This window comes from Nonomuraea sp. ATR24 (assembly GCF_041950485.1).
Classification (GTDB): Bacteria; Actinomycetota; Actinomycetes; order Streptosporangiales; family Streptosporangiaceae; genus Nonomuraea; species Nonomuraea ceibae.
In genome coordinates, this window is record NZ_JBGNUU010000009.1 from 54,207 (window position 1) to 110,959 (window position 56,753).

Genomic DNA, 56,753 nt, shown 5'->3' on the forward strand with positions numbered 1-56,753 from the left:
CGGCCTGCGAGCGGCGGCTGGACGCCGGGCGCGCCAGCCGCAACACCGACTCCTGGCACAAGTGCCTGTTCGACGCGGGCTACCGCTACGCGGTGACCTACCACCCGCCGTCGATGTTCTGGCGCTTCCAGTGGACCGAGGCGGGAATCCTCCTGCTGGCCTCAGCCGTCCTGGGCGGCCTGGCCGTGCGGCTCACGCTGCGCCGCACGGCGGGCGGCACTCCGCTACCGGGGGCTCACGACAGCAGCCGCGTCAGCACCCGGACGCCGAACTCCAGGCCCTCCACCGGCACCCGCTCGTCCTTGCCGTGGAACATCCCGAAGTAGTCCAGATCCGGCCGCAGCATGAGCGGCGCGAACCCGTACCCCTCGATGCCGATCCTGGCGAACGACTTGGCGTCCGTGCCGCCGCTCATCACGTACGGCACGGGCCTGGCCAGCGGGTCCTCGGCCACGAGGCTGGCGGCCAGCTCGTCGAAGAACGACGACGGGTACGGCGCGGCCGGGGCGTCCTCCAGGTTGACGAACTCCCGGGTGATCTTCGGCCCGAGCAGCTCGTCGATCGTCGCCAGGAACTCCTCCTGCAGCCCCGGCAGGTAGCGGCCGTCCACGTGCGCCTCGGCGGTCGAGGGCACCACGTTCACCTTGTAGCCGGCCTCCAGCATCGTCGGGTTGGCCGAGTTGCGGATCTGCCCCTCGAACAGCTTGCCGAGCGAGCCGAGCCGCCGCGCCTCGGCGTCCAGCCGGTCCAGGTCGATCGGCTGCCCGGTGATCTCCGACAGGCTGTCGAGAAGCGCCGCGACCGACGGCGTGACCCGTACCGGCCACTGGTAGGAGGCGATGCGCGACAGCGCGTGCACCAGCGTCGCGACCGGGTTGTCCACCGCGGGCCGGGAGCCGTGCCCGGCCACGCCGTGCGCGGTGAGCTTCATCCACGCGGTGCCGCGCTCGCCCACCGCCACCGGGTAGACGCGGTGGCCGCCGGAGTCGACGCTGAACCCGCCCGACTCGCTGATCGCCTGCGTGACCCCGTCGAACAGCTCCCGGTGCTCGGTCACCGCGTGCCGCGAGCCGAAGTCGCCGGTCGCCTCCTCGTCGGCCAGGAACGCCAGCACCACGTCCCGCCGGGGCCGCACGCCCAGCGCCCGCATGCCCAGCACCGCCGACAGGGTCATCGCGCACGAGCCCTTCATGTCGACCGCGCCCCTGCCGTAGACGCACCCGTCGACGATCTCGCCGGAGAACGGGTGCATCCGCCACTCGGCCGGGTCGGCCGGGACCACGTCCAGGTGCCCGTGCACCAGCAGCGCGTCCGGGGAGTCGCCCGCCATCCGCGCCACCACCGTGGTGCGGCGCGGCGCGGACTCGAACACCTCCGGCTCCAGCCCGGCGTCGGCCAGCAGCGTGGCCACGTACTCGGCGGCCGGCCGCTCCCCGGAGCCCGGATTGGTGGTGTCGAACCTGATCAGGTCCGAGCAGATCTCGGCGACGCTCTTCACTTCCTGCCCTCCAGCTTCAGCGGCGCCACCTCGGGCGTCTCGAACCCGAAGATCAGTCCGTAGAAGGCCAGCTCGGCCTCCAGCACCGCCACGATCGTCTCTTCCCTGCGCCAGCCGTGCTGCTCGCCCTCGAAGGTGAGCAGGGCCCACTCTTTGCCGTTCCTGTCCAGCTCCGCGACGAACCGCTCGGCCTGGCCGACGTCCACGATCGCGTCCTCCAGCCCGTGCAGCATCAGGCACGGCCCCGACGCCCGGTGCGCGTGCAGCAGCGGCGAGCGCTCGCTGTAGCGCTGCCGCGTCTCCGGCAGCGGGCCGATCAGGCCGTCGAGGTAGCGCGACTCGAAGTCGTGCGTCTCGGCCGCCCAGCTCTCCGGGTCGGTGATCGCGTAATGGGCGACGCCGCCCGCGAACACGTCGCTGTGCACCAGCGCCGCCACCGTCGTCCAGCCGCCCGCGCTGCCGCCCCGGATCGCGATCCGCGCCGCGTCGGCCCGGCCCAGCTCCACCAGCCCGCGCGCCACCTTGGCGCAGTCCTGCACGTCGACCACGCCCCACTGGTGCCGCAGCCGCTCGCGGTAGGCGCGGCCGTAGCCGGTGGAGCCGCCGTAGTTGACCACCGCCACGCCCAGCCCCCGGCTGGTGAAGTAGGCGATCTCCAGGTCCAGCATCACCGGGTGGTTGCCGGTCGGCCCGCCGTGCACGAAGATCACGTACGGGGCCGGGCCGCGCGTCCCCGCCGGCGGATACAGGTGCGCGTGCACGCCCTCGACCGTCACCGCCTCCGGCACCGGCAGCAGGTCCCGCTCCGGCAGCTCCTTGGGCGCCGACACCACCTCGTGCCCGCCGCCGTCGAGGTCGACGAGCATCACCTCCAGAGGCGTGTACGGGGTCGCCGACACCGCCGCGACCTTGCCCCCGGCCGCCGACACCGTCGAGGCCCAGTAGGTGGCCTCCCCGCCGATGTCGCGCAGCTCGCCGCCGCCCGGGTCCAGCACGGCCAGCCTGCGCCGGTCCGGCGTGCCGTACACGACCGCCAGCCGGTCACCGGCCACCGCCAGGCAGCCCGAGCCCGGTTTCCACGCCGCGTGGCCGAACTCCGCCTCGACCGGCGTCAGGTTGCGGATCCGCGTGCCGTCCCTGCCGATCAGGTGCACGTTCCACCAGCCCGTCGGGTCGGTGATCGCGTACAGCGTGTCGTCGTCGCGCCACTCCGCCTGCACCACCGACTCGTCCGGCCCGCCCGCGACCACCTCGTACGGCCCCGCCTGCCCGCCGGGGCCGAGCGGCGCCACGCACAGCTCGGTGGCGTCCCACGGCATCGCCGGATGGTCCCAGCCGATCCAGGCGACATGCCGCCCGTCGGGCGACAAACGCGGATTCATCAGGAAACGCTGCGCCTCGGCGATCACCGTCAGCGGCCCGCCGTCCAGCGGGATCGCCACCAGGTCGCGCACGTCCGCGCTCTCCCGCACCGCCCACACCTCGTCGCGGCCCGGCGGCAGGTAGAGGTCGGCGTAACGGGCCGGGCCCGCCGGCGTCAGCGCCACCGGGTCGCCGCCGCCGATCCGGTAGACGCGCTGGTCGGCCCAGTTCGTGAACACCAGGCCGCCACCGGGCAGCGGGCGCCACGACCGGCCGCCGTACTCGATCACCCGGTTGCGCGCGTTCCAGCCGTCCGGCAGGGCGTCCACCCGCTCGCCGCCCGGCAGGCGCCGCACCACGCAACGCCGGCCGCCCTCGTGCGGGCGCGGCTCGTCCCACCACACCTCGACGCCTTCCGGCGTGGCCACCGCCTCAACCCACTGGGGGCCGCCGTCGGTCCGGGCCACATCGATCGGTCGAATACTCATATTTCACCAATTGCCATTTGACGGGGGCAAGGACATCTCGGGTGGGTGCAGCACGTACGCGATCCCGCCGCTGCCGGAGCTCCGCAGCCACACCCGCTCGAACGCGGCACGCGGATAGACCCGGCGCACCTGCGCGTCGCCCGGCGCGGCCGGATCGTTGACCATGACGTCGCCCGCGGCCGTGAACCCCGTGACGACCATGATGTGCCCGCCCGTGGAATAGCCGGAGCCCGGGAGCTCGTGCTCCTTGAACGACTGCGACGTGATCACCGGGATCCCGGCGCGCACCAGCACTTCCAGCTCCGCCGCCGACCGCAGCCTCGTCACGAGACCGGCCAGCCCGTACGTGCCCGCGTACGCCACGTTGAACGGCCAGTTGCCGGTGCCCTGGTAGCTGGTGTCGTAGGCGCCGCGCGCCGCGTGGTCCACCGCCGGGCACGGGTCGCCCGCGCCCACCCAGCCCAGCTCGTCAGCCGCCGGGCCACGGCCCCAGTAGGCGAGCACCATGGCCACCGCCGCCGGGCCGCACCAGTTCGCGCCGCCGCCGTCCCACTGCGGGTGGTGCCCGGCGTGCTCGTGCTGCGAATGCGCCGGCACCACCAGATGGAAGGCCCCGCCCGGCCCCGGCGCGCTCGGCGCGGGCCGGGCCGGCAGCGCCGAGGCCATCACGCCCAGCCCGTGCACGCGCGCCCCCGCGCCGTGCGCCGTCACCCGCACCCGGAACGCCGTCACCGGCCGCCGCGCCACGAACGTGTCGACCGCCACGTCCCCGTCCTCGTCCCCCTGCCCCGGGACCGACGTGCGCGGCTCGCCGTGCTCCGACCAGCGGCCCATCACGTACCACCTGGTCCGCGAACCCGCCGCCGTCGTCGCCTGAAGCTCCACCTCGATCCACGAGCCCGGCGGCGTCCGCGCCGTCCACGAGGCCACGAGCTGCGTCGCCGCGAAGCCGATCGGGTGCTCGGCACTGGTCCACGACGCCTGGCCCGCCGGCACGGAGAAGCGGGCGAAACAGACACGGGCCAGGTCGACGGTGAGCACCAGGCTCATTGTGGAACCCTCTCCCGCCCCGCGCATCGGAGGTTTTACGTACCGGACCCGATTGTGTCGGTGGTGATCACTATCGTCCGGGCCATGACTCAAGCGGTGCAGGCGTACTCCTACGCCGGGCCCTCCGTGCTCGCCGACGGCCGGCTCGGCCTGTCCACCTCCGGCGGCACGGCCCTGTCGGGCCCCCAGACCCATCCCCGGTTCTTCAGCGGGCTCCTCACCCAGGCCGCCCCCGCCGCCGCCGGCCTGCTGGCCGTCGCCGACGTGGCCATGGCCCGCTACCACCAGCCCCGCCCCGGCTGGACCCGCGACCCGGTGGTGACCTGCGACGGCGACCGGCTCAGGTTCGAGTCGTTCTCCGCCTGCGGCGGCGTCTACGCCCGCCTCGACGTGCTCGCCCTCGACGGCGACGTGCTCGACCGGGGCACCACCAACGTCGACGTCAACGGGCCGCTGCGCGAGTCGCTCGCCCGCGTCGGCGGACGCGACCCCCTCCACCTCGGCGTCGGCCCCGACGAGCTCACCGTCACCACCCTCGACGGCGCCGTCGTCGAGAAGAAGGTGCCGCTGCCCAGCCGGTGGCTGCGCGGCTTCGCCGAGGTCCAGGTGATCGCCGCCGGCTTCGACCTGCGCGCCGAGCTCAAGGGGCCGCAGGCCGTCCGCTTCCTGCGCTCCCTGCCGCGCAAGGCGTCCGCCACCGTGTGGGCCGTTCCCGCCGGCGGCGACCTGCGCCTGGCCGCCGGGCCCGGCCGTGGCTCCGTCTGCCTGTCCGGCGCCGGCCGCGTCGCCACCCTCATGCCGCTGCTGCGCTTCGCCAAGGCCCTGCGCGTCTACGGTCCGCCCGCCGGCGCCGACGCCGGCCACCAGGCCAGCGCCTGGGAGCTCGAACTGCCCGGCATGCGCTACACGCTCGCCGTCTCGCCCCAGCCGTGGCGCGGCTTCTCCGGCGAAGGCGCCGTCCTCGACGACCTCGCCACCGACGAGGCCGCCGGCGACGCCGACGTGATCGGGATGCTGCTCAACTTCGAGCCCGCCGTCGAGATCGGCCTGCTCGCCGACCGCTCCGGGCTCCCCGCCGCCCGCGTACGCGCCGCGCTCACCCAGCTCGGCACCGCCGGGCGCGTCGGCTACGACCTGTACGAGGCGGGCCACTTCCACCGCGAGCTGCCCTACGACCGCGACCAGGTGGCGCAGCTCAACCCGCGCCTCACGGCCGCCCGGGCGCTCGTCGAAGCGGGCGCCGTCACCCTCGACGGCGACCACGCCCGCGTCACCACCTCCGGCGGCACCCGCCAGGTCGGCATCGCCGACGGGAGCTGCACGTGCGAGTGGTGGTTCGACCACCGCGGCTCCCGCGGCCCCTGCAAGCACGTCCTCGCCGCCCGCATCGCCTCCCGCCACACCGCGGACGCCCTCCTATGACCCCCACCCCACCCCCCACCCCCTGGCCCACCGACCCGGGCTCCCGGCCCGCCGACCCGGGCCCCTGGCCCATCGACCCGGGTGCCTGGCCCGCGGGCCCGGGCTCCCGGCGGGCCGACCCGGGCGTCCGGTCCACCGCCTCCGTCCACGCTCCCGCCCCCGCCCGTGGGGCAGGACCCGACGGCGGCCCGGACCGGATGCCCGGCGGCGGCCCCTCCCGGCCATCCGGCAACGGTCCCGTACGGGCGGCGGACGGCCCCGTACGGGTGGTCGGCGGAGGCCCTGGCCGGTTGCCCGGCGAAGGTTCCGGGCGGACGTCTGCCGATGCCCGGGAGCGGACGCCCACCGAGCGCGCCGTCGTCCCGCGCGCCTCCGGTGGCGGCCCCTCCGTCGCGTCCGACGCCCGCGACAGCGCCGCCCCGGCATCAGGCGGCACTTCCGCACGGCAGCCTCCCGGTCGGTCGTCCACAGGAGCGTCGGGTGGGCCCGGCAGCGGCGCAGGGGCCTCCAGGGGGACTCCCGAACGAGGGGATGGTGTGGGGGAGGGGACTGCCTGGGCGGAGGTCGAGGCGGCGATCGACGCGGGGGACGAGCTCCGGGTGGCCGAGCTGGTGCTCGCCCTGGACGAGGCGGGGCGGCGCGAGGTGGCCGCCGCCCTGCCCGGCCACATCCCCGTGGCACGCAACCGGGCGTGGGACCGGGAGCGACGCCGCCGCCAGGCCCGCCGCACGCAGGAGCGCGTGACACCCACCGGCAGCACAGCCGCCCAGGTCGACACCAACGCCCCAGGCGGTGCCGAGAGCCAAGGTGGCGCCGGCGGTCACGGTGGCGGCGGCCGCTACGGGGTGGCGGCGGGCGGCGGCCAGGAGGGCGGCCCGGGGTGGGAGCATGCGCGGGTCGACGCGTGGGTGGGGCCGATGCGGGTGGCGGGCGCGGGCACGATCGGCGGCGCCGCGGCGGTGGTGGCCTGGCTGCACCGGCGCGACTTCCAGGGCTGGGGCGGCCTCGACCACACCGGGCTCGTCGAACGCGTCCTCGCCGCCCGGCCGCACCGCTGGCAGGTGGACTTCGCCGTACGCGCCGCCCTGCGCCTGCGCACGCAGCGCGACGCCCGCGTCTCCGGCGCCCTGGCCCTGGCCATGCTGCGCCGCACCGGCGCGACCCCGCCCGGCCACGACCCGCTGACCGTCGCCTGGGCCGCAGGATCGCCTGCGGGCCTGGGCGGCGACCCGCTGCTCGACCATCTGCTCCCGCGCCTGTTCGAGGCGGACGGCGTCGGCCGCGTCCTCCGCCACGAGCAGCCCCCGGACGGCGGCCGTGCCGGGCACGAGCCCCGGCCGCCGACCTGGCTCGCCGCCCTGAAGGATCTCGCCGACACCGGGCGGGTGTCGCGCGACCTGCTGCTCGACGGGTGCGTACGCCGGTTCCTGCGCGGCGGCTCCGGCCCTGACCTGCGCTTCTTCGTACGCCTGCACGACCTGCTCGACCCTGCCGACGCCGAGTCCGCCCGGCGGGCCGCCGACTACCTGAGGCTGCTCCCGGCCGCGCCCACCTCGGTGGCCGACCTGGCGCTGCGCCACCTGCGCCGAGCGGGCCGGCTCGGCCACGACGACCTGGTGGAAGGGCTGCACGCCGCCCTGTTCCGGCCGGAGCGCAAGCTCGTCGACGGCGGGCTCGGCTGGCTCGACCAGGCGGTACGGGGGCGGCGCGGCCCTCTGGACGAGTTCGCGCCGGCGCTCGCCCAGGCCTTCTCCTGCCGGTCGTACGACGTCCAGGCCCGTGCCGTACGCCTCGCCCTGCGCCACGCCGACCGCTTCGGCGCGGCAGGCGCGACGACCCTGAGGGAGGCCGCCGCACAGCTTCCCCCGGACCTCGCCGCCCGCCTCAACACGGCCTTCCCGGGCCCGACGACCTCCACGGGCGGGACCGCGTACCAGGGCGGGGAGACGGACGTGGCCCGCGCGCCGGTGCCCGCCGGCGCTGGGGAGGCGGAAGCGGTCCATACGGCGGCGACCCCTGCGGGACCTGGGACGGCCGGGCTGGATCCGGTGGCGGGCGCCCATGGTGCCAGTTCGAGGGGACTCGGACGTGTGACCGTGACCTCCGGGCCTGAGACGCCGGGGGCCGCCTCCGTGGTTGGCGTGGCGGTGGGCGTGTCCGGGTCTGGGACGCCGGGGGACACCTCCGAAGCTGGGGCGGGGCGTGCTGGGGGCGTCTCCGCGTCTGGGGCGGGCTCGGAGCTCAGGCAGGGGGACGGGTTCGTGCGCCGGGCGTTGCCTCGGGTAGCGCGGGCGGGGGCGTTGCCGCCGCCGGTCGGTGCGCCCGGTGAGTTGACCGCGTTGCCCCACCGGGTCGGGTGGCAGGAGCTGGAGCGGTGGCTGGACGGCGTGGTGCGGCTGCACGCGGAGGATCCTGAGGCGCTCCGGGTGGTGCTCAAGTCGCTGACCGGGGAGCCGTCGCGGCTGTACAAGGAGCGCGAGTGGGAGCATCCGGGCCAGTGGGCCGAGGCGATCGCGCGGCGGCTCGTCGACCCGGGGGCCGAGCCGCCGCCCCGGCCGGGGCCCGCTCTGCTTCCCGCCGCTCTCGGGGTGCTTCCCGTTCTCGGGGGCGCGTCGGTCGAGCCCGCGCCCGCATCCGGGCCAGCGTCTGGACCCGCATTCGGGCCGGTGCTCGGGGCTGAGCAGCATGGGCGGCGGCGGGGGCGGTTGCCGGACGCGTCGCGGGTGACGGCGCCGCACTGGATGCTGCTGCGCCGGCTGGCCGAGGTGCATGCCGCCGCCGGGTCCGGGGCGCTGCCGCCGTACCTGCTGGCCACGCCCACCACCGGCGACGGCGGGGTCGGCGCGGCCGAGCTGGTGGAGAGGGTGGCGGGGTACGAGCGGGCCGGGGCCGAGGCGCTGGACGCAGATCTGCAGCAGGCGCTGCTCCGGCTGCCGCGCGCCATCGAACCCGAGGTGGTGGCGCGGGCGGCGCGGCTGCGTTCCGGGGCGGGCGCGACCGTTGCGGCGTGGATGCGCGACAGGCCCTCGATCAGCACCGGGATCGACTGGATCGACGGCGGGGTCCCGTACGCGAGCGACCGCGCGGCCCCCGGAGCGGAGGCCGCGTCCGGGGCGCGGAAGGCGAGCGGAGGGACGGGGGAGGGGCGGGAGCCGTCGCTGGTTCCGCGGATCCGGGGGGAGGCGACCGGGCTGGAGCTGGTCGACCGGCTGCTGTCCGATCCGCGGGCGTCGCGCTGGCAGGCCGACGGCGACGATCCCGTCGACTGGCCCGCCGTGCTGCCGCACGACCGGGAGGTCGCGGCGCTGCACCTGCTGCCGCGGCTGCTCTGCCGCACCCACGGGTCGCACGTGCGGCTGGCCGAGGTGCAGGCGGTGGCGTCGGCCGGCGGGCCCCCGGGGGAGGCGGTGGCGCTGCTGGTGGCGTACTTCCTGCTGCACCGCGAGTGGTGGCGGCGCGACGACGGGGTGCGTCCGCTGCTGGAGCTGGCCGCGCGGGGGGAGCTGCCCGCCGAGGAGACCGGGCGGCAGCTCGGGCTCCTGCTGCGGCGCACCTGGCATCAGCCGGCGGCCATGCGGGAGGCGCTGGAGACGGCGGCCCGGCGCGGCGCCCACGCGGAGGTGTGGCGGGTGCTGACCGGGTTCCTGCCCGTCTACCTGCCGGGGCCGGGTGAGCGGGCGCACTCGGGGCACACGCAGATGCTGACGTTCGCGGTCCGGGCGGCGGGATGGGCGCGGGCCGGGGGCGAGCTGCCGTGCGTGGCGCGGATCGCGGCCAGGAAGGCGACGAGCGGCTTCGTCCGTGAGGCCCGCCGCCTGCACGCCCTCCTCACCTGAGCCCTGGCGGCCGGGGCGCCCCCGGCCGCCAGGGTGATCGTCATGCGTGACGACGCCTACCACTGCAACCAGGCCCGCTGGGAGGCGCTCGTCGAGGCGTGGGTGTACGAGCGGCGGCCCGGCCGGGAGATCAGCGGGCCCCGCGAATACCGGCAGACGATGAGCCGGATCGTCAACGGCCTGACCGGGGCGGGGTTCCTGCTGGAGCGCCTGGCCGAGGTGCGCAGCGACCGGCCCGGCCTGGAGCCGGGGAACTGGGAGCACTTCACGTCGGTGGCGCCGCCGTGGCTGGAGTTCGTCTGGCGCTACCGCCCTGGCGTCCTCGGCGGGTGAGGGCCTACAGGTAGAGGCCCGTCCCCTCGGTGCTCGCCGTGCGGGTCAGCGACCGCCCGGCGCGGAGCGCGTACAGCTCGGCCAGCGTCGCCCCCGACGGGCCGACGCCCTGGGGCGAGCCGAGCCAGGCGACCGCCTCGTCCCGCGACAGCGGGCCGACCTCCAGCTGCGCCAGGCAGCGGCCGGGCCGGACGACGGCCGGGTGCAGGCGGGCCAGGTCCTCGTTCGTGGTGATCGCGACCAGCACGTCACGGCCCTGGCCGAGCAGGCCGTCGGTCAGGTTGAGCAGCCTGGACAGGCCCTGGCCGGCCTGCGACTTGGCCGAGGCGCTGATCAGCTCGTCGCAGTCCTCCAGCACGAGCAGCCGCCAGCGCTGCTGCTCGTCCTCGTCGTGGTCGTAGCCGACCGCCACCTCCATGAGGTAGCCGGGCTCGTCGAACAGCCGCTCCGGGTCGAGCACGCAGTCGACCTGGCACCAGTCCTGCCACTGCTTGGCCAGCGAGCGCAGCAGCGTCGTCTTGCCGGTGCCGGGCGGGCCGTGCAGCAGGATGAGACGGCCGTTCACGTCGGCCGGGGTGACGGCCATCAGGGAGTCGAGCGAGCGGCGCGCCTCCGCCGAGTAGTTGCCGCTGATCTCGGGCCACGGCTGCGCGGTGATCGGCTTCTCCGAACGGGTGCCGCCGTGCGAGCCGCGCCACCAGAAGCCCATGTCGACGTGATCCGTCTCCGGCTCGGGCTCCTCGGCGCCGTCGACGGTCTCCTTCAGCACCGACCGGGCCAGCTCCTCGCTGGTGGCCGTCACGCTGACCGTCGCCGACCGGTTGCGATGCCGGATCACCCGCAGCGTCCAGCCGTCGCCGCAGATCAGCCGCGACTCCGAACCGTCCTCCACCTGCGCCGTCCGCACGACGCTGCCGTGCGCCGGGCGCAGCGGGGCGTCGGGGCGTACGCGCTCCAGGTTGACCAGGCGCGACCACGGCTGCACCCCCGTGGCGAACGGCGACAGCGCCAGCGCGTCGATCACGTCGACGGCGGAGTCGGAGTCGTCGATCCAGATGTTCATGGGGAGCTCGGTGGCATCCTGGCTGGGGAACGGCACCTCCCTGATCACAGACATGGCTCCAATGATCACAGTTTGCGGGGCGGGTTGTCGAAGGGTTTGCGTTTTCAGCCGGTCTTCGTCAGCTCGCCCTCGCTCCTTCCCACGGGCATCGTGAGCTCGTAGTCGGCCTGGTCGTCGTCCTTGAGCTCCAGGGTGACCTTGACGCTGCCGGTGCCGCCCAGGTACGCGCACACGCCGCCGAGGTCGGCGAGCGTGAGGTGCAGGGTGGAGTCCTTGACCTCGGTCGCGTACAGGGTGCCCTTGCCGCAGCCGGGGTCGCTCTGCCCGTCGCTTGGGGAGTCCCAGACGCCCGTGGGCTCGCCCGCGCGCAGGATCAGGGTGACCGGCTCGTTCTCGAACTGCTTGCCTGCGGCCTCGCCGTCGACCGTGCCGGTCCAGGTGCCCGCGAACTCGGCGGGGACGTCGACGGTGTCGCTGGGCCTGCCGGTGCCCACGGGCAGCTCGGGGAGGAGTTCCGTGAGGCCCGCGCCCGGGTCCCCGGGAGAGACGGGGGAGGCGGGGGAGACGGAGGCGGTCGAGGTGGTGGGCGTGCGCCGGTCCAGGGCGGACGGGGCGCCGCCGTTCAGCCACAGCAGCGCGCCGCCGCCCGCGACCAGCGCGACCGCGGCGGCCGCCGCGCCGACGAGCAGGCCCCGCCGCCGCCGTCCCGGCCGCGTGGTGACGGCGGGCCCCGGCGGTCCCGTACGGTGCCCCGCGCCTTGTCCCGCGCCGTGTCCCGCGCCGTGCCCGGGCCCGCTCGCAGGCGCGCCACCCCCGCCGGGTGCGGCCGGGAGGGGGTGTTGGGGTTGACGAGGTGGACCATCAGGTCGCGGGCCGTGGGCCGGGCGGCGGGGTCCTTGGCGAGGCAGGAGGCGAGCACGCCCCGCAGCCGCGGCGGCAGCGGCGTCAGGTCGGGCTCGGCGTGGAGGACGCGGTGCAGCACCGCCGGGACCGTGTCGGCGCCGAACGGGCTGACCCCGCCCGCCGCGAACACCATCGTGGCCGCCCACGAGAACACGTCGGACGCCGGGGACGCCGGGGTGCCGGCGATCTGCTCGGGCGCCAGGTAGGCGGGCGTGCCGATCAGCCCGGAGGTCAGGGTGGCCGCGCCCTCGGCGCGCGCGATGCCGAAGTCGACCACGCGCGGCCCGTCGGGCCCGAGCAGCACGTTGGCGGGCTTGAAGTCGCGGTGCACGACCCCGGCCGCGTGGATGGCGGCCAGCGCCGTGGCCGTGCCGACGACGACGCGCTCCAGCTCGCCGCCCGCCAGCGGCCCCCGGTCGCGGACGCGGTCGGCCAGCGACGGCCCGTCGATGTACTCGCTGATCACGTACGGGCGCGGCCCCTCCGTGGAGGCGGCCAGGACGCGCGCCGTGCAGAAGCACGCGATGCTCTCCAGCGCCTCCAGCTCACGCGCGAGCCGGGCGCGGGTCTCGCGGTCGCCGGTGCTCAGCAGCTTGATGGCGACCGGTTCGCCCGCCTCGGTGTGGGCCAGGTAGACGACGCCCTGGCCGCCTTCGCCGAGGCGCCCCGCCAGCCGATGTCCGCCCAGTTCGGGCGGATCGTCCGGCGTCAGAGGGGTCACCATGGCCGATACGTTACAGGTCATCCTGCGGTGACATAGATCACCCGCTACTTTATGACGTTGATCAAATGACCTGAACGCGGAGGTACGGGGTGTCTGGTGTGAAGTTCCGCGAGCGGGCGCGCTACTGGTTCGACAACACGATGTCCAAGGGGACGGTCTCGCTCGTCGGCTGGCTGGCCGTCGTGTCGATGGGCCTGGTCGTGGTCGTCGCCGGGTTACTGATGTGGGTGGCGCCTAATGAGCCGCAGGGCGTCGGGGGCCCGGGGCACGTCCTGTGGATCGCGCTCATGCACGCGCTGTCGCCCGACGAGCTGGCGGCCGACAGCGGATCGGTGCCGTACATGGCCGTCATGCTGGTGGGCTCGCTCGGCGGGCTGTTCATCGTCAGCATGCTCGTCGGCCTGCTGGCCAACGGCTTCGAGCAGAAGGTGGACCGGCTGCGCAGGGGGCGCTCGCGCATCGTGGAATCCGGCCACACGGTGGTGCTGGGCTGGTCGGACCAGGTGTTCACGATCGTGGCCGAGCTGGTCAAGGCGCACGCCAGCGAGTCGGGCTCGGTCGTGGCGGTGCTGGCCGACCGGGACAAGCTGGCGATGGAGGAGGACATCCGCGAGCGCGTCGACCTGGGCCGCACGCGGCTGGTGTGCCGCACCGGCTCGGCCACCGAGCCGCACGACCTCGACCTGATGAACCTGGCCGCCGCCAGGTCGGTCGTCGTGCTGTCGCCCGAGGGCGAGGACCCGGACGCGCACGTGTTCAAGATCCTGCTCGCGCTGGAGAAGCGGGACGGGCCGCACCCGCCGGTGGTGGCCGCCATCGCCGCCAGCCGCAACGTGGCCGCCGCCCGCCTGGCCGGGGGCGCGGACGTGCACCTGGTGGACTCCGACGACACCGCCTCGCGGCTGATCGTGCAGTCCTCCCGCCAGTCGGGCATGTCGGTCGTCTGCATGGACCTGCTCAACTTCGACGGCGGCGAGATCTACCTGCGGCCGGGCGCGGAGGTCGCGGGCCGGACGTACGGCGAGACGCTGCACGCGTACGGGACGGCCACGGTGATCGGCCTGCGCAGGCCGTCGGGCGTGGTGCTCAACCCGGCCATGGACACCGCGGTGACCGAGGCGGACGAGGTCATCGTGATCGCGCACGACGACTCCCGCATCGAGCTGGCCGAGGGCGCGCCCGCCGTGGACGAGGCCGCGATCGTCACCGCCCGGCCCGCCGACCCGGAGCCGGAGCGCACGCTGCTGCTCAACTGGAACAGCCGGGCGCACCACATCATCCGCTACCTCGACGGCTACGTGGCCCCCGGCTCGGTGCTGGAGATCGCCACCGACCATCCGAAGGCGGGCACGGGCCTGGAGGGGCTGCGCAACCTCACCGTCAACGTCAAGGACTGCGACACCACCGACAGGTACGCGCTGGAGGCGCTCGGCCCCGGCCTGTTCCAGCACGTCATCGTGCTGTCGGACGACCGGTTCACGCTGCACCACGCCGACACCCGCACGCTCATGACGCTGCTGCAGCTGCGCGACATGCAGAGCGCGATGAACGAGCACTACTCGATCGTCAGCGAGATGCACGACGAGAACAACCGGGCCCTGGCCGAGGTCACGGAGGCCGACGACATCGTCATCAGCGACACCGTCATCGGCCTGCTGCTCGCCCAGCTCGCCGAGAACCGGCACCTGGCGGACGTGTTCGGCTTCCTGTTCGACTCGCGCGGCTCCGAGATCTACCCGCGCCCGGCCGGCTCGTACGTGACCACCGGGACGGAGGTGAGCTTCGCGACGGTCATCGAGGCGGCGCGCCGCAGAGGGGAGACCGCGATCGGCTACCGGGACGCCGCCGGGCGCAACGTCCCGCCCCACTACGGCATCGTGCTGAACCCGCCCAAGCCGGACCTCGTCCGCCTGTCCGAGCGCGATTCGGTCATCGTGCTGGCGGAGGACTGAGTCTGGGTTAGCGTGTGCGGCGTGAGGACCATCGACTGGGTGGACGGAGCCGTCGAGCTCATCGACCAGACCCGGCTGCCCGCCGAGTGCGTGACGCTGCGCCTGCACACCGTGGACGAGCTCGTCGAGGCCATCCGCCGGCTCGCGGTGCGGGGCGCGCCCGCGCTCGGCGTGGCCGGGGCGCTCGGCGTAGTGCTGGCCAGGGGTGACCAGGAGGCCGTCGCCCGGCTGCGCGCCGCCCGCCCCACCGCCGTGAACCTGGCCTGGGGCGTCGACCGGGCCGCCGCCCACCTGGCCGAGGGGCAGGAAGCCGTGCTGCGCGCCGCCCTGCGCATCAGGGACGACGACATCGCCGCCTGCCTGGCCATGGGCGAGCGCGGCGCCGACCTGCTCCAAGGCGACCGGCTGCGGATCATGACCGTGTGCAACACGGGCGCCCTGGCGGCCGTCGAGCGCGGCACGGCGCTCGGCGTCGTCCAGACGCTGCACGAGCGCGGCAGGCTCGCCGAGGTGCTCGCCCTGGAGACCCGGCCCCTGCTCCAGGGCGCCAGGCTCACCGCCTGGGAGCTGGCCCGCATGGGCGCCCCGCACCGCCTGGTCGCCGACTCCGCCGGGCCGTACCTGCTGGCGCGGGGCGGCGTGGACGCGGTGCTCATCGGCGCCGACCGGATCGCCGCCAACGGCGACACCGCCAACAAGATCGGCTCGTACGCGCTCGCGCTCGGCGCGGAGCGGGCCGGGGTGCCGTTCATCGTCGTCGCGCCGGAGAGCACGATCGACGCGGCCACCCCGTCGGGCGACCACATCGAGATCGAGGACCGGGGCGCCGAGGAGATCGTCAGCGTGGCGGGCGTGCGGGTGGCCCCGGAGGGCACGAAAGCGCTGAATCCCGCTTTCGACGTGACACCGCACGACCTGATCACCGCGATCGTGACGGACACCCGTGTAATCCACCCGTAGGTTAAAATTATCCCGAACTCGTGACCAGTTCGCGCATCTAGCGTTACGCTCTGTTGTGTAATGACGCTACTTTCCGGAGCGTATCGTGGCCATTGACCTGATCAAGCGGGCGGATTGGGATGCGCGTTCTCCCCGCGGCGCCTACACACAGCTCGATTCCACCAAAGGGGTGAAAGTCCACTACACCGGTGGACGGGTCGATCCCGGAATCGTCGACGACCACGCTGGATGCGTGAAATTGGTGAAATCCATCCAAGGGTCACATATGGATGGAAATGGCTGGATCGACATCGGATATTCCTTTGTCGCCTGCCCGCACCGCAAGGTGTTCGAGGGGCGGGGGCTGCACCACCTGCCCGCCGCCAACGGCGCCGGCCTCAACCGCGGCCACTACGCCGTGCTCGGGCTCGTCGGCAACGCCGGGCTGGTCCAGCCGCCCGACGACCTGCTCCACGCCATCCTCGACGCCGTCGAGCACGTCCGCGACCGGGGCCGGGCCGGCAAGGAGATCAAGGGACACCGCGACGGCTACTCCACGAGCTGCCCCGGCGACGCCCTCTACGCGTGGGTCCGGCGCGGCGCGCCCCGGCCCGGCAACGACAACGGCACCCCCGAGTCGCCCCCGCCTCCCGGGCGGTTATTGAGATACCCGCCCGTCACCCGCGGCGACGACGTACGGACCTGGCAGGCCAAGATGCGCGAGCGCGGCTGGGAGATCGACGTCGACGGCGCCTACGGACCCGCGTCCAAGGACGTGTGCCGGCGGTTCCAGCGCCAGCAGGGCATCGAGGACGACGGCATCGTCGGCCCCGTCACCTGGCGCCTCACCTGGGAAGCCCCCTGACCTGACCCCTGTCACAGCCCCGCGTGCACGTTCCGTGACGTGTTGCGCTTACGATCCCAAGCATGGATCTGGCAGCGGGTTTCCCCGCCACCACCCGGGACGGCTGGCGTGCGCTGGCGCTCGCGGTCCTGCGCAAGTCCGGCGTCGAGGCCGCCACCCCCGAGCAGGCGCTCGGCGCGCTCACCTACGACGGAGTGCCGATCGCGCCGCTCTACGACGCCTCCGACCTGCCCCCCGTGCCGCCGTTCGACCGGGGGAGCGCCCGCGCCGGCTGGGACGTCAGGCAGCGGCACGCCGTCCCCGACCCCGAAGCGGTGCTGACCGACCTGGAGAACGGCGTCACCTCGCTCTGGCTGGTGGCCGGAAACGGCGCGATCCCCGTGGTGGAGCTGCCCCGGGTGCTCAAGGACGTCCTTCTCGACCTCGCCCCGATCGTCCTGGACGCCGGGCCGCACACCCGGGAGGCCGCCGAGGCGCTGTTCGCGCTGGCCGGCGACACGCCGCTCAGCGGAAACCTCGGCGCCTCCGCGCTCGACGACTCCGGCGTGGAGCTGGCGGCCCGGTGCGTGACCGGTCACCCCGGGCTGCGCGCGATCACCGTCGACGCCACGCCCTACCACGACGCCGGCGCCTCCGACGGGGAGGAGCTGGGCTGCTCGATCGCGCTCGGCGTGGCCGCGCTGCGGGCGCTGACCGGGGCCGGGCTGAGCGTCGAGCAGGCGTTCGGGCAGCTCGAGTTCCGCTACTCGGCCACCGACGACCAATTCGCCACCATCGCCAAGCTGCGCGCCGCCCGCAAGCTGTGGGCGCGCGTCGCCGAGGTGTGCGGCGGCGGGTCCCAGGACGCGTACGCGCAGGTCCAGCACGTCGTGACCAGCTCCGCCATGATGACGGCTCGCGACCCGTGGGTGAACATGCTGCGCACCACCGTCGCCTGCTTCGCCGCCGGGATCGGCGGCGCCGACGCGGTCACCGTCCAGCCGTTCGACGCGGCCGTGCGTCCGCCCGACGCCTTCTCCCGGCGCATCGCCCGCAACACCCAGGCGCTGCTGCTGGAGGAGGCGGGCGCCGGGCGGGTGGCCGACCCGGCGGGCGGCTCCTGGTACGTCGAGCGCCGCACCGCCGACCTGGCCGCGCGTGCCTGGGAGTGGTTCCAGGAGATCGAGGCGGCGGGCGGCATCCGCGCCGCCGCCGGGAAGGTGGCCGGCCGTGTCGCCGCCACCCGCGCCCGTCGCGCCGCCGACATCGCCCACCGCCGCCTCCCGATCACCGGCGTGAGCGAGTTCCCCGACCCCGCCGAGAGGCCCCTCCGCCGCCCCGCCGCCCCGAAGCCGCCCGCCGGCGCGACGACCTCCGTCCAGCCGCCCGGCACGGCCGCGGAGCGGGGGACCGGGCTGCCGGTGGTGCGCTACGCCGCCGAGTTCGAGGCGCTGCGCGACCTGGCCGACGCCCAGCCGGAGCGGCCCAAGGTGTTCCTGGCCACGATCGGCCCCGCCGCCGCCCACACCGCGCGGGCGGCGTTCGCGGCGAACCTGTTCCAGGCCGGCGGGCTGGCCGTGGAGAGCGCGGGCCCGGGCGCCGACGCCGAGCGGATCGCCGCCGCGTTCGCCGCCAGCGGGGCCGCGGTCGCCTGCCTGTGCTCCACCGACAAGCTGTACGCCGAGCACGCCGAGGAGGTGGCCGCCGCGCTGCGCCGGGCGGGCGCCCGCCGGGTGTGGCTGGCCGGCAAGGGCAGCCACCCGGGCGTCGACGCCTGCCTGTTCGCCGGGTGCGACGCCCTCGACGTGCTCCGCACGACCTTCCGCGACCTGGAGGTGACCGCATGATCCCCGACTTCACCGGCGTCCCCCTGGACGGCGCGCCTCCGGCGGCGGCCGCCGGGGAGCCCGCCGCCCCGGGCCCGGTCTGGGAGACCCCCGAGGGCATCGCGGTCAAACCGCTCTACACCGCACGCGACCTGGACGGCCTGGACTTCCTGTCCACCTACCCGGGCGCCGCCCCCTACCTGCGGGGCCCGTACCCGACCATGTACGTCAACCAGCCGTGGACCGTCCGCCAGTACGCGGGCTTCTCCACGGCCGAGGACAGCAACGCCTTCTACCGCCGCAACCTGGCCGCCGGGCAGAAGGGCCTGTCGGTGGCCTTCGACCTGGCCACGCACCGGGGCTACGACTCCGACCACCCGAGGGTGGCGGGCGACGTGGGCATGGCCGGGGTGGCGATCGACTCCATCTACGACATGCGCCGCCTGTTCGACGGCATCCCGCTGGACCGCATGTCGGTGTCGATGACGATGAACGGCGCCGTGCTGCCGATCCTGGCCCTCTACATCGTGGCCGCCGAGGAGCAGGGGGTGGCGCCGGAGCAGCTCGCCGGGACCATCCAGAACGACATTCTCAAAGAGTTCATGGTACGGAACACGTACATCTACCCGCCGGGCCCCTCGATGCGGATAATTTCGGATATTTTCGCATATACCAGTGAAAAGATGCCGAAATTCAACTCCATCAGCATTTCTGGTTACCACATCCAGGAAGCGGGGGCGACGTGCGACCTGGAGCTCGCCTACACGCTCGCCGACGGGGTCGAATACCTGCGTGCCGGAATCGCCGCCGGAATGGACGTCGACCGGTTCGCGCCGCGCTTGTCGTTCTTCTGGTGCATCGGCATGAACTTCTTCATGGAGGTCGCCAAACTCCGCGCCGCGCGGCTGCTCTGGGCCAACCTGGTGTCCGGTTTCAATGCGAAAAATCCGAAATCGCTGAGCCTGCGGACCCACTCCCAGACCTCCGGCTGGTCCCTCACCGCCCAGGACGTCTACAACAACGTGGCCCGCACCTGCGTCGAGGCGATGGCCGCCACCCAGGGCCACACCCAGTCGCTGCACACCAACGCCCTCGACGAGGCCCTGGCGCTGCCCACCGACTTCTCCGCGCGCATCGCCCGCAACACCCAGCTCCTGCTCCAGCAGGAGTCCGGCACCACCCAGGTGATCGACCCGTGGGGCGGCTCCTACTACGTCGAACGCCTCACCCACGACCTGGCCGAACGCGCCTCCGCGCACATCCACGAGGTCGAGGCCGCCGGAGGCATGGCCAAGGCCATCGAGGCCGGGCTGCCCAAGCTGCGCATCGAGGAGGCGGCCGCCCGCACCCAGGCCCGCATCGACTCCGGCCGCCAGCCGGTCATCGGCGTCAACAAGTACCGGGCCGCCGCCGACGAGCCCATCGAGGTCCTCAAGGTCGACAACAGCGCCGTACGCGCCCAGCAGCTCGCCAAGCTGGCCGCGCTGCGCGCCGAACGCGACGAGGACGCCGTCCGCCGCGCGCTCGCCGCGCTCACCGACGCCGCCGCCGACCCCGCGCCCGGCCTCGACGGCAACCTGCTCAAGCTGTCCGTCGACGCCGCCCGCGCCAAGGCCACGGTGGGCGAGATCTCCGCCGCGCTGGAGCGGGTCTTCGGCCGGCACGCCGAGCAGGTCCGTACGATTTCCGGCGTGTACCGCGACGAGGCCGGACCGGCCGCCGACATCGAACGCGCCCGGCAGGCGTGCGCCGACTTCGCCCGCGCCGAGGGCCGCCGCCCGCGCATCCTGGTGGCAAAGATGGGACAGGACGGCCACGACCGCGGCCAGAAGGTGATCGCCACCGCCTTCGCCGACCTGGGCTTCGACGTCGACGTCGGCCCGCTCTTCCAGACGCCGGAAGAGGTGGCCAGGCAGGCGGTCGAGGCCGACGTGCACATCGTCGGCGTCTCCACGCTCGCCGCCGGGCACCTCACGCTGGTGCCCGCCCTCCGCCAGGCGCTCGCCGACCTGGACGCCGCCGACATCATGATCGTCGTGGGCGGCGTGATCCCGCCGGGCGACTTCGACGAGCTCCGCGCCGCCGGGGCCTCGGCGATCTTCCCGCCCGGCACGGTCATCGCCGAGGCGGCCCTCGGCCTGCTCGACGAGCTGCGCGAGCGTCAGAAGTAGTCCTCGCACATGGTGAACGACACCCGGCGCCGCGGCCGGGTCCGGCCCTGGCGCGCGGTGCACCGCGCCGCCGGGCCTGCTGGAGCGAGGGCCCGTCCACGTGCTTATGGTCAAGTGATTCGTTCGCCAGGGCCGTCAGTGGGTTCGAGGCCGGGAGACAGGAGGGCGCGGTGCGCTCGCTGGAGGACTACGTCCGGGGCGTCAAGGCGGGTTCGCGCACGTGGATCGCACGGGCGATCACGCTGGTCGAGTCCACCCGGCAGGACCACAGGGCGCTGGCCCAGCGGCTGCTGATCGAGCTGACGCCGCTGGCGGGCCGGGCCCGCCGGGTGGGCGTGTCGGGGGTGCCGGGCGTGGGCAAGTCCACGTTCGTCGACGCGCTCGGCACGCGGCTGACCGGCGTCGGGCACCGGGTGGCGGTGCTGGCCGTGGACCCGTCCTCCACCAGGACCGGCGGCAGCATCCTGGGGGACAAGACCCGCATGGCCCGGCTGTCGGCCGATCCGGCGGCGTTCATCCGGCCCTCGCCCACCTCCGGCACGCTGGGCGGGGTCGCCAAGGCCACGCGGGAGGCGATGGTCGTGGTGGAGGCCGCCGGGTTCGACGTGGTGCTGGTGGAGACCGTGGGCGTCGGCCAGTCGGAGACGGCGGTGGCCGACATGGTCGACACGTTCCTGCTGCTGACCCTGGCCCGCACCGGCGACCAGCTCCAGGGCATCAAGAAGGGCGTGCTGGAGCTGGCCGACGTGATCGCGGTCAACAAGGCCGACGGTGAACACGCCCTGGCGGCCCGCAAGGCGGCCCGCGAGCTCGCCGGGGCGCTGCGCATGCTGCGGTCCGGGGGCGCGCCGCCGCCGGTGCTCACGTGCAGCGGGCTCACCGGCGACGGCCTGGAGGAGCTGTGGCGGCAGGTCCTGGCCCATCAGGAGGGGCTCGACCTGGCGGCCAAGCGCCGCGAGCAGCAGGTCGGCTGGACGTGGACGCTGGTGCGCGAACGCCTGCTGGCCGAGCTGCTCGACGACCCGGACGTGACGGCGATCGCCGGGGACGTCGAGCGGGAGGTGCTGGCGGGGGAGCTGACCCCGTCGCTGGCGGCGGACCGGCTCCTGGAGGCCTTCAAGCGCCGCTGATCCACCCGCCCCATTAACGCCGCTGATCCACTCGCCCCCAGTTATACGAACGATCGGTCGCTCATATATTGTGAGGCCCATGACCGAACAGGAGACCGACGGGCGCAGGGCCCGGGGGCGGCGCAGCCGGGAGGCGATCCTGGAGCACGCCGTGTCCCTGGCCTCGGTGCACGGGCTGGGCGGGCTGAGCCTGGGGCGGCTGGCGGACGCGGCCGGCGTGAGCAAGTCCGGATTTTTCGCCCACTGGCGCGACAAGGAGGAGCTCCAGCTCGACGCCGTGGAGTGGGCGAGCCGCCAGTGGGTCGAGCGGATCGTCAAGCCCGCCCTCGAGGCCCCGCCCGGCGTCCGGCGGATCTTCGCCCTGCACGAGGCCCGGATGCGCTTCTACGCCGACGGGGTGCTGCCCGGCGGCTGCTTCTTCTTCATGGCGCAGGTCGAGTTCGACGACCAGCCCGGCCGGGTGCGCGAGCGCGTCGCCCGGGCGCTGGCCGAGTGGCTCGGCCTGATCGAACGGCTCGTGCGCGAGGCCGTGGCCCTGGGCGAGCTGCCCGGCGACGTCGACGCGGGGCAGCTCGCGTACGAGATCGAAGCGCTGGGGGAGGCCGCGGTCACGCACGCGCGGCTGCTGGACCCCGACGAGGCCCACCGGCGCAGCCGCCGTGCCGTGCTGCTGCGCCTGCGTGACCTGACCACCACCCCCGAACTCCTTCCGGAGGACCGCACGTGAGCGTGACCCGCACCGTCCAGATCCATTTCGACGACCTCGACGCGATGGGGCTGCTGCACAACTCCCGCTACGCCCTGCTCGTCGAGCGTGCCGTCGGCGCGTTCTGGGCCGAGCAGGGATGGAACTTCGACCCCGGCGTGTCCCGGTTCCGCGACGTCTACATGGCGGTCCGCGAGTTCAAGATCACCTACAACGCGCCGATCTCGGGGGCCGGGGAGGTGGCGGTGGAGTTCTGGCTGGACCGGATGGGCCGCACCAGCGGCGTCTACGGCTTCCGGGTGCTGTCGGCCGACCGCTCGATCGTGCACGCCGAGGGCTACCGGGTCAACGTCAACCTCGATCCGGCCACGTTCCGCCCGGCCCCGTTCAGCCAGGAGCTGCGGGACGCGGCGGCGCCGCTGATGCTGGAGGGCCTGACCGCCGTGCAGTGACGCGGGGGAGGAGGGCGCCGGTCATGAGACCGGCGCCCTTTTGCGTTCCATCACTCTGGCCGGGTGTGTTAAATTTTGGCCATGCGGTCAGAAAATGAGCCCAGCGGCCAGAAGGGCCGGTCGTTCATCGAGGAGGCCAGGCGTGCCCAGATCATCGCCTCGGCCGTCGAGGTGATCGCCGAGCAGGGGTTCGCCCGCGCCTCCCTGGCCCGGATCGCCCAGCACGCGGGCATCAGCAAGGGCGTCATCTCCTACCACTTCGACGGCAAGGACGAGCTGATGGAGGAGGTCGTCGTCCGGGTCTACACGGCCATCAGCGAGCACGTGCTCGCCCGGATGGAGGGCCTGAGCACGGCCACCGAGCTGCTGCGCACCCAGATCCTCGGCGTCGCCGAGCACATGCGCGCCCAGCGCACCCAGCTCAGGGCCCTCGGCGAGATCTTCGCCAACCTGCGCGACGCCGACGGCAAGCTCCGCTTCGGCGTCAACGCCGGCGAGGAGATCTACCAGGCGCTGGAGCAGATCTACCGCCTCGGCCAGAAGACCGGCGAGTTCCGCGCGTTCGACGTCCGGGTGATGGCGCTCACCCAGTCCGCGGCCGTCGACGCCATGTTCGCCTACTGGATCAACAATCCCGGCCACGACCTCGACGCGCACGCCCGGGAGCTCGCCGACCTGTTCGAGAGGGCCGTCCGATGAAGACCGAGCCACGCGCCGCGACCCGGCTGCACGCCGTCGACAACCTGCGGGTCCTGCTGACCGTGCTGGTCGTCCTGCACCACGTCGCGCTCACGTACGGCAACATCCCGATGTGGTACTACACCGAGCCCGCCGCCGACCCCTCCGGCCTGGCCCTGGACATCCTCGTCGTGATGAACCAGGCGTTCTTCATGGGCTTGTTCTTCCTCATCTCCGGCTTCTTCACGCCCGGCTCCCACGACCGCAAGGGCGGCCGGGCGTTCGCCCGCGACCGGCTGGTCCGGCTCGGCGTGCCGCTGCTGGTGTTCCTGGTCCTGCTGCGGCCGCTCGTGACGCTGCCCGACTACCTGACCGGGGAGCCGTTCTGGCAGGTCTACCTGCGCACCTGGGACCCGGGGCCGATGTGGTTCGCCGAGGTGCTGCTCGTCCTCGGCCTGGCGTACGCGCTGTGCCGCCGCCGGGGGAGCACCGCGCAGGCTGCGCCCACGGTGCCGAAGGCGCGCTGGATCGTGCTGTTCACCGTGGGCCTGGCGGCGGTGACCGTCCTGTGGCGGATCCCGGTGCCGGTCGGGACGTACGTGCCGGTCCTCGGGCTGCCCACGCCCTACTTCCTGCCGCAGTACGTGAGCATGTTCGCGGCCGGGCTGGTGGCGTTCCGGCGCGGCTGGTTCGAGACGCTGCCCCGCCGGGCCGGGCGGCTCGGGTTCGTCGTCGCCGGCGCGTCCACGGCCGTGTGCCTGCCGGTCATGGGCACGACCTCCGGGGCGGTGACGGACGCGATCACCGCCACCTGGGAGATCGTCTTCGCCGTCGGCATGATCCTCGGGCTGGTGGTGCTCTTCCGCGAGCGGTTCGCCGGGCAGGGGCCGCGCGGCCGGTTCCTGTCGGAGCACGCCTACACCGTCTACGTCGTCCACCCGCTGGTGGTGGTCGCCGCCGGCTACGCGCTCAGCGGGATCCAGGCGGCGGCGATCGTCAAGTTCGCGCTCGCCGCCGCCCTCTGCCTGCCGCTGTGCTGGGGCCTGGCCTACCTGGTGCGCTCGCTGCCCGGGGCCAGGAGGGTGCTGTGACCCGGGGCTACTCGGCGTAGAAGGCGTCGAGGGTGCTTCCGTGGCGCTCCTCGACGGCCTTGCGCTTGACCTTGAGGCTGGCGGTCAGCTCGCCGCCCTCGACCGTGAAGTCCTCCGCCAGGATCGCGAACTTCTTGATCGTGGCGTAGCTGGCCTGGTCGGCGTTGACCTGGTCGATGCCCTTCTGCACCTCGGCGAGCATCCGCGGGTGCCCGCGCAGCTCCTCCGGGTCCGTCGGCAGTCCCTCGGCCTCCGCCCACGGCCTGGTCACGTCCATGTCCAGGGTGACCAGCGCCGTGCAGTAGTTGCGCCGGTCGCCGTGCACGAACACGTGCGACAGATACGGGCAGGCCGCCTTGATCCGGCCCTCCAGGTGGGTCGGCGCGACGTACTTGCCGCCGGAGGTCTTGATCAGCTCCTTCTTGCGGTCGGTGATGCGCAGCCGGCCCGCCTCGTCCAGTTCGCCGATGTCGCCGGTGCGCAGCCAGCCGTCGTCCAGCGCCTCGGCCGTCTCCTCCGGCAGGCCGTGATAGCCGCGCATGATGCCGCGCCCGCCGATCAGCACCTCGCCGTCCTCGGCGATGCGCACCTCGGTGCCCGGCAGCGGCAGCCCCACCGTGCCGAACCTGACGCTGTCGGGCCGGTTGAGGAAGCTGCCCGCCGACGACTCGGTCAGGCCGTAGCCCTCCAGGATCGTCAGCCCGGCCGCGTCGAAGAACTCGGCGATGTCCTGCGACAGCGGCGCCGCCCCCGAGATGAAGAAGCGGATCCGGCCGCCGAACCTGGCCCGCAGCTTGCCGAACACCAGCCGGTCGGCCAGCGCGTACTCCAGCCGGGTCGTCAGCGGGATGGACGCGCCGCGCTGGCGGGCCCGCACCACGCGGACGCCCGTCGCCTTGGCCCAGTTGAAGATCTTGAGCTTGACGCCGCCCTCGCGCTGCTGGGTGGCGGCGACCGTGTTGTGGATCTTCTCGAAGATGCGCGGGGCCGCCGCCATGAACGTCGGCCGCAGCGCGCCCAGGTTGTCGGCGATCCGGTCGAGGCGGCCGTCGATCGCGGTCGGCACGCCCTCGCCGAGCATCACGACCTCCAGCAGCTTGCCGAACGAGTGCGACAGCGGCAGCCACAGGAAGTGCAGGTCCGCGCCCGACAGCAGGTCGATCTCGCGGACCGCGCCCGCCGCGTACAGCCAGTTGTCGTGGGTGAGCACCACGCCCTTGGGCCGGCCGGTGGTGCCGGAGGTGTAGATGAGCGTGGCCACGTCCTCGGCTCCGATCGCCGCCACCATCGCGTCGTAGTCGCCTTCACTCTCGCTGCCGGCGGCGCGTACGGAGTCGAGCGTGACCACCCAGCCGTCGTCGCCGGCCTCGCCGTCGATCACCACCACGTGGGTGACGTCCGGCAGCTCCTTGCGCACCGACCGGAGCTTGGCCACCTGCTCGTCGTTCTCCGCGATGACGATCGTGCTGCCGGAGTCGGTGATGACGAACGCCGACTCCGCCGCCGTGTTGGACGGGTAGATCGTCGTCGTCGCCGCGCCCGTCGACAGCACCGCCAGGTCGCACAGGATCCACTCCACCCGGGTCGAGCAGAGGATCGAGACCCGGGCGCCCGGCCCCGCGCCCAGCTTCGCCAGGCCGAGCGCCAGCTCCCGCACCCGGTCACCGGTCTGTCGCCAGGTCATCGACGTCCAGCCGTCACCCGAGGGGTAACGGTACGCCTCGGCGTCGGGGGTGGCCGCGATCCGGTCGAGCAGCAGGGCGGGGATGCTGGACATTGCCTGGACCTCCTGTGGGGGATGTGAGGCAGACTCTAGGCCGGTTGCCCCGTTCCAGTCGATAACACAATTGACGTCCCGGGAGGAAGCGGGCGATAGTGTGGCAGGTGGCTGCCCCCCGGATGATCACGTGCGTTCTCGCGCTGGCGACCCTCACGCTCGGCGCGTGCACCTCCGCGCCCTCCCTGAGCGGCGGCTCGCCGCGGTTGAGCGGCACCGCGGGCGGCCCCGGCGGCGCCGGCTCGCCCAGCCCCAGTCTCGCCGCGCTCACCGCCGACGCCTACAAGGGCGAGCTCGGCACCCGGCACGACGCGCTGAGCGACGCGATCAAGTCCGTGGCCTCCGCGCGCGGCCTCAAGAGCCTGCGCGAGCGGGTGGGCAAGGCGGAGGAGAAGATGCTCGGCGCCGCCGAGGAGCTCGCCGCCCTCCAGCCGCCCGCCGAGGTCCGCGCCCAGCACGACGCGTACGTGACCAGCATGCGCGACCTGGCCGCCGGGCTCGGCGGCGCGACCGGGAAGGTCGGCTCGGACCTGTGCACCTCCTCGGCCGTGCTCACCGACGTCCGCGGCGCGCTCGGCGCCCTCGACGAGGCCGGCGAGACCCTGCAGGAGGCCGGCGGCTATCCGGCGGACGTGGTGTCGGTCAAGGCCGCCGGGAAGAAGACCAGGCGGCTCGGCAACGGCCACTACCTGCGCAAGAGCGGCCTCGGCGGGCGCAGCTCGCTGCAGATCCACAACGGCACCCGGCGCGACGCCGTCGTCAACGTGCTGCGCGGCAAGTCCAAGGTCATCAGCGTCTACGTGCGCAAGAAGTCCAAGTTCAAGATCCCCGGCATGCGTGACGGCACGTACCGGATCTACTTCACGCACGGCGTCGACTGGGACGGCAAGAGCCGGGCCTTCACCCGCGACTGCAGCTTCTCGCGCTTCCAGAAGTCGGTGAAGTTCAAGACCACCTACACCTCGACGCAGATCCTCTGGCACGACTGGCGCATCACGCTGCACTCCATCTCCGGCGGCAACGCCAGGACGAGCCAGGTCGACCCCGACGACTTCCCCGGCTAGAACCCGGCCGCATGCGGCCGGAAACGCGAGGGCCGCGCGCCGGAGCGCGCGGCCCTGTGCCGGCGAGGTCGCGCCGGTAAGCTGGAGGCCGGTCAGCTGGAGAACAGCATCCCCACCCAGCTGCGCTGGCGGTGGTGACCGTAGTGGCCGCCCGGGTGGCCGCCACGCGGCGGGGCGCCCCACGCGGGGCCGCCGGGCGCGGGAGGCGGGGGAGCGGCGTGGTAGGCCGACTCCATCTGCGTCAGAGTCTCGAGCTCGCCGTAGTCCAGGAAGATCCCACGGCAGTTGTCGCACTGCTCGATGTGGACGCCGTTGCGCTCATATGTCCGCATGTTGCCGCGGCACTTCGGGCACTGCATCTAGTCGCTCTCCTTGGCCTCGTGGTTCTGAGCAAAACCTACCGCGCGCAACGCCCTCGCGCTGTGACGATTCTGTTGCACGACTCGACCAACGAATGCTCGACCTCATCCAGTTCCCGGCCGTCCCTGGCGGCGTTGACGACCGCCACGGCGGCCAGCTGGACGGTGACCGCGCGGGCGGGCAGGTCCAGGCGCCGCCACGGGTCCTCGCCGCCGCCCAGCGCCGGTCCGCCCGAGCCGAGGTACGCGCCCAGGAACCGATCCCAGACGACAGGATCCAGTAACCCTGCGGCATACCAGGCGGCCGGTCTGGCCAGGTCCCACGCCGGGTCGCCGACCCCCAGGTCGTCCACGTCGATGAGCAGCCAGCGGTCGCGGCGCACGAGCTGGCCCAGATGCCAGTCGCCGTGCGTCAGCAGGCCGGGCCCCGGCTCCGGCTCCGGCAGCTCCGCGAACGCCCGCCGCACCAGGCTCTCCACCGGCCCGTCGCCGGTCATCCGCCGCACCGCGCGCGCCGCCCGCGCGGGACCTCCGGCCGGCGGCAGCGCCGGCACCACCGTGAGGGGCACGGCGTGCAGCCGGGCCAGCAGCCTGGCCCCCTCCTCCCACGGCGCGGACTCCGTCTCGTCCTGGCCGATCGGGCGGCCCGCCGGCCACACCGACACCGCGCGGCCCGCCACCGTCAGCACCTCCGGCTCCAGCGGCGCCAGCATCACCCCGGTCAGCGCCGCCGACGCCGTCGCCCGCAGCCGGGGCCGCAGCGCCTCCACGTCGTCCCGCGCGGAGTGCGCCTTCACCACGACCTCACCGCGGCGTAACACCACCACGTCGGTCCGCGTCGGGTGCAGCACGGGCTCGCCCGTCCCCCCGTACGCGCCCGCGACAACCGCCAGCTCAGCCTCCAGACCCATCCGTACAGCCTAGGACCTTCCGCCCACGCCTCCCCCGGCCCGTCCGGCCGCCGGGCCCGTCCGCCTGCCCGCCCTGCAAGCCCGCCGGGCGCGGGCCTCTACGCTGCTCCGCAGGGGTTCTGATTCCTGTCCGCCCGCCTCGGAGGTCGTCCATGAGAACCGGTTTCGCCGTGCCGCAGTCCGGAGCCTGGGCCACGCCCGCGAACATGCGCCGCGTCGCCGTCCGGGCCGAGGAGCTCGGCTACCACGAGCTGTGGACGTTCCAGCGGGTGCTCTACCCGGTCGGGCACCCGATGGGCGCGACCTACCGCAGCGTCCACGACCCGCTCGTGACGCTCGCCTACCTGGCCGGGATCACCCGGACCGTCCGGCTCGGCGTCGCCGTCGTCAACGCCTTCCTGCAGCCCGTCGCGCTGGCCAAGCAGCTCGCCACCCTCCAGGCCGTCTCCGGCGGGCGGCTCACCGCGGGGCTCGGGCTCGGCTGGGTGCCGGAGGAGTTCGAGTCCGCGGGCGTCGGCTTCGAAGGGCGCGGGCGGCGCGGGGAGGAGTTCGTCGAGGTGCTGCGCAAGGCGTGGACCGACGACGTGGTGGCGCACCAGGGCGAGTTCTACCGCGTCCCGCCCTCGCACGTCGACCCCAAGCCGTCGCCCGTCCCGCCGCTGCTGCTCGGCGGCACCGCCGACGTGGCGCTGCGGCGGGCCGGGCGGCTCGCCGACGGCTGGGTCAGCTCCAGCCGGGAGAACCTGTCGGAGATCGGGTCGCGCGTGGCCGTCGTCAAGGAGGCCGCCGAGCGGGCCGGCCGGGACCCGGCCGCGCTGCGGTTCGTCTGCCGGGGCGTCACCCGCGTCCGCGCCGGGGCCGGGCCAGACCGGCGGCTCCTCACCGGCACCTTCGAGCAGATCCGCGCCGACGTCGCCGCCCTGGAGGCCGAGGGCGTCACGGACGTCTTCCACGACCTCAACTTCGACACCGCCCACGTCGAGCTGGACGCCGGAGAGGCGATGCGGCGCGCCGAGGAGGCCCTGGAGGCGCTCGCCCCGCACCGGTAGGCGCGGGGGTCAGCCTCCGTAGGGGACGGTGATGATCTCCAGGTTGTGGCCGTTCGGGTCGAGCCAGTAGAGGCCGCGGCCGCCGTCGTTGGTGTTGATGCGGCCCGCGTGCCGGTGGTACGGGTCGGCCCAGTAGGTGAGGCCGCGGTCCTTGATCCGGGCCCAGATCTCGTCGAACTCCGCCTCGCTCACGAGGAAGGCGTAGTGCTGCGGGTGCACGTCGCCGTCCGCCTGGATGACGTCGAGGGAGACGCCGTTGGCGAGCTCGACGACGCGGAACGGGCCAAACTCGCCGGCGGGCTGCAGTCCGAGGACGTCCACCAGGAAGCGGGCGGTGGCGTCGCGGTCGCGGGCCTCCACGATGGTGTGGTTGAGCTGTACGGGCATGGGCGCCCCTCCTTTCGCCGTCCGTCCCAGGCTACGTCCGGCCCGCGACGGGCGGGCCGGGCAGCGGGCCCGGGCAGCGGGCCCGGGCAGCGAGGCCGGGCAGCGGGCCCGGGCAGCGAGGCGGGTCAGCCGGCGAGGCGGAGGGCTTCGGCGGCCACGGCGTGGCGCAGGGCGCGGATGCCGTCGCGCCCGCGCACCGGGTGGACGGCGTTGGTGAGCAGCACCACCGTCAGCCCGTGCGGCGGCGAGACGACCAGCGAGGTCCCGGTGAACCCGGAGTGCCCGAACGCGCCCGCCAGCGGCCCGACGATGCCCGGGTCGCCGATCCGCACGCCGAGACCGTGCCGGAACGGCGCCCCTTCCGCGCCCTGGTCGCGCAGCATCTCGGCCACGCTCTCCCGCCGCAGCAGCGGCCGCCCGCCGGGGGAGGCGCCGCCGAGGCGCAGGGACTCGCCGAGCGCGAGCACGTCGTCGGCGGTGCCGAAGACGCCGGCGTGGCCCGCGACGCCGCCGAGCGCGTAGGAGGTCTCGTCGTGCACCTCGCCGCGCACGCAGCCGGGACCCGGGCGTTCCGGCTTCCACTCGGTGGCGGCGACGCGGTGGAGCTCGGCGGGCCGGTAGCCGGTGTCGGCCAGGCCCAGGACGCCGGTGACGCGGGCGGCGACCAGCGCGTCGAGCGGGGCGCCGCCGGCCACCTCGGCGACCCGGCCCGCCATGATCATGCCCACGTCCGTGTACAGGTACGGGCCGCCCACCGGCGCGGTGACGGGCGTGTCGATCATGGCCGCCATGCGGGTGCCGGGGCTGGCGTCGGGCAGCTCCAGGTCGATGCGGCGGATCGGCTGCAGGCCCGCCGTGTGGGTCAGCAGCCGGCGCAGGGTGATCCGCGCGTCGCGGCCCGGCAGCCAGGTCGCCACCGGTTCGTCGAGGTCCAGCAGGCCGTCCTCGGCCAGCGACAGGATGGCCGCCGTGGTGAACAGCTTGCTGATCGACGCCAGGTCGAAGATCGAGTCACGGCGGGCCGGCGGCCTGTCGCCGGCGAGCGTGAAGTCCGCGTCGCTGTAGCGGACGAGCTCCCCGGCGGCGGCGGACGCCACGACCGCGCCGTCCACGGCGATGAGCGCGACCGCGGCCGGGCACACGCCCGGCACCCCCTCCGCGAGGATCGCCTCCAGCCGGTCGGACATCTCCTCACACCTCCCCGTATGTGATGGCCCGTACGTGATGGCCCGTGTGGTGCTTCGGTCAGCTCAGCGCGTCGCTGAGGCGCTCGCCGTGCGACTCCAGCAGCGCACGGGCGCCGTCGGCGTCCAGCCCGTGCTTGAGCATGACGACGGCGATCTTCGCGTGCCCGCCCGCCGCGTCCAGCGCCTTGCCCGCCGCGTCGTGGTCGGCGCCGGTGATGTCGCTCACCATGCGCACCGCCCGGCCGGCGAGCTTGCTGTTCATGGCCGACATCTCGATCATCTTGTTCCCGTACGTGCGTCCGAGGCGCACCATCGAGATGGTCGAGATCATGTTGAGCACCAGCTTCTGCGCGGTGCCCGCCTTGAGCCGGGTCGAGCCGGTCACCACCTCGGGGCCGACGACGACCTCGATGGCGTGCTCGGCGGCGGCCGACAGCGGCGCGCCGTCGTTGCACGACAGGGCGGCGGTGAGCGCGCCCCGGCGGGCGGCCTCGGCCAGCGCGCCGAGCACGAACGGGGCACGCCCGCTGGCCGACACGCCCACCACGGAGTCGAGCTCGCCCACTTCCAGCTCGGCGAGCGCGGCGGCGCCCGCCGCGGCGTCGTCCTCGGCGCCCTCGATGGAGCGGGTCAGGGCGTCGGGGCCTCCGGCGATGATCCCCACCACGAGCTCGGGGTCGGTGCCGAAGGTCGGCGGGCACTCGGAGGCGTCGAGCACGGCGAGCCTGCCGGACGTGCCCGCGCCCACGTACAGGAGCCTGCCGCCCTTGGCCATCCGCGCGGAGATCGCGTCGATGGCGTCGGAGATGGCCGGGATGGCCACCGCGACGGCGGCGGGCACGGCCGCGTCGGCCTGGTTCATCAGCCTGGCGAGCTGCGCCGTCGGCAGCCGGTCGATCTGGCTGTAACGGGGGTCGCTCTGCTCGGTGGACAGCTCGGGTAGCGGATCAATCATGACGCTAATTTCCACCCTTTACTTCTCTCTTGTAAATATCTTTCAGACAATGGGTTCATGTCATACGTACGCACCGGAGCTGAACGGCTGGCCGCGGATCCTTCGCTGGCGGCCGGAGCACGCCTCGGCCTGATCACCAACCCCACCGGGGTTCTGCCCGACCTGACCCCCACCGCCGACGCCCTGCTGGCCGCCGGCACGCCGCTGACGGCGCTGTTCGGCCCCGAGCACGGCATCAGGGGCACCGCCCAGGCGGACGGGAGCGAGCAGGACCCCGTCGACCTGCGGACCGGCCTGCCGCTGTTCGACACGCACAAGGCGTCCGGCGAGGCGCTGGACGAGATCGTCGCCCGCTCCGGCGTGGACACGCTCGTGTTCGACATCGCCGACGTCGGAGCCCGCTTCTACACCTACGTCTGGACGATGTACGACCTGATGGCCTCGGCCAGCAGGCTGGGCCTGCGGTTCGTCGTCCTCGACCGGCCGAACCCGCTCGGCGGAACCATCACCGAGGGCCCGCTGCTCGACCCGGCCTTCGCCAGCTTCGTCGGCCGCTTCCCGCTGCCGGTGCGGCACGGCAGGACCGCCGGGGAACTGGCCACGCTGTTCGGCTTCGACCTGGACCTGCGGGTCGTCACGATGGAGGGCTGGCGGCGGGAGATGTCCCACGCCGACACGGGCCTGCCCTGGGTGATGCCGTCGGTCAACATGCCCACCCCCGACACCGCCCTCGTCTACCCCGGCACCGGGCTGTTCGAGGGCACCGGGTTCTCCGAGGGGCGCGGCACCACCCGGCCCTTCGAGCTGGTCGGCGCGCCGTACGTGGACGAGCGCTTCCAGCCCGCGCTGGCGGCGCTGGACCTGCCCGGCGTACGGTTCAGGGACACCTGGTTCACGCCGACCTTCCACAAGCACGCGGGCACCGCCGTACGCGGCGTCCAGCTCCACGTGCACGACCGGGAGGCGTTCCGGCCGGTGCTGACGGGGCTGTCGATGCTGCACGTGGCCCGCACGCTCTACCCGGACGACCTGGTCTGGTGGGGGCCCGAGCTGTTCATGGACCACCTGTGGGGCTCCGACTCGCTGACCAGGTGCCTTGAGGAGGGGCGGGACCCGCGTGAGCTCTGCCCCGACCCCGCACCCCCCGGCGGGCCACTGCTCTACGGGTGACCTCACGCCAGTTCGCGCCCGTACAGCCAGAAGACCCTCTCGGCCCGGGCGCCGACGGCGCGCGAGTAGAACCGCAGCGGACCGACCCAGCCGATCTGGGCGGTCCGCTGACCGGCGGCGCGCTGGTCGGCCAGGCAGCGGCGCAGCAGCACCCCGCCCACGCCCAGGCCGCGCGCCTCCGGCGCGGTGCCCATGGGGCCGAACCATGCCGGGCGGGCGCCCCAGGCGGCGAACCCGAGGACGCGGCCGTCACGCTCGGCGTGGTGCACGCCGGCGGCGTTGGCCACCTCCCAGGCCCAGTTCTCGTTCCAGTGCTCGCGGGCGAAGGCCACGACCCGCTCGCGGCCGTCGCCGGTGGCGTGCACGCTCACGCCCTGCCCGGCCAGGCGGCGCACGTCGTCGCCGGTGGACAGGTCGGCCGACAGGTCGGCGGTCATGTTCCAGGCGACGCGGGACTGCTCGTAGCCGAGGCTCTCGGCCAGGCAGGCGGCGGCGGTGTAGCGCACGTCGATGCCGGGCCAGGCGTAGCAGGGCGGGTTGCCGGCGAAGACGGCGCGCCGGGCGCCCTGCCCGCGCAGCCAGTCCTCCGCCGCGCGTGCCAGGGCCCGGCCGCGCCCCTCGCCCTGGCGGTCCGGGTGCACGGCCAGCAGGTCGATGTGGCCGACGCCCGGGTCCCTGCCCGACACGGAGGCCAGCGCGACGCCGCCGTCGGTCAGCAGCGCGGTCCAGCGGCGGCCCGCGGGCGGGGCCGCCAGCCGGCGGACCAGGGCGGGCGCCTCCCCGGCGTCGAGCGTCAGGGCCGCGCGCGCCACCTCCCCGGCCGCGGCGAGCTCCGCGTCGCCGGGATCCGCCACCACGCGCACGTCCGGCAGCGGCCGGGACGTGTCAGGGGAGGGCACGGTCACACCTCGCTCAGCGGGCGGGCGATGACGCTGCGGCGCTCGGGGTAGAAGCAGGCGTGCTCCTGCGGGAAGCCCTCGCTGACCTGCAGCAGCGGGCGCTCGCCGCAGCGCTCGCCGCGGAACGGGCACCGGCTCGCGAACAGGCAGCCGGTGTCGTCGCCGGTCGCGTCCAGCGACGACAGCGGGACGACCGGCTGCTCGCCCGGCCGCTCCAGGCCGTGCAGCACCGGGATCGCCGACAGCAGCGACTGCGTGTACGGGTGGACGGGATCGGCGATCACGGTGTCCACGGCGCCGCGCTCGACGACCTGGCCCCGGTAGATCACGTACAGCTCGCCGTCGTCGCCGATGTACCGCGCGGTGGCCACGTCGTGGGTGATGAACAGGACGCTCACCCCGAGCCGCTCGCGCAGGTCCTTCAGCAGCGCCAGGATGCCCAGCCGGAGCGAGACGTCGATCATGGAGACGGCCTCGTCGGCGACGAGCATCTCCGGGTCGACGGTCAGCGCGCGGGCGATGACGACCCGCTGGCGCATGCCGCCCGACAACTGGTGCGGGTAGCGGGCCAGCACGCTGCCCGGGTCGAGGCCGACCAGCGACAGCACCTCGGCGGCCCGCTCCTCGATCCACCCCTTCGACCGGCCGGTCTGCTTGGCGCGCAGGCTCAGCGGCGCGAACAGCGTCTGGTGGACGGTGCGGGTGGGGTTCAGCGCCGAGTACGGGTCCTGGTGGATCATCTGGATCTTGCGGAAGTGCGGCTGGCGCTGCTTGGGCTTCAGGCCGGACATCGCCGTGCCGTCGATGACCACCTCGCCCTCGTCGTAGGACTCCAGCCCGGCGATGATCCGGCCCAGCGTGGTCTTGCCGCAGCCGGACTCGCCGATGAACGAGGCGGCGCCTCCTTTGGGGATGGCGAAGTCGACGCCGCGCAGCGCCCGCACCTCCCGCCCGGCGAGCACGTTGCCGCGCTGCTTGAAGGTCTTGACGATGCCGGTCCCGGTAATCACGCGTGCTCCTTCACGGTCACCGCATGGCAGGCGACGATCCTCGGGCCGTGCGCGACGGCCTCGGGGTCGACGGTGTCACAGACGTCCATCCGCAGCGCGCACCGCTCCCGGAACACGCAGCCCTGCTTGGGCACGGTGGCCAGCGTCGGCGGGCGGCCGGGCAGCGCCCGCGCCTCGTCGATGTCGCCGACCAGCCGGGGGATGGCGTTGATCAGGCCCTTGGTGTAGGGGTGGCTCGGCCTGCCCAGCACCTCGCGGGTGGGGCCCTGCTCGACCAGCCGCCCGCCGTACATGACGGCGAGCCGGTCGGCGACCTCGGCCACCACGCCGATGTCGTGGGTGATCACCAGCGTGGTCAGGCCGCGCTCGGCGTGCACCTCACGGACGATCTTGAGGATGTTGGCCTGCGTGATCATGTCGAGCGCGGTCGTCGGCTCGTCCAGCACCACCAGGTGGGCGTTGAGCACCAGCGCCAGCATGATGCCGACGCGCTGGCGCATGCCGCCCGACAGCTCGTGCTGGTGCGAGTCGAGCACCCGGGCGCCGTCCAGGCCCATCCGGCCCAGCAGCTCCTTGGCGTCGCGCACCAGGCCGCGCAGGTCCTCCACGCCGTGCGAGCGGCCCAGGTCGAGCAACTGCTTGCCGACCGTCTTGAGCGGGTTGAGGGAGTTCTGCGCCGCCTGGAAGACGTAGCCGATGTGGCGGCCCCTGGCCTTGCGGAGCTCCTCGCCCTTGAGGGCGGCCACGTCGCCGAGCCCGTCGATCTCCACCGAGCCGGCGGAGATCCGGCCGGGCGGCTGCACCGCGTTCAGCAGGGACAGGGCCAGCGTCGACTTGCCGGACCCGGACTCGCCGACGATGCCGGTGATCGAGCCGGGCTCCAGGGTCAGGCTGACGTCCCGCACGGCGGGCAGCTCGCCCGCCGGCGTCTTGTAGACGACCGTGAGGCCGCCGATGCGCACTCCCGGCGCTTGTTCCGCCACTGCTACTCCTCACGCAGCCGGGGGTTGAAGATCTCGTCCATGGCGTCGACCACGAGCACGATGCCGAGCGTGAGCAGCAGGATCGCCAGCAGCGGCGCCAGCAGGTAGCCGAGCGCGTTCGGCTGGATCATGGCGCCCGCCTGGAACACGGCCAGGTTGAGCATCACGCCCCAGTTGTCCGACTCGTACGGCAGGACGCCGAGGAAGAACAGGCCCACCTGGGCGTAGACGGCTCCGGTCACCGAGATGAGCATGTTCATCGCGATGTACGGGGCCATGCTGGGCAGCAGTTCCTTGCTCACGATGTGCGTCGTGGACAGGCCCAGCCCGCGCGCCGCCTCGATGAAGCCGCGCTCACGCAGCGACAGCGTCTGCGCGCGCACCGCCCGGGCCACGCCGCCCCAGCCGAGCAGGCCGAGCACCAGGCCCATCTGCATCGGGCTGCCGAACTTCCACACGGTCGCCAGGACCAGCAGCAGCGGCAGGCCGGGGATGGTGAGCTTCATGTCGGTGATCCGCATGAGCACGGTGTCCCAGCGGCCCCGCTTGAAGCCGGAGAACAGCCCGATCGCGGTGCCGGCGACGACCGTGATGACCGCGGTCACCGCCGCGCACAGCAGCACGTACCGCGAGCCGGTGATGACCAGCGCGAGCACGTCGCGGCCCTGCGGGTCGGTGCCGAACCAGTGCTCCCAGCTCGGCGGCTTGGTGATCTGGTTGATGTCGCCCGGCAGGTGGTCGGGGTAGAACATCGGCCCGAACACGCCCATGAAGGCGAAGCCGACGACGATGACCACCCCGGCCATCCGGCTCGGCTTGCGCTTCATCACCCGCCACACGCCGCGCCAGAAGTTGCGGCGCATGGTCCCGGCGGCCGACGCCGACTCCGGGATGAGCGTGGCGCTCATGCCGCCTCCTCTCCGCCGCGCACCCGCGGGTCGATGACCGTGTAGAACAGGTCGGCCACGATGTTGGCGATGATGACCGCGACCGTGATGAGCAGGAACGCGCCGCCCATCGTGGCGTAGTCGCGCTCGTTGACGCTGTCGATGAGCAGCAGCCCGAGCCCCGGGTAGTTGAAGATCTTCTCGATGAAGACCGCGCCGCCCATGAGCAGGCCGAGCGAGAGCGCCAGGATCGTGAACAGCGGCAGGATCGCGTTGCGCGCGATGTAGCGGAAGACGATCGAGCGCTTCATCCCGCGCAGCTCACTGGCCAGGATGAAGTCGTCGCCGAGCACGGTGACCACGCTGGACTTCATCGCCAGGATCCAGCCGCCGTAGGCCGACAGCGCGTAGGTGACGACCGGCAGCACCGCGTGCTCGACGAGCGAGCCGATGTAGCCGGCGTTGAAGCCCGGCTCGAACAGGATGTCCACGGGCCCGTCGGCGGGGAACAGCGGGATCAGCGTGGAGAAGATGACCACGAGCAGCATGGCGAGCACGTACTGCGGGATGCCGTGCAGGAGCGAGCCGGAGATGGCCAGCGCGTCGCCGAGCTTGCCGGTGCGCTTGATGGCCGCGTAGACGCCGAGGATGATGCCGACGAGGAAGCTCAGCAGCGTCCCGGCCAGCACCGGTAGAACGGTCCACTTGGCCTTCTCGCCGAGGACGTCCAGCACCGGGGTGCCCGGCCTGGTGACGGACTCGCCGAGGTCGAGGCGGAGCAGCCCGCTCATGTAGTCGACGTACTGCTGCCACATCGTGCCGTCGGGCTGGAAGCCGTACAGCACCTTGACCGCCTGCGCCGCCGCCTCCGGCGACATGCCCTGCTCGACGAGCTTCTCGAAGCGGGCCGCCAGGGGGTCGCCGGGGATGTTGTTGATGATGAAGAAGCTGATCGTGGCGACGACGAGGATCATGACGAACCCGCGGGCCAGGTGGCCCGCGAGTCGGCGTGCGATGACCGTCATGGATTACTTCTTCGACTTGATCATGCCAGCCTGGATCCACACACCGGAGGCGAGCACACCGGTGCCCAGGCGGAGGATCTCGTCATCGTGCGGCCAGCCGGTGAAGCGGCTGTTGTTGACGAACTGGGTGTTGACGTAGTCCCAGAGCTGGATGACGGGCAGGTCCTGGTTGGCGGCCTTGGCCAGCTTGGCCATGATCGGCTTGGCCTCCTCGGCGGTGGCCGAGTTGAGCTCGCCGGTCAGCTCACCGGGGTTGATCTTCTCGCCGTCGACCTCGATCTCCTCGGGGCCGCCCATCCAGTTGCCGTTCTTGCCGGGCGCGGAGTGCGACACCTTGCCCTGGACGTTCGTCCAGCCGTTGGAGGCGCCGTAGAGGCGCTGGAAGATGTCGTACGGCGCGGGGCCGAGCGCCATCAGCCAGAAGCCCGCGTCGTACTTGCCGGCGGCCAGCTCCTCCAGGTAGAGCGGGTAGTCGGTGGTCGTGACGACCTCGGCGTCGACGCCGCCCTTGATGAGCTGGCTCTTGATGTTCTCCTGCGCCGACAGCCAGTCGGAGAAGCCGGACGGCGCGTGCATGGAGACCTTCCACGGCGTGCCGTCGGCCAGGGCCCACTTGCCGTCCTTCTTCTGCAGGCCGGCCTTCTTGAACTCCTCCTCGGCCTTGGCCAGGTCGGGAGCGTAGGGCTCGAGCTGCGGGACGGTCTCGGGGATCCAGGCCTGGGCGGCCTTCTGGTGGATGCCGCTGGTCGTGGTGGCCGCGGTGCCGCCCTCGGGCGAGGCGACCTTCGTGACCTCCTCGCGGTTGATCAGGTGGGCCAGGCCGCGGCGCACGTGCACGTTGTCGTACGGCTTCTTGCTCTGGTTGAACGCCAGGCCGACGGCGACCGGCGAGTAGCCCTTGATGACCTCGCTGCCCGGCGCCGCCTTGATGCGGTTCATCACGTCGGTGGGGGCGGCGACGAAGCCGGAGTGGTCGAGCTTGCCGGAGGTCAGGTAGTTCCAGATCTGCTCGTTGCCGGTGTAGTTGAGGAACTTCACCTGGTCGGGCGCGACGTTGGCGGCGTTGAAGAAGTTCTTGTTCTTGACCAGCAGCGCCTCGCCGGGGTTGACCCGCTCCAGCACGAACGGGCCGGCCGAGACGTCCTTCTGCGGCGCGAACGCGAGCACCTTCTCGCCCAGGCCGGTGATCTCCTCGCGGGCCTTCTCGGCGTCGGCGCCCTCGCCGCGGGCGGTCTTGATCTTGTCCCAGAAGTCGGCGGGCAGGACGCTGCTCCACACGTGCGCGGGCACGACCGTGGTGTCGAGGACGCCGCGCGCGAACTTCGGACTGGGGTTGTCCATGTTCTGGGTGATCTTCAGCGTCTTGTCGTCGACCACGGTGACCTCACCGGCCGCGCCCGCCGCGCCGGGCGTCACGGCGAAGGCCGTGCTGCCGACGGTGTAGGCGATGCCGATGGAGAGCTGCACGTCCTGCGCGGTGACCGGCTTGCCGTCGGACCACTTGGCGTTGGGCTGGAGCTTCAGCGTGATGGAGGAGTTGTCCGGGGCGATCTCCCAGCTCGCGGCCAGGCCCGGCAGCGCCACGTTCGGGTCCGTCAGGTGGTTCTTGACCCAGCCGAGCTTCATCGAGTTGAAGGCGGAGAACGAGTTGCCCTTGGGGGCGTACGGGTTGGGCGGGGCCGACGGCTCCAGGCCGGGCCGGTTCACGTCGATCGTGGTGAACAGGCCGCCACCGCCGCCGGACGAACCTGACGTGTTGGTGGTGCCTTCGCCGCCGCTGCACGCTGTGGCGGTGGCAAGACCCAGCAACGCCACTACCGCTGCTAGTCGCTTCATCTGCCGCTCCGGGGGTGTCGAACCTGTTGAGGATCTGTAGGGGTTGTCCGGACCCTACGATCGCGCCGGGGGCGCGTCAATAATCTCCAGATGTTGTGAGGCTAATGTAACTTTCCTTCATCACCCGCTCGGATGGCGCTCGTCTCCACCCGGGGGCCATCAGCCTATGCGGAGCACGGCAGCACCGCTGACCTGCCCGGTTGCCAGATCGGCGAGCGCCCGGTCCGCCTCCTCGAAGGCGTACGGGACGGTTTTCACGACCGGCGGGCGCTCGGCCGCCAGCGCCAGATACGCCCGCCCGTCCGCGCGGGTGTTGGCCGTGACGCTGCGCAGCGTGCGCTCCTGGAACAGGTGCCGCTCGTAGTCCAGCGGCGGGACGTCCGTCAGGTGGATGCCGGCGACGGCCAGCGTGCCGCCCCGCTCCAGCGCCTCCAGCGCCACCGGCACCAGGTCTCCGCTGGGCGCGAACAGGATGGCCGAGTCCAGCGGCTCGGGCGGCCGGTCGCCGGCCGAGGCCGCGCCCAGCTCCAGCGCCAGCGCGCGGGCCGCCGGCGAGCGGGTCACCACGTGCACCACCGCCCCGCGCGCGATCGCGGCCTGGGCGGTCAGGTGCGCCGACGCGCCGAACCCGTACACGCCCAGCCTGCCGCCCTCGGGCAGGTCGCAGCGCAGCAGCGCCCGGTAGCCGACGATGCCGGCGCACAGCAGCGGCGCCAGCGTCTCGGCGGGCGCGTCCTCCGGCAGCGGGTACACGTACGCGGCCGGAGCGGTCAGGTACTCGGCGAACCCGCCGTCGGCGTCCCACCCCGTGTAGGCGGACTCCGGGCACAGGTTCTCCAGGCCGCGCGCGCACTGGCGGCAGCGCCCGCACGTCGAGCGCAGCCACGCCACCCCGACCCGCCCGCCGTCGCCGCCTCCCGGCCGCACCACCCGGCCGACCGCCTGGTGGCCCGGCGCCGTCAGCGGCCGCCTCGGCCGCAGGTCGCCCTCGGCCAGGTGCAGGTCCGTGCGGCACACCCCGCACGCCTCCACGCGCACCAGCACCTCGCCCGGCCCGGCCACCGGAACCGGCCGCTCGACCAGCGCGAGCGGCCGGGACCTCATCGGCCCGGGCCGGTCAACCGCCCAGGCCCGCATCGGCCGCGGCGGCCGGGTCCGCGGCGGCCAGGGCCAGCCGCTCGTGGGCCAGCGAGGCGTACAGCGCCGCCCCGTCGGGCAGCACCGCGTCGTCGAACAGCGCCTCCGGCGAGTGGTTGTAGGCCGCCGTCGCCGGGTCCAGCCCCGGCGGGCACGCCCCCAGGAACACGAACGCCCCCGGCACCGCCTCCAGCACGTACGAGAAGTCCTCCGACCCCATCACCGGCTGCGGCGGGACGAAGAAACGGCCGGGCCCGAACAGCCCGTCGGCCGTGCGCCCGGCGAACCCGGCCTCCACCGGGTCGTTCACCGTCACCGGGTAGCCCATGCCGAAAGAGGTCTCCACGCCCAGCGCGTGCGCCGCCGCCACGCCCTCGACGACCTCCACCAGCCGCCGCTTCACCAGCGTCCGGTTGCCCGGGCTGAACGTGCGCACCGTCGCCTGGAAGACCGCCTCGTCCGGGATCACGTTGTCGGCCGAGCCGCCGTGGAAGCTGCCCACCGTCACCACCACCGGGTCGAACACGTCGAACGTGCGCGTCACCATCGACTGGATCGCCGCCACCATCTCGCAGCCCGCCTGGATCGGGTCCAGCGCCCGGTGCGGGCTGGAGCCGTGCCCGCCGCGCCCCTTGACCGTCACCTGGAACACGTCCGCCGCCGCCATGATCGGCCCCGGCCGCGACGCGAACAGCCCCAGCGGCAGCATCGAGGAGACGACATGCATCCCGTACGCCGCCACCGGCCGCTCGCCCGCCGCGTCGAGCACGCCCTCCTCGATCATGTGCTTGGCGCCCTCGTGCCCCTCCTCGCCCGGCTGGAACATGAAGATCACGTCCCCGGCGAGCTCCTCCCGGCGGGCGCTCAGCAGGTGCGCCGCCCCGGCGAGCATCGCGGTGTGCAGGTCGTGGCCGCACGCGTGCATCTGGCCGGCGATCTGCGAGCGGTAGGGCAGGTCGTTGCGCTCGGCGACCGGCAGCGCGTCCATGTCACCGCGCAGCAGGACGGCCGGGCCCGGCCGCCCGCCCCGCAGCACCGCCGTGACGGAGCTGAGCCGGGTGCCGAGGGTGATCTCCAGCGGCAGCCCGTCGAGCGCCGCCAGCACCTTCTCCTGGGTGCGCGGCAGCATGAGCCCCAGCTCCGGCGTGGTGTGCAGCGAGTGACGGAGGCGGACGAGTTCGTCCCGCATGTCCTGCGCGGATTCAGTGAACGACATGAAGAACATTGTTCACGTACCGGGGGGAAAGTCGATGAGCCGCGCTCGGTACGATGGCCGCGTGACCGAGCGTAAGCGGATCGACTTCTGGCTGTCCGACATGGACGGCGTCCTGGTCCACGAGGGGCGGCCGGTGCCCGGCGCCGACGACTTCATCAAGCGGCTCGGCGAGTCGGGCAAACGCTTCCGGGTGCTGACCAACAACTCCATCTACACCCAGCGCGACCTGTCGGTCCGGCTGGCCGGGGCCGGGCTCGACGTGCCCGCCGACTCGATCTACACCTCGGCGCTGGCCACCGCCCAGTTCCTGGACGACCAGCGGCCCGGCGGCTCCGCGTACGTGATCGGCGAGGCCGGGCTGACCACCGCGCTGCACGCCGCCGGCTACGTGCTCACCGACCTCGACCCCGACTACGTGGTGCTCGGCGAGACCCGCACCTACAGCTTCACCCAGATCACCCGGGCCGTCCGCCTCATTGAGGCCGGAGCGCGCTTCATCGCCACCAACCCCGACCCGATCGGCCCCTCCACCGAGGGCTCGCTGCCCGCGTGCGGCGCCGTCGCCGCCATGATCACCCGCGCCACCGGCGTCGAGCCGTACTTCGTCGGCAAGCCCAACCCGCGCATGATGCGCAGCGCGCTCAACGAGATCGGCGGCCACAGCGAGACCACCGCCATGATCGGCGACCGGATGGACACCGACATCGTCTGCGGCATGGAGGCGGGCCTGTTCACCATCCTCGTCCTCACCGGCGTCACCCAGCGCCACGAGGTCGACCGCTTCCCCTACCGGCCGTCGCTGATCGTCGACTCCGTGGCCGACCTCGTCGACCTGATCGAGCCCGCCGGGAGCTGAAGGCGGCGTCGGCCGGGGGTCAGCGGGGGCCGGCGATGAGCCGGGGCAGCGCCGTGATGTGCGCCGACAGGTAGTCGGCCACCGCCTCGGGGATGAGGTGGCGGGAGGTGATCTCCGCCTCCCGCAGCGGCACCCGCTCCACCTCGTACACCCCGCGCGCCGGGTCCTCGAACTCCGGCCCGTGCCGCAGCGCCGGGTCCATCGACAGCAGGCGGCACCCGTACACGTGCTGGGTCTTGACCCCGCCCTGCCACGGATAGCTGACCGTCGTCAGCGGCGTGACGGAGGAGACGGTGGCGCCGAGCTCCTCCAGCAGCTCGCGGTGGAGGGTGTGCTCCAGGGTCGCGTCTCCGGGCTCCACGTGGCCGCCCGGCACCGACCAGTAGACCTCCCGGCCCGGCACCGTACGCCGGAAGATCACCAGGCGCTCGTCGTCGTCGAGCAGGACACCTCGCACGCTCGGCCGCATACGCCCCACCTTATTTGACCTGTATGTCCTTCCGGTAATCTAACCTACGGTGCCGTAACCTTGAGGGAGAGGATCCTTGCATGGCGATGACCCAGACGCAGCTGCTGCACGAGCTGGAGCCGGTGGTGGCCGGCGAGCTCGACCGCCACGAGAAAGTGGCCAAGGAGTGGTTCCCGCACGAGTACATCCCGTGGAGCGAGGGGCGCGACTTCGACGGGCCCTACGGCGGCCAGGCCTGGCAGGAGGGCGACTCCAAACTGCCGGAACCCGCCCGTGTTTCGCTCATCGTCAACCTCCTCACCGAGGACAACCTGCCCAGCTACCACCACGAGATCGCCAGCACGTTCGGGCGTGACGGCGCGTGGGGCACCTGGGTGCACCGCTGGACCGCCGAGGAGGACCGCCACGGCACCGCGATCCGCGACTACCTGACCGTCACCCGCGCGGTCGACCCCGTCGCGCTGGAGCGGGCCCGCATGTCGCACATGCAGAGCGGCTTCGTCACCGAGTACGGCACGATGCTGCAGCAGCTCGCCTACGTCTCCTTCCAGGAGCTGGCCACCCGCATCGCGCACCGCAACACCGGCAGGGCCTCCGGCGAGGAGGGCTGCGAGCGGCTGCTGGCCCGCATCGCCGCCGACGAGAACCTGCACATGCTCTTCTACCGCAACCTGCTCAAGGCCGCCTTCGAGCTGGACCCGGACCAGACCATGCGGGCCGTCACCGACGTCGTCACCACCTTCCAGATGCCCGGCTCCAACATCGCCGGCTTCACCCGGATGGCCATGACGATCGCCCACGAGGGCATCTACGACCTGCGCCTGCACCTCGACGACGTACTCATGCCGGTGCTGCGCCAGTGGAGCGTGTTCGACAAGGGCGGGCTCGGCCCCGAGGGCGAGCAGGCGCGCGAGGAGCTGGCCGCGTTCCTGGCCAAGGCCGAGACCACGGCCGCCCGGTTCGTCGCCCGCCGCGAGGAGCGCAAGGCCCGCGCCCGGGGCTGACCCGGCATGGGAGGATCTGTCCCTATGGATCTCCCCCTGAGCCTGTTCTTCTCGTTCTTCGCGCTGCTGATGATCATCGCGCTGGCGGTGGTGGCGCAGCGGCTGCTGGACGTCAGGTTCGGCGCGATCCGCACCTTCCTGGCCGGCCTGGCGGCCTTCACGCTCGCCCAGCCGCTGCTGTCGCCGATCCTCGCGTCGTTCGGCGAGCGGCCGCCCGGCGGCGGCCCGACGGCGGCCGAGGACCCGGGGATCGGCGCCCTGTGGGTGCTGTTCCTCGTCGTGATGTGCGTCGTGCTCATCCCGATGGTCATCCTGGTGCTGGCCGAGGCGCTGATCCCGCCCGGGTCCATCCCCGGGCCGCTGGAGTTCTTCCGGTCGCTGCGCGGCCGGATCTCCCGGGGCCGCCGCTACTCGCAGATCACCAGGATCGCCGTGCGCCACGGCCTCGGCCCCTACCTGCGCGGCCGGGGCGACCGCCTCGACGACCGCACCGGCAAGGTCCGGCTGGCACGCTCGCTGCGCGCCGCCCTGGAGGACGGCGGCGTCACGTTCGTCAAGCTCGGCCAGGTGCTGTCCACCCGGCGCGACCTGCTGCCGGCCGAGTTCACCGACGAGCTCGGCCGCCTTCAGGACCAGGTCGCGCCCGCCCCCTGGGAGCAGATCGAGCCGGTGCTGGCCGCCGAGCTCGGCGGGCCGGTCGACACCGTGTTCGCCGCCTTCGACCGCACGCCGCTCGCCGCCGCCTCCATCGGCCAGGCCCACACCGCCCGCCTGCACAGCGGCGAGAGCGTCGTGGTCAAGGTGCAGCGGCCCGGCATCGGCCGGACCGTGGCCGGCGACCTCGACATCGTCCGGCGGCTGGCCGCCACCCTGGAGTCACGCACCCGCTGGGGCCGCTCGCTCGGCATGCGCGACCTGGCCGAGGGGTTCGCCGCCGCCATCCGCGAGGAGCTCGACTTCCGCGTCGAGGCGGCGAACATGGCGGCCGTCGCCGCCTCCAACGGCGGCGGCGTCACCTACCCGGCCCCCGTCGCCGCCATGTGCACCGAACGCGTGCTGGTCATGCAGCGCCTCCACGGCAGGCCGGTCACCACCGCCACCCCCGAACAGGCCCCCGCGCTCGCCCGCGACCTGCTCGACTGCCTGCTCCGCCAGATCCTCGTCGAGGGCGTCTTCCACGCCGACCCGCACCCCGGCAACCTCATGCTGCTCGACGACGGCACGCTCGGCCTGCTCGACTTCGGCAGCGTCGGCCGCCTCGACGGCTCCATCCGCTCGGCGCTGCAGCGCTTCCTGCTCGCCCTCAACCGCCAGGACCCGCTCGGCGTCACCGACGCCCTGCTGGAGGTCGTCCCGCGTCCCGAGGACATCGACGAGGCCGCCCTGGAGCGGGCGCTCGGCCAGTTCATGGCCAAGCACCTGGCGCCCGGCCTCGACAGCGCCCAGATGTTCACCGACCTGTTCAAGATCGTCTCCGCGTACGGGCTGTCCATCCCGCCCGAGGTCGCCGCCGTCTTCCGCGCGCTGGCCACCCTGGAGGGCACGCTCGTACGGCTCTCGCCCGGCTTCAACCTCATCGGCGAGGCCCGCGCCTTCGCCGGCCGCTACCTGGCCGAGAAGCTCGACGGCGGCACGCTCAAGGAAGCCGCCACCCAGGAGATCGCCGCCCTGCTGCCCATGCTGCGCCGCCTGCCGCGCCGCGTCGAGCGCATCGCCAGCGCCGCCGAGCACGGCCGCCTCGGGCTCAACGTGCGCCTGCTCGCCGACGAGCGCGACCGCCGCTTCGTCACCGGGCTGCTGCACCAGGTGCTGCTCACCGTGCTCGGCGCCACCGCCGGGCTGATGGCGGTGCTGCTGATCGGCACCGAGGGCGGGCCCGTCGTCAGCGCCCAGCTCGACCTGGGACTGTTCGAGCTGATCGGCTACAACCTGCTGGTCATCTGCGCCATCCTCGTGCTCCGCGTGCTCGTGCTGATCTTCCGGCGGCCGCGCGACACCCTCTGACGACGGAAGCGACAACCCGGGCATCCTCTTGACCTGGGGATGGTCTTGGACAACCACGGCATCGGGCAGGTTTCCGACTACCGGCCCTACACCAAGACCGCCTGGGGAGTAGTGGGTGAAAGTCATCGGGATCGCCGCCAGCCTCCACGCGGGTTCGTACATCAACAGGCTGCTGGAAGCGGTGCGCGGCGAGCTGCCGCCCGGCGCCCGCTTCGAGGCCTGGCCGGGGCTGGGGGAGACGCCCCCCTGCACCGGCGGGCCCGCCCCGCGCGCCGTGCGCGAGCTGCTCGCGCTCGTCGAGGAGGCCGACGCGGTGGTCATCACCGCGCCCGAGCACAGCCTGCTGCCCGCCGAGCTGGAGTACGCGCTGGCCTGGCTGTCGGAGAGCGGGGCGCTCGCGGGCAAGCACGTGGCCGTCATGTGCGCCAGCGCCCGCGCGTGCGGCGCGATGTGGGCCCAGGCCGAGCTGTACAAGGAGCTGATGGCCGCCGGGGCCGTGGTCATGGGGGCCGAGCTGGTCATCTCGCCGGTCTGCCCGCACTTCGACGACGACGGGCGGCTGTGGGCCCGCGACCTGCGCGCCCAGGTGCGCGAGGTGGTCGCCCAGCTCTGCCCGGCCGTCCAGCTCACCGTCAGGCTCAGGGAGCCGGTCCTCACCCCGGGCTAGCCGTATTGACCCTGGCTCGTCAGATGTCGCGGCGCAGGCGCTTGACGTCGGAGCGGTGCTTCTTGGCCGCGATGCGGCGCTCGACCGAACCCCGGCTGGGCTTCGTCGGGCGGCGGCGCTTGGGCGGCGGCGCGATGGCCTCCCGGATGCGCTGGGCGAGCCGCTGCTCGGCGGCCTCACGGTTGCGCAGCTGGGAACGGTGCTCGGAGGCGGCGATCGTGATCGTCGGCGCGCCGAGGCGGTCCAGCGCGCGGGCGCGCAGCGGCTCGGAGAACGCGGTGGACGCGGCCACGTCGAAGGTCAGCTCCACCCGGCTGTCGGTGGTGTTGACGCCCTGGCCGCCCGGGCCCGAGGAACGCGAGAAGCGCCAGACGAGCTCGGCGTCGGGGATGACGACCGCGTCGTTGACGACCAGGGGGCCCGGCATGAGCGCTTCCTCCTTCCTCGTTCCGTCTCGCTACGGAACACCACCGTATCCGCCCGCCCCCCGCGCGCGGCAAGCGCATTTCCCGTCACCGGTTGACTGGCCCGGCGCGGACGGCGTATGCCAGAGTCGCGCGAGAGCAACGGGGCGAGGGGAGCGGCTGTGGCGGGCATCGTCGGTGTGCACGGCATCGGCAAGTACAACTACTACGTCGACGCGGGGCATTCCGCGGCGGGCGCGGCCGAGGCGATGCGCGCCAAATGGGACCGCTACCTGCACGCCGCGTGCGGCGGCGGGCCGGAGCGCCGCTACTTCAGCGAGGTCGCCTACTTCTCCCACCTGCTGCACGAGGGGCCGCCCGGCAGCCCGCGCGAGGCCGCGGCGGTGGCCGAGGCCCGGGAGCGGGTCCTCGCCGGGTGGGCCCGCAACCTGGGGCTCGGCGAGCACCTGACCGGCGCGCTGAAGTCGTTCACCGGCTGGCTGCTCGACAAGCTCGACGGCCGCTCGGCCGCGTTCGCCGAGCTGTTCGCGCCCGAGGTGGCCACCTACCTGACCGACGCCGCCAAGCGGCGCGAGACCCAGCGCGTGGTGGCCCAGACGATCCGGAAGAACCAGCCGGACGTGGTGATCGCCCACTCGCTCGGCAGCGTCGTCGCCTACGAGACCTTCTGGGCCAACCCCGACCTGCGGACCGATCTGCTCATCACGCTCGGCAGCCCGCTCGGCATGCGCCACGTCGTCTTCGAGCGGCTGCTGCCCGCGCCCATCAACGGCCGGGGCAGCCGCCCCGAGGGCGTGGCCCGCTGGGTGAACATCGCCGACAAGGACGACATCGCCGCCATCCCGCCCGACCTCGCCGGCAGCTTCACCGGCATCGACGTCGAGGAGCTGGTCAACCTCGACTGGATCGACTTCCACACGGCCGAGAAATACCTGGGCTGCCCGGCGATCCATCCGCATCTGCGACCATTTCTCGTATGAAGTGGATCATCTTTGACTACGGCAACGTCCTGTCCCTGGCCCAGCCCGAGGCCGAGGTCGACGCGATGGCGGCCGCCGCCGGAGCCGACCCGGCGGCCTTCCGCCTCGGCTACTGGAAGCACCGCCTCGACTTCGACCGGGGCGTGCTGACCGCCCCCGCCTACTGGTCGGCGGTGCTCGGCCGCGACGTGCCCGGCGAGGAGTCGGCGCGGCTCGTCGCGATGGACGTGGCGAGCTGGTCCCACCCCGACGCCGGCGCGGTCGCGCTGCTCGGCGAGCTGCTGGCCGCCGGGCGCGGCGTGGCGCTGCTGTCGAACGCGCCCGCCGAGACCGCCGACGGCATCGACCGGCTGCCCTGGATCGCCGCCATCCCGCACCGCTTCTACAGCGCCAGGATGGGCCTGGTCAAACCCGGCCGGGAGATCTACGACGAGGTCGCCCGCGCGCTCGGCGCCGACCCGGCCGAAGCCGTCTTCGTCGACGACCGGCCCGACAACGTGGCGGGCGCCGAGGCGGCCGGCATGACCGGAGTCCTCTACACCGGCGCGGCCGGCCTGCGGGAGCTGCTGGCCTAAACCCGGGGCGGAATGTCGGTTATGTGATCTATGGTGTGCCGCGTGGACAACGCCTTCCAAGTGGACCTGCGCGGCGTGGTCGATCTCCTCAGCCGCCACCTGTACTCGAGCCCCCGCGTCTACGTGCGCGAACTCCTGCAGAACGCGGCCGACGCGATCACCGCCCGGCGCGCCGCCGACCCCGACGCGCCCGCCACCGTCACCATCGAGGCGACCGGCGGGCTCATCAGCGTCCGCGACACCGGCATCGGCCTGACCGAGGACGAGGTCCACGCCCTGCTGGCCACCATCGGCCGCTCCTCCAAGCGTGACGAGCTCGGCTTCGCCCGGCACGAGTTCCTCGGCCAGTTCGGCATCGGCCTGCTGTCCGGCTTCCTCGTCGCCGACGAGATCTCCGTCGAGACCCGGTCGGCCAAGGGCGGCCCCACCGTGCTGTGGACCGGCCGCTCCGACGGCCGCTACCGCGTCGAGCTCGCCCCCGCCGACCGCGCCGAACCCGGCACCACCGTCACCCTGCGCACCCGCCACGACGCCGCCGAATGGGCCGCCCCCCGCACCGTCGCCGAACTCGCCGAACTCTACGGCTCCCTGCTGCCCGTCGACGTCACCGTCAACGGCCGCCGCACCACCCTCGGCACCCCGCCCTGGCGGGCCGCCCACCCCTCGCCCGACGCCCGCCGCCGCGCCCTGCAGGCGCACTGCGAGGAACTGTTCGGCTTCGTCCCGCTCGACGTCGTCGACCTCGACGTGCCCGAAGCCGGGCTCACCGGCGTCGCCTACATCCTGCCCGCCCCCGCCAACCCCGCCGTGCGCGGCACCCACCGCGTCTACCTCAAGCGCATGCTGCTCACCGAGACGGCCGACGGGCTGCTGCCCGACTGGGCGTTCTTCGCCCGCTGCGTCGTCGACGCCGCCGAACTGCGCCCCACCGCCAGCCGCGAAGCCCTCTACGAGGACGACCTGCTCGACCACACCCGCGAGGAGCTCGGCCGCCGCCTGCGCGCCTGGCTGGTGCGCCTGGCCGAGACCGACCCCGCCGGGCTGCGCGCCTTCCTCAACCTGCACCACCTCGGCGTCAAGGCGCTCGCCCTGCACGACGACGACATGCTGCGCCTGGTCGACCAGTGGCTGGAGTACGAGACCAGCTCCGGGCCGATGACCCTCGCCCAGTTCCGCCTGCGCCACCCCGGCGGGCGCTACACCACCAGCGTCGACGAGTTCCGCCAGCTCGCCGCCGTCTCCGGCGCCCAGGGCGTCGGCCTCGTCAACGGCGGCTACGTCTACGACAGCGAGATCCTCGCCCGGCTGCGCCGCATCGACCCCGGCGCCGTCCTCGACCGCCTCGAACCCGCCGAGCTCGCCACCCACCTCGGCCCCGCCGACCCCGACGCCGAACTGCGCGCCCGCCCCTTCCTGGCCGCCGCCGCCCGCGCCCTCGACCCGCTCGGGTGCGAGGTCGTGCTGCGCGACTTCGACCCCGCCTCGCTGCCCGCCCTCTACCTCACCAGCCGCGCCGCCCAGCACCACGCCGACCTGCGCGAGGCCCGCGACACCGGCGACGCGCTGTGGGCCGACGTCCTCGGCGCCCTCGAACGCAGCGTCGCCGCCGACCGGCCCAGGCTCGTGCTCAACCACCGCAACCCCCTCGTCCGCCGCGTCACCGGCCTGCCCGACCTCACCCTCGCCGCCACGGCCGTCGAAGCGCTGTACGGCATGGCGCTCCTGCACGGGCACCACCCGCTGCGCCCCGCCGACACCGCCACGCTCAACCGCTCGTTCCTCGGCCTGCTCGACTGGGCCGTCCAGGGAGGCACCCATGACTGAGGACGTCCAGGCGCTGCTCAGCGAGGCCGGCGCGATGCCGTACGGAGAAGCCAGGACCGTCCTCGCCGAACGCGCGCTGCGCGAGGCCGAGGCGCGGCGCGAGCACGCCCTCATCGTGCGCGCCCGGCTCGACCTCACCCAGGCCTACCAGTACGGCGGCGAGCCCGTGAAGGCGTTCACCGTCTTCTCCCGCAACCTCGCCGACCACGACGCCGAACCCGGCCGCTGGGGCCACTGGGAGACCCGCGAACTGCTCTGGCACTTCAAGTGGATCATCGCCGACATGCGGCGCTTCCCCGAGATCCCGCTGCGCCGCGCCCTCGACGCCATCGACGACATGGAACGCCGCTACCGCCAGGCCGGCGACCTGCTGCACGCCGTGCACGCCAAGCGCTGCTTCATCGCCCTGCACCTCGGCGACGACGAGGCCACCCGCGAATGGTTCCACCGCTGGCGCACCACGCCCCGCGACAGCCTGTCCGACTGCGAGGCGTGCGACACCGACTCCACCGCCGCCGCCCTCGTCCACCTCGGCCGTGACGAGGACGCCATCGCCGCCGCCCAGCCCATCCTTCAGGGCGAGACCACTTGCGAGGTGCAGCCCCAGGGCATCCTCACCACGCTGATGCTGCCCTACGTGCGCACCGGCCGCCACCGCGAGGCCGTCCAGGCGCACCGGCGCGCCTACCGGCTCGTCCAGGGCAACATCGCCTACCTGGACGACTTCGGCGACCACATGGAGTTCTGCGCGCTCACCGGCAACGAGGCGCGCGGGCTGGAGATCCTGCAACGCGAACTCCCGCTGCTGGAGCGGCCGCCGTCCCCCTCCGACGCGCGGCGCTTCATGGGCTGCGCCGCGCTGCTGCTGCGCCGTCTGGAGGAGACCGGCCACGGCCACCTCACCGTCCACCGCGCCGGCCGCGACGTCCCCGTCCCCGAACTGCGCGCCACGATGGAGGCCGGAGCCCGCGAGATCGCCGCCCGCTTCGACGCCCGCAACGGCAACGACACCTCCACCCGGCGCCTGGAGGCCCTGCTCGCCGCCACCCCGCTGGTCGGCCACCTCCCCCTCGTCGCCCACCACCGCCCCGTCACCACCGGCTCCCCGCACACCCACTGGCGCCGGGGCGCCGCCCTCCTCCCCACCCCCACCGCCTTCTCCACCTCCACCCCACCCACGGAAACCGCCCCCTCGGAGGAAGCACCCGCCCCGGAGGGTGAGCCGTCCCCGGAGAGCGGCGCGTCCGTGAGCGAAGCGGCACCGTCCCCGGAGGGCGCCGTCCGTGCGGTGGGTGGCTCGGCTCCGGGGTTGGAGGCGGCCGTGGGGGAGCTGGCGGAGGCGGTCGCGGGGTTCGCGGGGCTGGGGGACCGGGGGCGGGCGGCGCTGGCCAGGGTGGACCTGGCGCGGGCGTACCTGCTCACGGGCCGGGTGCTGGACGCGGCGGAGACGGCCGAGGAGGCCGTGGCGGCGCTCCCGGACGGCGAGCAGCGGGACGCGGCCCGCAGGACGCTGGCCGCGGCGCTGCGCGAGCTGGGGGAGGCCGAGCGGGAGCTGGAGACGCTGAAGCTGCTGCGCGACCCGGCGTCGCTGACGGAGCTGGCCGACCGCCTGGCCGAGCGGGACGACGACCGGGAGGCGGCCCGCGCCTACGCCGAGGCGGCGGCGCTGCACCGGGCGGCGGGCGATTCGCTGGAGGCGGGCCGGTCGCTGGCGAGGGCCGCGAAGTGCGTCTACTACTCGACCAGCGACCTCGCCACCTCGCTGCGCGCGTACGCCGAGGCCCGGGAGGCGCTGTCGGCCGCCGATCCGGCGGAGGCCGCCCGCGACCTGGCCGAGCTGGCGTACGACGAGGCGACGGTCCTGGACTGGTACGAGGACGCGGCCCGCGCCGCGGAGCTGTGCGAGGAGGCCGCCCGGCGTTTCGCCGAGCTGGAGGACGAGGACGGCGTGGAGCGGGCCCGCGACCTGCTCGAATCGCTGTCCGACTGACCGGCGCTGTTCACCTGCCCGTGACGCCGCTGTCACGGCGGGGTCAGCGTTGCCGGACATACCTGGATCGTGGACCGCAGATCCTTCCTCGCGGCGGTGCCCGCGACCTTCCTCGCATCTCCCTCCAGAACTCTCAAAGCCGACCCGTTCACGCTCGGCGTCGCGTCCGGTGACCCGGGCGCGGACGGGTTCGTGCTGTGGACCCGCCTGGCTCTCGACCCGCTCGGCGGCGCCGGGCTGGGCGGCATGCCCGCGCGGGACGTGGACGTCGACTGGCAGGTGGCCGCCGACGAGCGGTTCACCCGGATCGTCCGCTCCGGCACCGCCACGGCCCGCCGGTCGGCCGCCCACAGCGTGCACGTCGAGCTGACCGGCCTGGAACCGGGGCGCGAGTACTTCTACCGGTTCCGCAGCGAGGGCAGGCTGTCGCCCGAGGGCCGCACCAGGACCACGCCCGCCGAGGGCGCGGAGACGCCGCTCGCGTTCGCGGTGGCGGCGTGCGCCCACTACGAGCACGGCTACTACACCGCCTACCGCCGCCTGGCCGAGCAGGAGCCCGACCTGGTGCTGTTCCTCGGCGACTACCTGTACGAGTACGGTCCCAGCGGCTACACGGCGCCGGCCGGGCGGGTCCGCTCGCACACGCCGGGCAAGTGCGCCACGCTCGCCGACTACCGGCTGCGGCACGCCCAGTACAAGAGCGACCGCGACCTGCAGGCCGCCCACGCGGCCGCGCCGTGGCTGGTGGCCTTCGACGACCACGAGGTGGAGAACAACTGGGCAGGGCCGGTCTCCAGCACCGGCGCCCCGGCCTTCGCCCGCCGCCGCGCCGACGCCTTCCGCGCCTACTACGAGAACATGCCGCTGCGCCGCGCCAGCCTCGACGGCGCCCGCCTGCGCGTCAACCGCCGCGTCTCCTGGGGCCGCCTGGCCCGCTTCCACCTGCTCGACACCCGGCAGTTCCGTGACGACCAGGCGTGCCAGGACGGCGTACGGGCCGGCTGCGACGAGCGGCTGTCGCCGGAGCGCACCCTGCTCGGCGACGGCCAGTGGCGCTGGCTGGAGGAGGGGCTGCGCGGCTCGCCCGCCCGCTGGAACCTGCTCGGCCAGCAGATCCTCATGACCCACCGCGACTACCGGACGGGCCCCGGCCGTGAGGTGAACCTGGACTCCTGGGACGGCTACGCCCCCGAGCGCACCCGCCTGCTGACCTCGCTCGCCCGCACGTCCAACCCGGTCGTCCTGACCGGTGACGCCCACATGCACCACCTGGCCGACCTCAAGACCGACTTCGACGACCCCGACTCGCCCGTCGTCGCCCGCGAACTCGTCACGACCTCGATCGCCAGCGACGGCGACGGCTACCGCGACTCCGCGTGGATCGCCGAGTCGCTGGCCGAGAACCCGCACATCGCCTACATCGACCAGCGGCGCGGCTACATCATGGCCCGCCTCACCCGCGACGGCCTCGACGCCGACTTCCGCACGCTCGACCGGGTCTCGCGCCGGGGGGCCCGCGCCCGTACCTCTCATCAGGTCACGATCCCGGCGGACCCCGGCGCCTGAACGTCCGCTGTCAACGCCCCGAACCGTGGGAAAACGGGAGAAAGGGACGGTATGCCTGGGTGACATGGACGGTCCCCTAGCCACGGTCACCCCCACCCCCAGGGCCGGCGTCGCGCGCCCGCCGCGGGGATGAGGCGGCACCTGGCCCGCGCCCCGCTGTGGCTGCGGCTCGTCTCCGTCACGCTGCTCCTGGTCACGGTGGCCGTCACGGCGACGGGACTGTTCGCGGTCCGGCTGCTGCGCGGCTACCTGGTCGAGCGGGTGGACCACCAGCTGCGCGCGGCCGGAGGCGCGTGGCGGGCGATGCCGCCGGCGCCCGACCCGCAGCCGCAGGTACGGCCGCAGCGCTTCTACGGACTGTTCCACCAGGTGCTCGTCGACCCCGGCGGCACGGTCACGCGCACGCTCGCCGAGTCGACCGGGAGCCACCTGCCCAACCTGCCGCCGCTCACCACGGCCGAGGTCGCCCGCCGGGCGGGCCGCCCGTTCACCGTCCGGTCGCGCGGCGCGGACGGCCCCGACTGGCGGGTGGTGGCCGTGCCCCGGCGCGACGGCGGCGGCCGGGTGATCGCGATCAGCCTGGGCGACGTGGACGCCACCGTCTCGCAGCTCGGCGTCATCGTCGCGGCGGGCGGCGGCGGGACGCTGCTGGTGCTCGGGTTCGCCTGCCACTGGCCGGTGCGCCGCAGCCTGCGCCCGCTCGGCGAGATCGAGCGTACGGCCGGCGACATCGCGGGCGGCGACCTGTCGCGCCGGGTGCCGCAGTGGGCCGGCACCACCGAGGTCGGCAAGCTAGGCCGGGCGCTCAACGGCATGCTCGGCCAGATCGAGCGCGCCGCCCGCGAGCGCGAGGCCGCCGCCGAGGTGTTCGAGCGCTTCTACCGCGCCGACCCGGCGCGCAGCAGCGGCGGCTCCGGGCTGGGCCTGGCGATCGCGGCCACGCTGGTGGAGGCGCACGGCGGCACGATCACGGCGGCGGGGGAGCCGGGCAAGGGCGCCGTCTTCACGGTCACGCTGCCCCACCGGCCGGACCGGCAGCCCGGGTCTCAGCCGATCGCGTAACCGTACAGGCCCTCGCCGGAGCCCAGCTCGCGCGCCCGGCCCGGGCGCAGGCCGCGCTCGCGCGCGCCCGGCACGTACGTCACCACGCCCCGGTCGGGCGCGGCCACCACCAGCCCGTCCAGCGGCGGGCGATCGGACAGGGCGCGCAGCCCGCCGGTGGCCGGCAGCGCCGACACCGACCAGCCCTTCCCCTTGATCAGCACGTCGCCGTGCCGGGCGAGGCCCCCGCGTGGCCCCCCGGCCAGCACCTGCACCGCGTTCTCGCCCGGCACGCCGACGGCCAGCTCGTCGTCCCCATCACCGTCGAAGTCCCCGGCAGCCAGCGACGCGCCGAACCGGTCGAAGTAGCGCGGCGTGCCCTTGAGCAGCGTCTGCGTCCACATCTCCGACCTGGCGCCCCGCAGCCCGGCGCGCGTCCCGTACAGCACGTGCAGCGCGCCGTCGCCGTAGTCCATCGCCCGCTGGTTCGCCGTCAGCCCCTCGCCCGGCACGCCCACCGCCAGGTCGGCGCGGCCGTCGGCGTCGAAGTCGCCCGTCGCCAGCGCCGCCCCGAACCCGTCCCACTTCTCCGCGCCCCCCTTGATCCCCGGCGAGCTCTGCGTGATCCGCAGCGCCCGCTGCCGCCGCACGTCCAGCACCGTCACCGACCCCTGCCCGTCCCGGGTCACGCTGTCGGACGGCGCGCCGGCCACCAGCTCGTCGCGGCCGTCGCCGTCGAAGTCGCCCGTCGCCAGCGACTCGCCCCACTGGTCGGTCGCGCGCACCGCCTGCCGCACCCACCCCGTCCGCTGACTGATCAGGTACGGTTCGCGGCCCTTCATCCAGTACACGGTGACGCCGCCCCCGCCACGCAGGCCCGGAGCACCCACCGCCAGCTCGTCGCGCCCGTCCCCGTCCAGGTCCCCGGCGGCCAGCGACGCCCCGAACCGGTCGCTCGACGGCCGGGCCGGGGCCAGCTCCTCGCCGGGCCGCAGCCCGCCGGGGGAGCCGTGATAGAGCTGCACGACGCCG

General features: G+C 73.6%; 50 protein-coding genes (2 of these 50 cut by a window edge). 27 read left to right on the forward strand and 23 right to left on the reverse strand.

What is annotated here, in order from left to right; all coding sequences use genetic code 11:
• Window positions 1-326, forward strand: partial view of a hypothetical protein gene (locus ACBI99_RS22605; protein ID WP_375073395.1) — the end only. The gene continues 760 nt to the left of window position 1, outside the view; the window shows 326 of its 1,086 coding nt (coding positions 761-1,086); its start codon lies beyond the left edge, outside the window; its stop codon occupies window positions 324-326.
• Here the strand turns inward: ACBI99_RS22605 and ACBI99_RS22610 are convergent.
• Genes ACBI99_RS22610 through ACBI99_RS22620 form a run of 3 tightly spaced genes read right to left on the reverse strand, consistent with a single transcriptional unit; the run spans window position 236 to window position 4,398 of the window.
• Entirely contained in the window at window positions 236-1,498 is a 1,263-nt protein-coding gene (locus ACBI99_RS22610) for a M20/M25/M40 family metallo-hydrolase (RefSeq protein ID WP_219517820.1), read from the reverse strand. The genes ACBI99_RS22605 and ACBI99_RS22610 overlap by 91 nt on opposite strands.
• The gene (locus ACBI99_RS22615; RefSeq protein WP_219517822.1) at window positions 1,495-3,348 is read right to left on the reverse strand and encodes a prolyl oligopeptidase family serine peptidase; all 1,854 of its coding nucleotides are present in this window, start codon (window positions 3,346-3,348) and stop codon (window positions 1,495-1,497) included. Before ACBI99_RS22615 ends, ACBI99_RS22610 begins: the two co-directional genes overlap by 4 nt.
• Before the next feature lie 3 nt (window positions 3,349-3,351).
• On the reverse strand, window positions 3,352-4,398 hold the full coding sequence (locus ACBI99_RS22620) for a C39 family peptidase (protein WP_357590869.1): 1,047 nt from the start codon (window positions 4,396-4,398) through the stop codon (window positions 3,352-3,354).
• 84 nt (window positions 4,399-4,482) lie between these two features.
• On the opposite strand from ACBI99_RS22620, the gene ACBI99_RS22625 reads away from it, so the two are divergent.
• From ACBI99_RS22625 to ACBI99_RS22635, 3 genes are all read left to right on the forward strand, one after another.
• A complete protein-coding gene (locus ACBI99_RS22625; RefSeq protein ID WP_375073396.1) occupies window positions 4,483-5,820 on the forward strand; it encodes an SWIM zinc finger family protein in 1,338 nt (445 codons plus the stop codon).
• A 536-nt stretch (window positions 5,821-6,356) separates the two neighbouring features.
• Entirely contained in the window at window positions 6,357-9,656 is a 3,300-nt protein-coding gene (locus ACBI99_RS22630) for a hypothetical protein (protein WP_375073397.1), read from the forward strand.
• 42 nt (window positions 9,657-9,698) lie between these two features.
• Window positions 9,699-9,989, forward strand: a complete 291-nt coding sequence (locus ACBI99_RS22635) for a hypothetical protein (RefSeq protein WP_375073398.1) — start codon at window positions 9,699-9,701, stop codon at window positions 9,987-9,989.
• Window positions 9,990-9,993: 4 nt separating this feature from the next.
• Here the strand turns inward: ACBI99_RS22635 and ACBI99_RS22640 are convergent, their stop codons facing one another.
• From ACBI99_RS22640 to ACBI99_RS22650, 3 genes are all read right to left on the reverse strand, one after another.
• Window positions 9,994-11,106, reverse strand: coding sequence for a DUF5925 domain-containing protein (locus ACBI99_RS22640; protein ID WP_375073399.1), 1,113 nt, complete (start codon window positions 11,104-11,106; stop codon window positions 9,994-9,996).
• Between the two features lie 50 nt (window positions 11,107-11,156).
• Entirely contained in the window at window positions 11,157-11,546 is a 390-nt protein-coding gene (locus tag ACBI99_RS22645; protein WP_375073400.1) for a hypothetical protein, read from the reverse strand.
• 128 nt (window positions 11,547-11,674) lie between these two features.
• Window positions 11,675-12,679 (reverse strand): serine/threonine-protein kinase, encoded by a 1,005-nt coding sequence (locus ACBI99_RS22650; protein WP_375073401.1) that lies wholly within the window; start codon window positions 12,677-12,679, stop codon window positions 11,675-11,677.
• Window positions 12,680-12,777: 98 nt separating this feature from the next.
• Here ACBI99_RS22650 and ACBI99_RS22655 point away from each other — a divergent pair, with 98 nt between their 5' ends.
• The 10 genes from ACBI99_RS22655 (at window position 12,778) to ACBI99_RS22700 (ending at window position 24,468) form a co-directional block, all read left to right on the forward strand.
• The gene (locus ACBI99_RS22655; protein ID WP_364172018.1) at window positions 12,778-14,631 is read left to right on the forward strand and encodes a potassium transporter TrkA; all 1,854 of its coding nucleotides are present in this window, start codon (window positions 12,778-12,780) and stop codon (window positions 14,629-14,631) included.
• A 21-nt stretch (window positions 14,632-14,652) separates the two neighbouring features.
• Complete coding sequence (gene mtnA, locus ACBI99_RS22660) at window positions 14,653-15,591, forward strand: S-methyl-5-thioribose-1-phosphate isomerase (RefSeq protein ID WP_219517606.1); 939 nt, start codon at window positions 14,653-14,655, stop codon at window positions 15,589-15,591.
• 265 nt (window positions 15,592-15,856) lie between these two features.
• Window positions 15,857-16,435, forward strand: coding sequence for an N-acetylmuramoyl-L-alanine amidase (locus ACBI99_RS22665; protein ID WP_375073402.1), 579 nt, complete (start codon window positions 15,857-15,859; stop codon window positions 16,433-16,435).
• Window positions 16,436-16,497: 62 nt separating this feature from the next.
• Window positions 16,498-18,261 (forward strand): methylmalonyl-CoA mutase subunit beta, encoded by a 1,764-nt coding sequence (locus ACBI99_RS22670; protein WP_375073403.1) that lies wholly within the window; start codon window positions 16,498-16,500, stop codon window positions 18,259-18,261.
• Complete coding sequence (gene scpA, locus ACBI99_RS22675) at window positions 18,258-20,411, forward strand: methylmalonyl-CoA mutase (RefSeq protein WP_375073404.1); 2,154 nt, start codon at window positions 18,258-18,260, stop codon at window positions 20,409-20,411. The genes ACBI99_RS22670 and scpA overlap by 4 nt, the downstream gene beginning before the upstream one ends.
• A 170-nt stretch (window positions 20,412-20,581) precedes the next feature.
• Window positions 20,582-21,541: a methylmalonyl Co-A mutase-associated GTPase MeaB gene (gene meaB, locus ACBI99_RS22680; protein WP_357590526.1), complete on the forward strand. Its 960-nt coding sequence runs from the start codon at window positions 20,582-20,584 to the stop codon at window positions 21,539-21,541.
• A 79-nt stretch (window positions 21,542-21,620) separates the two neighbouring features.
• On the forward strand, window positions 21,621-22,268 hold the full coding sequence (locus ACBI99_RS22685) for a TetR/AcrR family transcriptional regulator (protein WP_219517611.1): 648 nt from the start codon (window positions 21,621-21,623) through the stop codon (window positions 22,266-22,268).
• Entirely contained in the window at window positions 22,265-22,699 is a 435-nt protein-coding gene (locus ACBI99_RS22690; RefSeq protein ID WP_375073405.1) for an acyl-CoA thioesterase, read from the forward strand. The genes ACBI99_RS22685 and ACBI99_RS22690 overlap by 4 nt, the downstream gene beginning before the upstream one ends.
• 81 nt (window positions 22,700-22,780) lie before the next feature.
• The gene (locus ACBI99_RS22695; protein WP_219517613.1) at window positions 22,781-23,398 is read left to right on the forward strand and encodes a TetR/AcrR family transcriptional regulator; all 618 of its coding nucleotides are present in this window, start codon (window positions 22,781-22,783) and stop codon (window positions 23,396-23,398) included.
• On the forward strand, window positions 23,395-24,468 hold the full coding sequence (locus ACBI99_RS22700; protein WP_375073406.1) for an acyltransferase family protein: 1,074 nt from the start codon (window positions 23,395-23,397) through the stop codon (window positions 24,466-24,468). The genes ACBI99_RS22695 and ACBI99_RS22700 overlap by 4 nt, the downstream gene beginning before the upstream one ends.
• 7 nt (window positions 24,469-24,475) lie before the next feature.
• On the opposite strand, the gene ACBI99_RS22705 is transcribed toward ACBI99_RS22700, so the two are convergent.
• Window positions 24,476-26,245 (reverse strand): long-chain fatty acid--CoA ligase, encoded by a 1,770-nt coding sequence (locus ACBI99_RS22705; RefSeq protein WP_219517616.1) that lies wholly within the window; start codon window positions 26,243-26,245, stop codon window positions 24,476-24,478.
• Window positions 26,246-26,367: 122 nt separating this feature from the next.
• On the opposite strand from ACBI99_RS22705, the gene ACBI99_RS22710 reads away from it, so the two are divergent.
• Window positions 26,368-27,309, forward strand: a complete 942-nt coding sequence (locus ACBI99_RS22710; RefSeq protein WP_357590535.1) for a hypothetical protein — start codon at window positions 26,368-26,370, stop codon at window positions 27,307-27,309.
• 92 nt (window positions 27,310-27,401) lie between these two features.
• Here the strand turns inward: ACBI99_RS22710 and ACBI99_RS22715 are convergent, their stop codons facing one another.
• Entirely contained in the window at window positions 27,402-27,668 is a 267-nt protein-coding gene (locus tag ACBI99_RS22715; protein ID WP_219514114.1) for a zf-TFIIB domain-containing protein, read from the reverse strand.
• A gap of 38 nt (window positions 27,669-27,706) precedes the next feature.
• Window positions 27,707-28,579: a phosphotransferase gene (locus tag ACBI99_RS22720; RefSeq protein WP_219514112.1), complete on the reverse strand. Its 873-nt coding sequence runs from the start codon at window positions 28,577-28,579 to the stop codon at window positions 27,707-27,709.
• Window positions 28,580-28,731: 152 nt separating this feature from the next.
• Here ACBI99_RS22720 and ACBI99_RS22725 point away from each other — a divergent pair, with 152 nt between their 5' ends.
• A complete protein-coding gene (locus ACBI99_RS22725; protein WP_219514096.1) occupies window positions 28,732-29,628 on the forward strand; it encodes a TIGR03619 family F420-dependent LLM class oxidoreductase in 897 nt (298 codons plus the stop codon).
• A 9-nt stretch (window positions 29,629-29,637) separates the two neighbouring features.
• On the opposite strand, the gene ACBI99_RS22730 is transcribed toward ACBI99_RS22725, so the two are convergent.
• The 3 genes from ACBI99_RS22730 to murQ form a co-directional block, all read right to left on the reverse strand.
• On the reverse strand, window positions 29,638-30,015 hold the full coding sequence (locus ACBI99_RS22730) for a VOC family protein (RefSeq protein WP_219514094.1): 378 nt from the start codon (window positions 30,013-30,015) through the stop codon (window positions 29,638-29,640).
• A 125-nt stretch (window positions 30,016-30,140) separates the two neighbouring features.
• Complete coding sequence (locus ACBI99_RS22735; RefSeq protein ID WP_357590538.1) at window positions 30,141-31,202, reverse strand: serine hydrolase domain-containing protein; 1,062 nt, start codon at window positions 31,200-31,202, stop codon at window positions 30,141-30,143.
• A gap of 58 nt (window positions 31,203-31,260) precedes the next feature.
• A complete protein-coding gene (gene murQ, locus ACBI99_RS22740) occupies window positions 31,261-32,157 on the reverse strand; it encodes an N-acetylmuramic acid 6-phosphate etherase (RefSeq protein ID WP_375073407.1) in 897 nt (298 codons plus the stop codon).
• A gap of 57 nt (window positions 32,158-32,214) precedes the next feature.
• Between murQ and ACBI99_RS22745 the strand changes: the two genes are divergently transcribed.
• A complete protein-coding gene (locus ACBI99_RS22745) occupies window positions 32,215-33,327 on the forward strand; it encodes an exo-beta-N-acetylmuramidase NamZ domain-containing protein (RefSeq protein WP_219514078.1) in 1,113 nt (370 codons plus the stop codon).
• A 2-nt stretch (window positions 33,328-33,329) separates the two neighbouring features.
• On the opposite strand, the gene ACBI99_RS22750 is transcribed toward ACBI99_RS22745, so the two are convergent.
• From ACBI99_RS22750 to ACBI99_RS22785, 8 genes are all read right to left on the reverse strand, one after another.
• On the reverse strand, window positions 33,330-34,226 hold the full coding sequence (locus ACBI99_RS22750; RefSeq protein ID WP_375073408.1) for a GNAT family N-acetyltransferase: 897 nt from the start codon (window positions 34,224-34,226) through the stop codon (window positions 33,330-33,332).
• Window positions 34,227-34,228: 2 nt separating this feature from the next.
• Window positions 34,229-35,236, reverse strand: coding sequence for an ABC transporter ATP-binding protein (locus tag ACBI99_RS22755; RefSeq protein WP_364182061.1), 1,008 nt, complete (start codon window positions 35,234-35,236; stop codon window positions 34,229-34,231).
• Window positions 35,233-36,219, reverse strand: coding sequence for an ABC transporter ATP-binding protein (locus ACBI99_RS22760; RefSeq protein WP_357590544.1), 987 nt, complete (start codon window positions 36,217-36,219; stop codon window positions 35,233-35,235). Before ACBI99_RS22760 ends, ACBI99_RS22755 begins: the two co-directional genes overlap by 4 nt.
• Before the next feature lie 2 nt (window positions 36,220-36,221).
• A complete protein-coding gene (locus ACBI99_RS22765; protein WP_219514068.1) occupies window positions 36,222-37,127 on the reverse strand; it encodes an ABC transporter permease in 906 nt (301 codons plus the stop codon).
• Window positions 37,124-38,131, reverse strand: a complete 1,008-nt coding sequence (locus ACBI99_RS22770; protein WP_375073409.1) for an ABC transporter permease — start codon at window positions 38,129-38,131, stop codon at window positions 37,124-37,126. The genes ACBI99_RS22765 and ACBI99_RS22770 overlap by 4 nt, the downstream gene beginning before the upstream one ends.
• 3 nt (window positions 38,132-38,134) lie before the next feature.
• Window positions 38,135-39,967: an ABC transporter substrate-binding protein gene (locus ACBI99_RS22775; RefSeq protein ID WP_357590546.1), complete on the reverse strand. Its 1,833-nt coding sequence runs from the start codon at window positions 39,965-39,967 to the stop codon at window positions 38,135-38,137.
• Window positions 39,968-40,126: 159 nt separating this feature from the next.
• Window positions 40,127-41,071 carry a zinc-binding alcohol dehydrogenase family protein gene (locus ACBI99_RS22780; protein ID WP_375073410.1) on the reverse strand — a complete coding sequence of 315 codons (945 nt, stop codon included), beginning with the start codon at window positions 41,069-41,071 and terminating at the stop codon, window positions 40,127-40,129.
• Window positions 41,072-41,084: 13 nt separating this feature from the next.
• Entirely contained in the window at window positions 41,085-42,320 is a 1,236-nt protein-coding gene (locus tag ACBI99_RS22785; protein WP_375073411.1) for a M20 family metallopeptidase, read from the reverse strand.
• 100 nt (window positions 42,321-42,420) lie between these two features.
• Here ACBI99_RS22785 and ACBI99_RS22790 point away from each other — a divergent pair, with 100 nt between their 5' ends.
• Window positions 42,421-43,176, forward strand: coding sequence for an HAD-IIA family hydrolase (locus ACBI99_RS22790; protein WP_246646480.1), 756 nt, complete (start codon window positions 42,421-42,423; stop codon window positions 43,174-43,176).
• A 19-nt stretch (window positions 43,177-43,195) separates the two neighbouring features.
• Here ACBI99_RS22790 and ACBI99_RS22795 read toward each other — a convergent pair whose 3' ends face one another.
• On the reverse strand, window positions 43,196-43,645 hold the full coding sequence (locus ACBI99_RS22795; protein WP_357590550.1) for an NUDIX hydrolase: 450 nt from the start codon (window positions 43,643-43,645) through the stop codon (window positions 43,196-43,198).
• Between the two features lie 80 nt (window positions 43,646-43,725).
• On the opposite strand from ACBI99_RS22795, the gene ACBI99_RS22800 reads away from it, so the two are divergent.
• The 3 genes from ACBI99_RS22800 to ACBI99_RS22810 all read left to right on the forward strand — a co-directional run bounded on the left by ACBI99_RS22800 (window position 43,726) and on the right by ACBI99_RS22810 (window position 47,320).
• Complete coding sequence (locus tag ACBI99_RS22800; protein WP_219514043.1) at window positions 43,726-44,649, forward strand: acyl-ACP desaturase; 924 nt, start codon at window positions 43,726-43,728, stop codon at window positions 44,647-44,649.
• A gap of 24 nt (window positions 44,650-44,673) precedes the next feature.
• Window positions 44,674-46,653: an AarF/UbiB family protein gene (locus tag ACBI99_RS22805; RefSeq protein WP_357590552.1), complete on the forward strand. Its 1,980-nt coding sequence runs from the start codon at window positions 44,674-44,676 to the stop codon at window positions 46,651-46,653.
• 115 nt (window positions 46,654-46,768) lie between these two features.
• Complete coding sequence (locus ACBI99_RS22810) at window positions 46,769-47,320, forward strand: NADPH-dependent FMN reductase (protein WP_219514038.1); 552 nt, start codon at window positions 46,769-46,771, stop codon at window positions 47,318-47,320.
• A gap of 19 nt (window positions 47,321-47,339) precedes the next feature.
• Here ACBI99_RS22810 and arfB read toward each other — a convergent pair whose 3' ends face one another.
• On the reverse strand, window positions 47,340-47,747 hold the full coding sequence (gene arfB / locus ACBI99_RS22815; RefSeq protein WP_219514028.1) for an alternative ribosome rescue aminoacyl-tRNA hydrolase ArfB: 408 nt from the start codon (window positions 47,745-47,747) through the stop codon (window positions 47,340-47,342).
• A gap of 159 nt (window positions 47,748-47,906) precedes the next feature.
• Here arfB and ACBI99_RS22820 point away from each other — a divergent pair, with 159 nt between their 5' ends.
• The 6 genes from ACBI99_RS22820 (at window position 47,907) to ACBI99_RS22845 (ending at window position 55,742) form a co-directional block, all read left to right on the forward strand.
• On the forward strand, window positions 47,907-48,725 hold the full coding sequence (locus ACBI99_RS22820) for a hypothetical protein (protein WP_219514020.1): 819 nt from the start codon (window positions 47,907-47,909) through the stop codon (window positions 48,723-48,725).
• Window positions 48,722-49,300: an HAD family phosphatase gene (locus ACBI99_RS22825; RefSeq protein ID WP_219514018.1), complete on the forward strand. Its 579-nt coding sequence runs from the start codon at window positions 48,722-48,724 to the stop codon at window positions 49,298-49,300. Before ACBI99_RS22820 ends, ACBI99_RS22825 begins: the two co-directional genes overlap by 4 nt.
• Before the next feature lie 42 nt (window positions 49,301-49,342).
• Complete coding sequence (locus ACBI99_RS22830) at window positions 49,343-51,124, forward strand: HSP90 family protein (RefSeq protein ID WP_308126105.1); 1,782 nt, start codon at window positions 49,343-49,345, stop codon at window positions 51,122-51,124.
• The gene (locus tag ACBI99_RS22835) at window positions 51,117-53,114 is read left to right on the forward strand and encodes a hypothetical protein (RefSeq protein ID WP_357590555.1); all 1,998 of its coding nucleotides are present in this window, start codon (window positions 51,117-51,119) and stop codon (window positions 53,112-53,114) included. The genes ACBI99_RS22830 and ACBI99_RS22835 overlap by 8 nt, the downstream gene beginning before the upstream one ends.
• A gap of 69 nt (window positions 53,115-53,183) precedes the next feature.
• Window positions 53,184-54,680, forward strand: a complete 1,497-nt coding sequence (locus ACBI99_RS22840) for an alkaline phosphatase D family protein (RefSeq protein WP_357590557.1) — start codon at window positions 53,184-53,186, stop codon at window positions 54,678-54,680.
• A gap of 129 nt (window positions 54,681-54,809) precedes the next feature.
• Window positions 54,810-55,742, forward strand: coding sequence for an ATP-binding protein (locus ACBI99_RS22845; protein ID WP_375073412.1), 933 nt, complete (start codon window positions 54,810-54,812; stop codon window positions 55,740-55,742).
• Here the strand turns inward: ACBI99_RS22845 and ACBI99_RS22850 are convergent.
• Window positions 55,727-56,753, reverse strand: partial view of an FG-GAP and VCBS repeat-containing protein gene (locus ACBI99_RS22850; protein WP_375073413.1) — the 3' portion only. Its footprint extends 338 nt past the window's final position; 1,027 of the gene's 1,365 nt are visible here — the last part of the coding sequence; the start codon falls outside the window, past its right edge; it ends in the stop codon at window positions 55,727-55,729. The genes ACBI99_RS22845 and ACBI99_RS22850 overlap by 16 nt on opposite strands.

Coding starts and splice junctions, on each gene's coding strand:
- ACBI99_RS22825 (WP_219514018.1), top strand. CDS start 48,722: ATGAAGTGGATCATCTTTGACTACGGCAACGTCCTGTCCCTGGCCCAG.
- ACBI99_RS22775 (WP_357590546.1), bottom strand. CDS start 39,967: ATGAAGCGACTAGCAGCGGTAGTGGCGTTGCTGGGTCTTGCCACCGCC.
- ACBI99_RS22735 (WP_357590538.1), bottom strand. CDS start 31,202: ATGTCCGACCGGCTGGAGGCGATCCTCGCGGAGGGGGTGCCGGGCGTG.
- ACBI99_RS22770 (WP_375073409.1), bottom strand. CDS start 38,131: ATGACGGTCATCGCACGCCGACTCGCGGGCCACCTGGCCCGCGGGTTC.
- ACBI99_RS22745 (WP_219514078.1), top strand. CDS start 32,215: ATGTCATACGTACGCACCGGAGCTGAACGGCTGGCCGCGGATCCTTCG.
- ACBI99_RS22780 (WP_375073410.1), bottom strand. CDS start 41,071: ATGAGGTCCCGGCCGCTCGCGCTGGTCGAGCGGCCGGTTCCGGTGGCC.
- ACBI99_RS22795 (WP_357590550.1), bottom strand. CDS start 43,645: ATGCGGCCGAGCGTGCGAGGTGTCCTGCTCGACGACGACGAGCGCCTG.
- ACBI99_RS22625 (WP_375073396.1), top strand. CDS start 4,483: ATGACTCAAGCGGTGCAGGCGTACTCCTACGCCGGGCCCTCCGTGCTC.
- ACBI99_RS22685 (WP_219517611.1), top strand. CDS start 21,621: ATGACCGAACAGGAGACCGACGGGCGCAGGGCCCGGGGGCGGCGCAGC.
- ACBI99_RS22785 (WP_375073411.1), bottom strand. CDS start 42,320: ATGTCGTTCACTGAATCCGCGCAGGACATGCGGGACGAACTCGTCCGC.
- ACBI99_RS22635 (WP_375073398.1), top strand. CDS start 9,699: ATGCGTGACGACGCCTACCACTGCAACCAGGCCCGCTGGGAGGCGCTC.
- ACBI99_RS22800 (WP_219514043.1), top strand. CDS start 43,726: ATGGCGATGACCCAGACGCAGCTGCTGCACGAGCTGGAGCCGGTGGTG.
- murQ (WP_375073407.1), bottom strand. CDS start 32,157: ATGATTGATCCGCTACCCGAGCTGTCCACCGAGCAGAGCGACCCCCGT.
- ACBI99_RS22765 (WP_219514068.1), bottom strand. CDS start 37,127: ATGAGCGCCACGCTCATCCCGGAGTCGGCGTCGGCCGCCGGGACCATG.
- ACBI99_RS22835 (WP_357590555.1), top strand. CDS start 51,117: ATGACTGAGGACGTCCAGGCGCTGCTCAGCGAGGCCGGCGCGATGCCG.
- ACBI99_RS22710 (WP_357590535.1), top strand. CDS start 26,368: ATGATCACGTGCGTTCTCGCGCTGGCGACCCTCACGCTCGGCGCGTGC.
- ACBI99_RS22650 (WP_375073401.1), bottom strand. CDS start 12,679: ATGGTGACCCCTCTGACGCCGGACGATCCGCCCGAACTGGGCGGACAT.
- ACBI99_RS22640 (WP_375073399.1), bottom strand. CDS start 11,106: ATGTCTGTGATCAGGGAGGTGCCGTTCCCCAGCCAGGATGCCACCGAG.
- ACBI99_RS22720 (WP_219514112.1), bottom strand. CDS start 28,579: ATGGGTCTGGAGGCTGAGCTGGCGGTTGTCGCGGGCGCGTACGGGGGG.
- ACBI99_RS22620 (WP_357590869.1), bottom strand. CDS start 4,398: ATGAGCCTGGTGCTCACCGTCGACCTGGCCCGTGTCTGTTTCGCCCGC.
- ACBI99_RS22845 (WP_375073412.1), top strand. CDS start 54,810: ATGAGGCGGCACCTGGCCCGCGCCCCGCTGTGGCTGCGGCTCGTCTCC.
- ACBI99_RS22790 (WP_246646480.1), top strand. CDS start 42,421: ATGGACGGCGTCCTGGTCCACGAGGGGCGGCCGGTGCCCGGCGCCGAC.
- ACBI99_RS22615 (WP_219517822.1), bottom strand. CDS start 3,348: ATGAGTATTCGACCGATCGATGTGGCCCGGACCGACGGCGGCCCCCAG.
- ACBI99_RS22700 (WP_375073406.1), top strand. CDS start 23,395: ATGAAGACCGAGCCACGCGCCGCGACCCGGCTGCACGCCGTCGACAAC.
- arfB (WP_219514028.1), bottom strand. CDS start 47,747: ATGCCGGGCCCCCTGGTCGTCAACGACGCGGTCGTCATCCCCGACGCC.
- ACBI99_RS22730 (WP_219514094.1), bottom strand. CDS start 30,015: ATGCCCGTACAGCTCAACCACACCATCGTGGAGGCCCGCGACCGCGAC.
- scpA (WP_375073404.1), top strand. CDS start 18,258: ATGATCCCCGACTTCACCGGCGTCCCCCTGGACGGCGCGCCTCCGGCG.
- ACBI99_RS22695 (WP_219517613.1), top strand. CDS start 22,781: ATGCGGTCAGAAAATGAGCCCAGCGGCCAGAAGGGCCGGTCGTTCATC.
- ACBI99_RS22715 (WP_219514114.1), bottom strand. CDS start 27,668: ATGCAGTGCCCGAAGTGCCGCGGCAACATGCGGACATATGAGCGCAAC.
- ACBI99_RS22705 (WP_219517616.1), bottom strand. CDS start 26,245: ATGTCCAGCATCCCCGCCCTGCTGCTCGACCGGATCGCGGCCACCCCC.
- ACBI99_RS22725 (WP_219514096.1), top strand. CDS start 28,732: ATGAGAACCGGTTTCGCCGTGCCGCAGTCCGGAGCCTGGGCCACGCCC.
- ACBI99_RS22805 (WP_357590552.1), top strand. CDS start 44,674: ATGGATCTCCCCCTGAGCCTGTTCTTCTCGTTCTTCGCGCTGCTGATG.
- ACBI99_RS22670 (WP_375073403.1), top strand. CDS start 16,498: ATGGATCTGGCAGCGGGTTTCCCCGCCACCACCCGGGACGGCTGGCGT.
- ACBI99_RS22665 (WP_375073402.1), top strand. CDS start 15,857: ATGGATGGAAATGGCTGGATCGACATCGGATATTCCTTTGTCGCCTGC.